This window comes from Pantoea sp. UBA5923 (assembly GCF_002431095.1).
Taxonomy (GTDB): Bacteria; Pseudomonadota; Gammaproteobacteria; order Enterobacterales; family Enterobacteriaceae; genus Pantoea; species Pantoea piersonii.
On record NZ_DJDN01000048.1, the window covers coordinates 57,890 to 106,680 of the forward strand.

Annotated in this window: 46 protein-coding genes (1 of these 46 cut by a window edge); 15 read left to right on the forward strand and 31 right to left on the reverse strand. The window is 59.6% G+C overall.

Annotation, left to right across the window (positions count from 1 at the left end; all coding sequences use genetic code 11):
- The 8 genes from cysM to B3797_RS11780 all read right to left on the reverse strand — a co-directional run.
- Positions 1-691, reverse strand: the 5' portion of a protein-coding gene (gene cysM / locus B3797_RS11745) for a cysteine synthase CysM (protein ID WP_311791158.1). It extends 191 nt beyond the left edge of the window; 691 of the gene's 882 nt are visible here — the first part of the coding sequence; its start codon is at positions 689-691; the stop codon falls past the left edge of the window.
- 76 nt (positions 692-767) lie between these two features.
- Positions 768-1,856, reverse strand: coding sequence for a sulfate/thiosulfate ABC transporter ATP-binding protein CysA (cysA, locus tag B3797_RS11750; protein WP_311782878.1), 1,089 nt, complete (start codon positions 1,854-1,856; stop codon positions 768-770).
- On the reverse strand, positions 1,846-2,721 hold the full coding sequence (cysW, locus tag B3797_RS11755; protein WP_311782879.1) for a sulfate/thiosulfate ABC transporter permease CysW: 876 nt from the start codon (positions 2,719-2,721) through the stop codon (positions 1,846-1,848). The genes cysA and cysW overlap by 11 nt, the downstream gene beginning before the upstream one ends.
- Complete coding sequence (gene cysT, locus B3797_RS11760) at positions 2,721-3,557, reverse strand: sulfate/thiosulfate ABC transporter permease CysT (protein WP_311782880.1); 837 nt, start codon at positions 3,555-3,557, stop codon at positions 2,721-2,723. The genes cysW and cysT overlap by 1 nt, the downstream gene beginning before the upstream one ends.
- A complete protein-coding gene (locus tag B3797_RS11765) occupies positions 3,557-4,573 on the reverse strand; it encodes a sulfate ABC transporter substrate-binding protein (protein ID WP_311782881.1) in 1,017 nt (338 codons plus the stop codon). Before B3797_RS11765 ends, cysT begins: the two co-directional genes overlap by 1 nt.
- A 263-nt stretch (positions 4,574-4,836) precedes the next feature.
- Positions 4,837-5,448: an RpoE-regulated lipoprotein gene (locus B3797_RS11770; RefSeq protein WP_311782882.1), complete on the reverse strand. Its 612-nt coding sequence runs from the start codon at positions 5,446-5,448 to the stop codon at positions 4,837-4,839.
- Positions 5,449-5,512: 64 nt separating this feature from the next.
- Positions 5,513-5,974 (reverse strand): DUF2919 family protein, encoded by a 462-nt coding sequence (locus tag B3797_RS11775; protein ID WP_311791181.1) that lies wholly within the window; start codon positions 5,972-5,974, stop codon positions 5,513-5,515.
- Entirely contained in the window at positions 5,970-6,395 is a 426-nt protein-coding gene (locus tag B3797_RS11780) for a GNAT family acetyltransferase (protein ID WP_033753728.1), read from the reverse strand. The genes B3797_RS11775 and B3797_RS11780 overlap by 5 nt, the downstream gene beginning before the upstream one ends.
- Positions 6,396-6,605: 210 nt before the next feature.
- Here B3797_RS11780 and amiA point away from each other — a divergent pair, with 210 nt between their 5' ends.
- Entirely contained in the window at positions 6,606-7,472 is an 867-nt protein-coding gene (amiA, locus tag B3797_RS11785) for an N-acetylmuramoyl-L-alanine amidase AmiA (protein WP_120458164.1), read from the forward strand.
- A 32-nt stretch (positions 7,473-7,504) separates the two neighbouring features.
- Positions 7,505-8,407 (forward strand): oxygen-dependent coproporphyrinogen oxidase, encoded by a 903-nt coding sequence (hemF, locus tag B3797_RS11790; protein WP_271152807.1) that lies wholly within the window; start codon positions 7,505-7,507, stop codon positions 8,405-8,407.
- Here the strand turns inward: hemF and maeB are convergent.
- Positions 8,402-10,681, reverse strand: coding sequence for an NADP-dependent oxaloacetate-decarboxylating malate dehydrogenase (maeB, locus tag B3797_RS11795; RefSeq protein WP_311791159.1), 2,280 nt, complete (start codon positions 10,679-10,681; stop codon positions 8,402-8,404). The genes hemF and maeB overlap by 6 nt on opposite strands.
- Before the next feature lie 372 nt (positions 10,682-11,053).
- On the opposite strand from maeB, the gene tal reads away from it, so the two are divergent.
- The 3 genes from tal to ampH all read left to right on the forward strand — a co-directional run bounded on the left by tal (position 11,054) and on the right by ampH (position 15,391).
- On the forward strand, positions 11,054-12,004 hold the full coding sequence (gene tal, locus B3797_RS11800) for a transaldolase (protein ID WP_311791160.1): 951 nt from the start codon (positions 11,054-11,056) through the stop codon (positions 12,002-12,004).
- 69 nt (positions 12,005-12,073) lie between these two features.
- Entirely contained in the window at positions 12,074-14,074 is a 2,001-nt protein-coding gene (tkt, locus tag B3797_RS11805) for a transketolase (RefSeq protein ID WP_311791161.1), read from the forward strand.
- A gap of 147 nt (positions 14,075-14,221) precedes the next feature.
- Complete coding sequence (ampH, locus tag B3797_RS11810; RefSeq protein WP_311782885.1) at positions 14,222-15,391, forward strand: D-alanyl-D-alanine-carboxypeptidase/endopeptidase AmpH; 1,170 nt, start codon at positions 14,222-14,224, stop codon at positions 15,389-15,391.
- On the opposite strand, the gene B3797_RS11815 is transcribed toward ampH, so the two are convergent.
- The 4 genes from B3797_RS11815 to B3797_RS11830 all read right to left on the reverse strand — a co-directional run bounded on the left by B3797_RS11815 (position 15,388) and on the right by B3797_RS11830 (position 19,467).
- Entirely contained in the window at positions 15,388-16,455 is a 1,068-nt protein-coding gene (locus tag B3797_RS11815; RefSeq protein WP_311782886.1) for a DUF1176 domain-containing protein, read from the reverse strand. The genes ampH and B3797_RS11815 overlap by 4 nt on opposite strands.
- Before the next feature lie 245 nt (positions 16,456-16,700).
- Positions 16,701-17,279, reverse strand: a complete 579-nt coding sequence (gene nudK, locus B3797_RS11820) for a GDP-mannose pyrophosphatase NudK (RefSeq protein WP_311782887.1) — start codon at positions 17,277-17,279, stop codon at positions 16,701-16,703.
- A 142-nt stretch (positions 17,280-17,421) separates the two neighbouring features.
- Positions 17,422-18,918, reverse strand: a complete 1,497-nt coding sequence (gene ansP / locus B3797_RS11825) for an L-asparagine permease (RefSeq protein ID WP_311791162.1) — start codon at positions 18,916-18,918, stop codon at positions 17,422-17,424.
- Between the two features lie 276 nt (positions 18,919-19,194).
- Positions 19,195-19,467 carry a DUF1471 domain-containing protein gene (locus tag B3797_RS11830; RefSeq protein ID WP_311791163.1) on the reverse strand — a complete coding sequence of 91 codons (273 nt, stop codon included), beginning with the start codon at positions 19,465-19,467 and terminating at the stop codon, positions 19,195-19,197.
- A 251-nt stretch (positions 19,468-19,718) separates the two neighbouring features.
- On the opposite strand from B3797_RS11830, the gene narQ reads away from it, so the two are divergent.
- The 3 genes from narQ to acrD all read left to right on the forward strand — a co-directional run bounded on the left by narQ (position 19,719) and on the right by acrD (position 25,402).
- Entirely contained in the window at positions 19,719-21,407 is a 1,689-nt protein-coding gene (gene narQ, locus B3797_RS11835) for a nitrate/nitrite two-component system sensor histidine kinase NarQ (RefSeq protein ID WP_311791164.1), read from the forward strand.
- A 75-nt stretch (positions 21,408-21,482) separates the two neighbouring features.
- Positions 21,483-22,115 (forward strand): response regulator, encoded by a 633-nt coding sequence (locus B3797_RS11840; protein ID WP_311782890.1) that lies wholly within the window; start codon positions 21,483-21,485, stop codon positions 22,113-22,115.
- A gap of 170 nt (positions 22,116-22,285) precedes the next feature.
- Positions 22,286-25,402, forward strand: a complete 3,117-nt coding sequence (acrD, locus tag B3797_RS11845; protein WP_311791165.1) for a multidrug efflux RND transporter permease AcrD — start codon at positions 22,286-22,288, stop codon at positions 25,400-25,402.
- Between the two features lie 97 nt (positions 25,403-25,499).
- Here the strand turns inward: acrD and ypfM are convergent, their stop codons facing one another.
- Positions 25,500-25,562 (reverse strand): protein YpfM, encoded by a 63-nt coding sequence (gene ypfM / locus B3797_RS19605; RefSeq protein WP_143806259.1) that lies wholly within the window; start codon positions 25,560-25,562, stop codon positions 25,500-25,502.
- Positions 25,563-25,946: 384 nt separating this feature from the next.
- Between ypfM and B3797_RS11850 the strand changes: the two genes are divergently transcribed.
- Genes B3797_RS11850 through B3797_RS11860 form a run of 3 tightly spaced genes read left to right on the forward strand, consistent with a single transcriptional unit; the run spans position 25,947 to position 27,656 of the window.
- Positions 25,947-26,315, forward strand: a complete 369-nt coding sequence (locus tag B3797_RS11850; RefSeq protein ID WP_311791166.1) for an ArsC family reductase — start codon at positions 25,947-25,949, stop codon at positions 26,313-26,315.
- A gap of 1 nt (position 26,316) precedes the next feature.
- Positions 26,317-27,444, forward strand: coding sequence for a succinyl-diaminopimelate desuccinylase (dapE, locus tag B3797_RS11855; RefSeq protein ID WP_311791167.1), 1,128 nt, complete (start codon positions 26,317-26,319; stop codon positions 27,442-27,444).
- Positions 27,445-27,467: 23 nt separating this feature from the next.
- Complete coding sequence (locus B3797_RS11860) at positions 27,468-27,656, forward strand: YpfN family protein (protein WP_311782894.1); 189 nt, start codon at positions 27,468-27,470, stop codon at positions 27,654-27,656.
- 51 nt (positions 27,657-27,707) lie between these two features.
- On the opposite strand, the gene ypfH is transcribed toward B3797_RS11860, so the two are convergent.
- The 6 genes from ypfH to dapA form a co-directional block, all read right to left on the reverse strand.
- A complete protein-coding gene (ypfH, locus tag B3797_RS11865; protein ID WP_311782895.1) occupies positions 27,708-28,391 on the reverse strand; it encodes an esterase in 684 nt (227 codons plus the stop codon).
- 73 nt (positions 28,392-28,464) lie between these two features.
- Entirely contained in the window at positions 28,465-30,438 is a 1,974-nt protein-coding gene (locus tag B3797_RS11870; protein WP_311791168.1) for a tRNA(Met) cytidine acetyltransferase TmcA, read from the reverse strand.
- The gene (ypfJ, locus tag B3797_RS11875; protein ID WP_311791169.1) at positions 30,438-31,295 is read right to left on the reverse strand and encodes a KPN_02809 family neutral zinc metallopeptidase; all 858 of its coding nucleotides are present in this window, start codon (positions 31,293-31,295) and stop codon (positions 30,438-30,440) included. Before ypfJ ends, B3797_RS11870 begins: the two co-directional genes overlap by 1 nt.
- Positions 31,296-31,419: 124 nt before the next feature.
- Entirely contained in the window at positions 31,420-32,133 is a 714-nt protein-coding gene (gene purC, locus B3797_RS11880; protein ID WP_033753802.1) for a phosphoribosylaminoimidazolesuccinocarboxamide synthase, read from the reverse strand.
- Positions 32,134-32,279: 146 nt separating this feature from the next.
- A complete protein-coding gene (gene bamC / locus B3797_RS11885) occupies positions 32,280-33,311 on the reverse strand; it encodes an outer membrane protein assembly factor BamC (protein WP_311791170.1) in 1,032 nt (343 codons plus the stop codon).
- A 14-nt stretch (positions 33,312-33,325) separates the two neighbouring features.
- Positions 33,326-34,204: a 4-hydroxy-tetrahydrodipicolinate synthase gene (dapA, locus tag B3797_RS11890; RefSeq protein WP_311782899.1), complete on the reverse strand. Its 879-nt coding sequence runs from the start codon at positions 34,202-34,204 to the stop codon at positions 33,326-33,328.
- A 143-nt stretch (positions 34,205-34,347) separates the two neighbouring features.
- On the opposite strand from dapA, the gene B3797_RS11895 reads away from it, so the two are divergent.
- Both B3797_RS11895 and bcp read left to right on the forward strand, forming a co-directional pair.
- Complete coding sequence (locus tag B3797_RS11895) at positions 34,348-34,926, forward strand: glycine cleavage system transcriptional repressor (protein ID WP_311782900.1); 579 nt, start codon at positions 34,348-34,350, stop codon at positions 34,924-34,926.
- A gap of 141 nt (positions 34,927-35,067) precedes the next feature.
- Positions 35,068-35,535, forward strand: a complete 468-nt coding sequence (gene bcp / locus B3797_RS11900; protein WP_120457616.1) for a thioredoxin-dependent thiol peroxidase — start codon at positions 35,068-35,070, stop codon at positions 35,533-35,535.
- Positions 35,536-35,577: 42 nt separating this feature from the next.
- On the opposite strand, the gene B3797_RS11905 is transcribed toward bcp, so the two are convergent.
- From B3797_RS11905 to B3797_RS11945, 9 genes are all read right to left on the reverse strand, one after another.
- Positions 35,578-37,170, reverse strand: coding sequence for a sensor domain-containing diguanylate cyclase (locus tag B3797_RS11905; RefSeq protein ID WP_311782901.1), 1,593 nt, complete (start codon positions 37,168-37,170; stop codon positions 35,578-35,580).
- Positions 37,171-37,336: 166 nt separating this feature from the next.
- Positions 37,337-38,170: a phosphodiesterase gene (locus tag B3797_RS11910; RefSeq protein WP_311791171.1), complete on the reverse strand. Its 834-nt coding sequence runs from the start codon at positions 38,168-38,170 to the stop codon at positions 37,337-37,339.
- A 10-nt stretch (positions 38,171-38,180) separates the two neighbouring features.
- Entirely contained in the window at positions 38,181-39,170 is a 990-nt protein-coding gene (locus B3797_RS11915) for an ABC transporter ATP-binding protein (protein WP_311791172.1), read from the reverse strand.
- A complete protein-coding gene (locus B3797_RS11920; protein ID WP_311791173.1) occupies positions 39,167-39,982 on the reverse strand; it encodes an ABC transporter permease in 816 nt (271 codons plus the stop codon). Before B3797_RS11920 ends, B3797_RS11915 begins: the two co-directional genes overlap by 4 nt.
- A complete protein-coding gene (locus B3797_RS11925) occupies positions 39,982-40,851 on the reverse strand; it encodes an ABC transporter permease (RefSeq protein ID WP_311791174.1) in 870 nt (289 codons plus the stop codon). The genes B3797_RS11920 and B3797_RS11925 overlap by 1 nt, the downstream gene beginning before the upstream one ends.
- Positions 40,851-41,873: an ABC transporter substrate-binding protein gene (locus B3797_RS11930; protein WP_311791175.1), complete on the reverse strand. Its 1,023-nt coding sequence runs from the start codon at positions 41,871-41,873 to the stop codon at positions 40,851-40,853. The genes B3797_RS11925 and B3797_RS11930 overlap by 1 nt, the downstream gene beginning before the upstream one ends.
- Positions 41,852-42,889, reverse strand: a complete 1,038-nt coding sequence (locus B3797_RS11935) for a LacI family DNA-binding transcriptional regulator (RefSeq protein ID WP_311791176.1) — start codon at positions 42,887-42,889, stop codon at positions 41,852-41,854. The genes B3797_RS11930 and B3797_RS11935 overlap by 22 nt, the downstream gene beginning before the upstream one ends.
- A gap of 128 nt (positions 42,890-43,017) precedes the next feature.
- The gene (locus B3797_RS11940; RefSeq protein ID WP_311782907.1) at positions 43,018-43,626 is read right to left on the reverse strand and encodes a DsrE family protein; all 609 of its coding nucleotides are present in this window, start codon (positions 43,624-43,626) and stop codon (positions 43,018-43,020) included.
- Between the two features lie 34 nt (positions 43,627-43,660).
- The gene (locus B3797_RS11945) at positions 43,661-44,266 is read right to left on the reverse strand and encodes a DsrE family protein (protein WP_311782908.1); all 606 of its coding nucleotides are present in this window, start codon (positions 44,264-44,266) and stop codon (positions 43,661-43,663) included.
- 734 nt (positions 44,267-45,000) lie between these two features.
- Here B3797_RS11945 and B3797_RS11950 point away from each other — a divergent pair.
- Positions 45,001-46,464, forward strand: coding sequence for a tetratricopeptide repeat protein (locus B3797_RS11950; RefSeq protein WP_120457597.1), 1,464 nt, complete (start codon positions 45,001-45,003; stop codon positions 46,462-46,464).
- A 6-nt stretch (positions 46,465-46,470) separates the two neighbouring features.
- On the forward strand, positions 46,471-46,812 hold the full coding sequence (arsC, locus tag B3797_RS11955; protein ID WP_311791177.1) for an arsenate reductase (glutaredoxin): 342 nt from the start codon (positions 46,471-46,473) through the stop codon (positions 46,810-46,812).
- Here arsC and hda read toward each other — a convergent pair.
- Together hda and uraA are read right to left on the reverse strand one after the other, a co-directional pair.
- On the reverse strand, positions 46,809-47,510 hold the full coding sequence (gene hda, locus B3797_RS11960; protein WP_311783023.1) for a DnaA inactivator Hda: 702 nt from the start codon (positions 47,508-47,510) through the stop codon (positions 46,809-46,811). The genes arsC and hda overlap by 4 nt on opposite strands.
- A 91-nt stretch (positions 47,511-47,601) precedes the next feature.
- A partial coding sequence (uraA, locus tag B3797_RS11965) for a uracil permease (RefSeq protein ID WP_311791178.1) occupies positions 47,602-48,791 on the reverse strand: 1,190 nt, incomplete at its 5' end.

Consider the following 48,791-nt stretch of genomic DNA (forward strand, 5'->3'; position numbering starts at 1 on the left):
CCATCACTACATCGACCAGCTCGGGCCGGTAGATGCCGGGCAGATAGGCCTGCGGCCAGCGGCGGATGCCGGGAATAGCGCTCCCCTCTTCCGGCTGCAGGCCGATAATGGTTACGCTGTCGCTCTTCTCTTTCAGGTAGCGGCCAACGCCGGTAATCGTGCCGGTGGTGCCCATGCTGGAGACGAAATGGGTCAGACGTCCGCCGCTCTGCTGCCAGATTTCCGGGCCGGTAGTCTGGTAATGGCCGAGCGGATTATCAGGGTTATTGAACTGGTCAAGCACGCGACCTTCGCCGCGCGCCATCATCGCCAGCGCCATGTCGCGGGCGCCCTCCATGCCCAGTTCGCGACTTACCAGCACCAGCTCCGCGCCGTAAGCGCGCATCGCATCCTGCCGCTCCCGGCTCATATTTTCAGGCATCAGCAAGCGCAGCGCGTAACCTTTCATCGCGGCGATCATCGCCAGCGCAATGCCGGTATTGCCGCTGGTGGCTTCAATCAGGCGATCGCCCGGCGTGATTTCGCCGCGCAGTTCCGCCTGGTTAATCATTGACCAGGCGGCGCGATCCTTGACGGAGCCGGCAGGATTATTGCCCTCCAGCTTGAGCCAGATTTCGCTGCCGTTGGCAGGCGTCAGGCGCTGGATTTTGATCAGCGGCGTATTGCCGATGGTGTTTTGCAGAGTGGTCAAGATGCGTTTCCCGGCGAACATAAGCGAGCAAAAAAAGGGGCGGGACAAGTCCCACCCGCTGTCGCGTGAGAAAATATCAGGCGCTTTCGGCAAAGGCAACAGCACGCAGCGGCGTCGCGCCCTGATAGAGACGCGCCTGCTGCAGGCCGACGAACAGGCGTTCGCCGCGTACCGGCGCGCTTCTGTCGCCGTCAAACACCAGCGAAAAAGGTTCGCTCTGCCATCCGGTCGGCTGGACCACCAGCTGCCAGAAATGACCACGCGGGCTAACTTCCAGAACCTGTACCGGCAGCGGCGTCTCCAGGCTGCTCTGCCGCGAAACGTCAATCTCCCACGGGCGCAGGAAAAGCTCGACCGCGCCCTGATGCGCCGGCGTATAGCCCAGAGGCCAGTGATGCGCACCGACGTGGAACTGCGAGCCGTGGATCTCCCCGTCAAAGCGGTTCACCTCGCCGAGAAACTCCAGCACAAAGCGGGTGGCGGGATCGCGCCACACTTCGTCCGGCGTTCCCACCTGCTCGATATTGCCCTGGCTCATTACCACCACGCGATCGGCTACTTCCATCGCCTCTTCCTGATCGTGGGTAACGAAGACGCTGGTAAACTTCAGCTCCTCATGCAGCTGACGCAGCCAGCGACGCAGCTCTTTACGTACCTGCGCGTCCAGCGCGCCGAAAGGTTCGTCGAGCAGCAGGATCTGCGGCTCGACCGCCAGCGCGCGCGCCAGCGCCACACGCTGTTTCTGGCCGCCCGACAGCTGCGCCGGAAAGCGGTTTGCCAGATGCGCCAGCTGCACCATCTCCAGCAGGCGCGTCACGCGCTGTTTGATTTCAGCCGAGGAAGGCCGTTCGCGGCGCGGCAGTACCGTCAGGCCAAAAGCGATATTGTCGAATACCGTCATATGGCGGAACAGCGCATAGTGCTGGAACACGAAGCCAACCTGACGGTCGCGGGCATGCAGGGCGCTGACGTCTTTATTGTGAAAGCGGATTTGCCCGCTGTTCTGATGCTCCAGTCCAGCGATAATACGCAGCAGCGTGGTTTTCCCCGAGCCGGACGGCCCCAGCAGCGCTACCATCTGGCCAGAAGGAATATCCAGAGAGATATCGTTCAACACCGAAGTGCGGCCGAAAGATTTATTGATCTGTTTAATCTCAATGCTCATGATTTTCCTCCTGTTGCAGGCGATGCTGCTGCTGCTCTAAGCGCCACTGCAGCATGCTTTTCAGAAACAGCGTGACGATGGCCATCAGCGTCAGCAGCGCAGCGGCGGTAAAGGCGCCTACCACGTTGTAATCCTGATGCAGTAATTCAATCTGAAGCGGCAACGTGTAGGTCTCGCCGCGAATCGATCCCGATACCACCGAGACCGCACCAAACTCACCGAGGGTACGCGCGTTGGTCAAGACCACGCCGTACAGCATCGCCCAGCGGATATTCGGCAGCGTAACGCGGCGGAACATCTGCCAGCCGGAGGCGCCAAGCAGCACTGCCGCCTCATCTTCGTGGCTGCCCTGGCTCAGCATGACCGGCACCAGCTCGCGCACCACAAAAGGACAGGTAACGAATACGGTCGCCAGCACCATACCGGGCCAGGCGAACATCACCTGAATGTTATGCGCATCCAGCCAGCTTCCTGCTGGCCCGTTAACGCCCCAGAACAGCAGATACATCAGACCAGCCACTACCGGCGAGACGGCAAATGGAATATCGAACAGCGTCAGCAGCAGCTGGCGACCAGGGAAGTTAAAGCGCGTCACCAGCCAGGCGAGCAGCGTACCGAACACCAGATTGACCGGCACAGTAATCAGCGCGACCAGCACCGTCAGCCAGATGGCGTGCAGCATGTCGCTGTCGCCGAGATTCTGAAAAGCGACGCCCAGCCCCATCTTCAACGCTTCATAGAAGATAGAGATCATCGGCACCACCAGCAGCAGTAGCGATACCAGCACGCCGATGCCGATCAGCAGCCATTTGCTCCAGTTGACCGGCTGGCGGTCAGCGGCGTTGATGTGGGAGATATGCGCCATTAGTGGCCTCCCAGACGGCGGCCGAAGCGGCTCTGTAGAGTGTTAATCGCAAACAGCAGCACCAGCGACGCCGCGAGGATCACCGACGCGATGGCGCTGGCAGCCGGGTAGTCGAACTCCTGCAGGCGCACGAAAATCATCAGCGAGGTGACCTCGGTTTTCCAGGCGATATTGCCGGCAATAAAAATCACCGCGCCGAATTCGCCGATGCTGCGGGTAAAGGAGAGCGCGGTGCCCGCCAGCAGCGCGGGCGCCACTTCCGGCAGCACCACGCGACGGAAGCTCTGCCAGGGTGTTGCGCCCAGCGTCTGTGCCGCCTCTTCATATTCTGGCCCCAGCTCTTCCAGCACCGGCTGTACGGTACGCACCACAAAGGGGATGCTGGTGAAAGCCATCGCGACGGCGATGCCGAGCCAGGTATAGGAAACTTTGATGCCGAAGGCGTTGTAGATCCACTCGCCGTACCAGCCGTTTACCGAGAAAAGACCGGCCAGCGTCAGGCCAGCGACCGCCGTCGGCAAGGCGAACGGCAGATCCACCAGGCCATCCAGCAGCGTGCGGCCAGGAAAGCGATAGCGCGTAAGGATCCACGCCATAATCATGCCGAACACCGCATTAAACAGCGAGGCAACGGCTGCCGAGAGCAGCGTTACCTTATAGGCCGCCACCAGCTGCGGGTTGCTGATCACTTCCCAGTACTGCGCCAGCGTCATCTTCGACAGCTGCATCAGCAGCGCGCTGATTGGCAGCAGCAGAATTAAACAGGTAAACAGCAGGCTGGTACCGAGGCTCAGACCAAATCCCGGCAGCACGCGTTTCTGAGTTAACGCAAACATTATCCACGCCCCGCTGATAACAGTTGATCCAGCTCGCCGCCGCTGGCGAAGTGGCTCTTCATTGCCTTATCCCAGCCGCCAAACTGATCTTCCACGCGGAACAGCTGCGTCTGCGGGAAACGATCTTTGTGCTCGCTCATCAGCTGCGGATTGTTTACGCGGTAGTAGAAGTCAGTAACGATTTGCTGCGCCTGTGGCGTATAGAGATAGTTAAGATAGGCTTTCGCCGCGTCAGCGGTATTATTGTGCGCGACGTTTTTATCGACCCATGCCACCGGGAATTCGGCGAGAATATCCGTTTTCGGCACCACCACTTCATACTCATCTTTGCCGTACTGGTTACGAATATTGTTGACCTCGGATTCGAAGCTGATCAGCACGTCGCCCAGACCGCGCTCGGCGAAGGTGGTGGTCGCGCCGCGTCCGCCGGTATCAAACACTTCGACGTTCTTCAAAAATTTCGCCATAAAGGCGCGGGTTTTCGCCTCGTCTCCGCCGTTGGCTTTGCTGGTCGCGCCCCAGGCCGCCAGCCAGGTATAACGGCCGTTGCCGGAGGTTTTTGGATTAGGAAAGACCAGCTTCACGTCGTCGCGGCCGAGATCGGCCCAGTCGTGAATCTGCTTCGGATTGCCCTTGCGCACCAGGAACGCCATGGTGGAGTAAAACGGCGAGCTGTTGTTCGGCAGGCGGCTTTGCCAGTCCGCGGCAATCAGGTTGCCTTTATCGTGCAGCACCTGCACGTCAGTCACCTGGTTATAGGTGACGACATCGGCACGCAGCCCCTGCAGGATCGCCAGCGCCTGTTTTGAGGAGCCGGCGTGCGACATTTTAATGGTGAGTTTGTCACCGGGATGGCTGGCATCCCACTGTTTTTCGAACGGCGCATTCAGGGCGGCAAACAGCTCGCGCGCAACGTCATACGAGCTGTTGAGCAGTTCGGTGGCGCTGGCCGCGCCTGCCAGACTGAGCGACAAGGCGATACCGCCAACGATATTTTTCATCGTTCTTTTGGTCATTGGGCACCCTGAGAAAACAAGAGATCCGGCTTATGCCAGCCGTTTGCCCAGTGTATTTATAACCCTGTGAAAAGCAGTAGCGGTTTTATATATCGTTTGATGATTTCAAAGTCGAAAATGGCATAAGACAGCGCAAAATTTTATGCGCCAGGCAGCAAAGGCGCGGGCCGCGTCAGACGGCCCGGAGAGGTTACAGCGGCTGTTACGCCGCTACGCCGTTTCGCCCATCCTCTGCGAATAAAGAAGTGGGCACCGCCGCTTTTTTAACGCTGCCAGATAATTTTGCTCAGCTTCCAGCTTTTCAGCACGTCGTCCGACGGCATCAGACCGTCCGGGCCATGCCAGTCACCGCTGTAGACATAGGAAAGATGCTGGCTACCTGGCGCGCGGCACTCCACGTCGTGGTTGCCCGCGCCGCCCGCCAGCTTGCAGTTGTTAAAGGCCTTGCTGAATTTGTCGCTAAAGGCGTCGCCAATTTTAGCCCCATCCTGCGCGGCAATATCACTGTCCGTCACCTCAATACGCTCTACGCTGCTGCGCCCGCTGATCTGCAGTTTCACTTTATCGCCGTCCAGCGCCTGCCAGAAGGCGATGACATCGCCGTTCTCGCTACGCATGCCCTGACGCAGCTTATAGTTGCCTTTCAGGCCGTCGCCGATCGCGCTTTCGCTCATTGCGGTCGCGCTGCCGACGCCGCCGACGCCCTGCTCGGTAGCGGTCAGCGATGAGCCAAACCAGTTCCACGGCAGCGCCGACGACCAGTGATAGCTCAGCGGGTTATACCAGCTTACGTCTGACTCAGAGGCGGAGCCGGTACTGGCACAGCTGCTAAGCAGCGTAGCGGCCACCAGCAGCGAATAGGGTAACGCTTTCATTAAAACTCCTGTTAACACGGTGCCAAACGGCAGAACTCATTGGAGTCGCCAGCAGCAAAAAAGTTTATTCCGCCAGCTGATGTTCCGGCAGAAAGCAGTCGCGCAGCCTGACGTTGAGCAGCAGCCACAGCAGCGCCAGGCCATCGAACAGCGTGAGCAGCAGCGGCAAGGGCGAGGTAAGCAGATCGCCGGATGCGAAGGTCGCGCCCTGCCACGCCAGATTGACCGCCAGCGACAGCACCAGCACCCAGCGCCACATCTGCCACAGCCGCGGCCAGCGTGCGCGGTAGCCGGTCAGCAGCAGGCCAATGAGCGCAGGCGCGCCGAGCGCCAGTCCGAGCCAGAACGCCTGCCGGTCGGGATAGAAGAGTCCCAGCAGATCGCTGCCCTGCTGGCGCGACGCCCCCGCCATCACCAGCAGGATCCAGGTGCGCGCCAGCAGCAGCAGCGTCAGCCAAAAAAGAAACGGCAGCCGCAGCTGCCCTTTCGCATCATATTCGTCCGGCAAATATTTCACTGCATCAATACTCGCGGTCTTCAATCAGCCGCTTGCCGAGCAGCACTGAATCCACCGGTTCGTACTCCAGCTTCTCATAGAAGGCGACGACTTGATCGTTCTCTTCACGCACCATCAGATTGATTTTGGGGCAGCCGCGGGCGATAAGCTTTTTCTCCAGCCGGTTCATCAGGGCATTGGCGAAGCCGCGGCCCTGATAGTCGGGATGCACCGCCAGATAGTAGGCGGAGCCGCGATGACCGTCATAGCCACCCATCAGCGTGCCGACCACTTCGCCGCCCACTTCCGCAACCAGAAAGAGGTCAGCATCGTGGTTCATCTTGCGTTCGATATCCAGTTCCGGGTCATTCCACGGACGTAACAAATCGCAACGCTCCCAGAGCGTAATCACCTCTTCAAAATCTTCCTGGCGGAAAGCGCGGATTTCCATCTTCTTTACCTTGCAAATAAGCACAATTCGCTGATTATCACGCATTCAGAGCCGCGTGCAACCCCGGCTAGCGCAGCCTGGAGCAAAAAGCGCCAGTTTTCCCGTTAGCAACCTGACATACAAAGTAAAGAGCTGAAAGGGTTAGGTCCTCGCAGCGGACAAAATGTTACGATATAACACTCTGCACAATTTCCGCTAATGGACCGGCCTATGCCCACACTTTCTCTGCTCAAGCGTCTTACCAACCGTCGTCAGCTGCTGCTCTCCGGCCTGGCGCTGGCCGTGCTCTCCCCGCGCGCGGTTCAGGCGAAAGAGGAAAGCGCTCCGCTGCGCGCCAGCCCGCGCCATGCGCAGCCTGCGCCGCCGCAGAAAAACGGCAAGCGCATCGTGATGATCGATCCCGGCCACGGCGGCATCGACTCCGGCGCCGTAGGCAGCGAAGGCTCGGAAGAGAAACATATCGTGCTGGAAATTGCGAACAACGTGCGCCAGCTGTTGCAGTCGCATCCGCGCATTGAGGTGCGGCTGACGCGCGACAGCGACCACTTTATTCCGCTGTATCAGCGCGTTGAGATCGCGCACCAGCACGGCGCGAACCTGTTTATGTCGATTCACGCCGACGGCTTTACCAGCCCTGAAGCAAGCGGCGCCTCGGTGTTCGCCCTTTCGAACCGTGGTGCCAGCAGTGCCATGGCGCGCTATCTGTCAGATAAAGAGAATGCGGCGGATAAAGTCGGCGGCGCGAAGGTTGAGCAGCAGGATCACTATCTTAACCAGATCCTGTTCGATCTGGTGCAGACCGACACCATCCGCAACAGCCTCACGCTGGGCAAGCATGTGCTGGATCAGATCCGCCCGGTGCATCATCTGCACAGCGAGCATACCGAGCAGGCGGCGTTTGCCGTACTGAAATCGCCGTCGATTCCGTCGGTGCTGGTCGAGACCTCCTTTATCACCAATCCGCGTGAAGAGCAGCTGCTCGGCACCGCCGCGTTCCGCAGCAAAATCGCGACGGCGATCGCTGGCGGCATTACCCGCTATTTTGATGAGTACGATCGCCGCAATGGTCAGGTATAATCGCGCCACTTTTTTGCAATGAGTCAGATGTCATGCCCGATATTTCCCGCGTTAAAGCCTTTCTGCTGAACCTGCAGGAGACAATCTGTAATCAACTGGCGGCAGCCGACGGCGGCGCGCAGTTTATTGAGGACAGCTGGCAGCGTCCCGGCGGCGGCGGCGGCCGCAGCCGCGTGCTGCGCGACGGCGCGGTGTTTGAACAGGCAGGCGTTAACTTTTCACACGTTCACGGCGACCAGATGCCAGCGTCGGCGACGGCGCACCGTCCAGAGCTGGCGGGCCGCAGCTTTGAGGCGATGGGCGTGTCGCTGGTAATCCATCCGCACAGTCCCTATGTGCCGACCAGCCACGCCAACGTGCGCTTTTTTATCGCTGAAAAGCCAGGCGCCGATCCGGTGTGGTGGTTCGGCGGCGGCTTCGATCTGACCCCCTACTACGGCTTTGAGGAAGATGCGGTGCACTGGCATCAGACCGCGTTCGATCTCTGCCAGCCGTTCGGCGATGAGGTCTATCCGCGCTACAAGAAATGGTGCGACGACTACTTCTATCTGAAGCATCGCGACGAGCAGCGCGGCATTGGCGGCCTCTTTTTTGACGATCTCAACACGCCAGACTTCGACACCAGCTTCCGCTTTATGCAGGCGGTGGGCCACGGTTTCCTCGATGGCTATCTGCCGATTGTCGAACGCCGCAAAGCACTGACGTGGGGCGAGCGCGAGCGCCAGTTCCAGCTCTACCGCCGCGGACGCTACGTGGAGTTCAACCTGGTGTGGGATCGCGGCACCCTGTTTGGCCTGCAGACCGGCGGCCGCACCGAATCCATTCTGATGTCGATGCCGCCGCTGGTGCGCTGGGAGTATGACTACCAGCCGGAGCCGGATTCGCCGGAAGCCGCGCTGACGCGCGACTTTTTACCGGTGCGCGACTGGCTATAAAGGCGCAGTTTGCGCTTCAACGACGGCAAGCGCGACCATATTCACAATCCGCCTGACCGAAGCGATGCGCGTCAGCACATGCACCGGCTTGCTGATGCCCATCAGCACCGGGCCGACGGTGACGCCCTCCGAGCTGGAGACGCGAAGTAGGTTGTAACTAATCCGCGCCGCTTCGACGTTCGGCATGATCAGCAGGTTTGCAGCCCCCTTCAGCGGGCTGTCTGGCATCAGCTCGCGGCGTATGCTCTCAATCAGCGCCGCATCGCCGTGCATCTCGCCATCCACTTCCAGCTCTGGCGCGCGACGCTGAATAATCGCCAGCGCTTCACGCATCTTGCGCGCGCCGGGCGCGTTTGAGGTGCCGAAGCTGGAGTGCGACAGCAGCGCAACGCGCGGCTCAATGCCGAAGCGGCGCACCGTCTCCGCCGCCAGCAGCGTCAGATCGGCCAGCTGTTCCGGCGTCGGATCCTCATTGACGTAGGTATCGGTAATAAAGGTATTGCCGCTGGGTAGCAGCAGCGCGTTCATCGCGCCCGCCACCTTCACGTCGTCGCGCAGGCCGAACACTTTCTCCACTACGTCATAGTGCTCATGGTAGTCGCCGATGGTGCCGCAGATCATTGCGTCCGCCTCGCCGCGATGTACCATAATGGCGCCAATCAGCGTTGGATTGCCGATCACCGCGCGCTGCGCCTGCTCCGGCGTTACACCGCGCCGCTTCATCATCTGGTAATACTCGTTCCAGTACGCCTTGAAGCGCGGATCCGATTCGTTGTTCACCACGTCAAAATCTTTGCCCGCTTCGATCTTCAGACCCTGCTTCTGCAAACGCATGGCGATCACGTTGGGACGACCAATCAGGATCGGCCGCGCCAGGCCAAGCGTCACCAGCTCCTGCGTAGCGTGCAGTACGCGCACCTCCTCCCCTTCCGCCAGCACCACGCGCTTCGGCGCTTTGCGTGCCTGAGAGAAGATCGGCTTCATAAACAGATTGGTTTTGTAAACGAACTCGGCGAGCTTCTCGCGATAGGCATCAAAATCCTCTATAGGACGGGTCGCCACGCCAGATTCCATCGCGGCGCGCGCCACTGCCGGGGCAATCTGCACAATCAGGCGCGGATCGAAGGGCTTTGGTATCAGGTAGTCCGGCCCGAAGCTGAGATCCTGATCGTCATAGGCGGAAGCAACCACATCGCTCTGCTCCGCCTGCGCCAGCGCGGCGATAGCGTGCACCGCCGCCAGCTTCATCTCCTCGTTGATGGTGGTTGCGCCCACGTCGAGCGCGCCGCGGAAAATAAACGGGAAGCAGAGCACGTTATTGACCTGATTCGGGAAGTCAGAACGGCCGGTGCAGATAATGGCGTCAGGGCGCACCGCTTTGGCCAGCGGAGGCATAATTTCCGGCTCGGGATTGGCAAGCGCCAGAATCAGCGGATCGCGCGCCATCCTCTGCACCATTTCCGGCGTCAGCAGCCGCGGCCCCGAGCAGCCGAGAAAGATATCCGCGTTTTCGATTACCTCTTCCAGCCTGCGCGCGCCGTTATCCTCTACCGCATAGGCGGCTTTAGTGGGCGCCATGCTGGCTTCACGGTCGCGGTAGATCACCCCTTTCGAGTCGCACACCACAATGTTCTCTTTTTGCATGCCGAGCGCCACCAGCAGATTCAGGCAGGCGATAGCCGATGCGCCCGCGCCGGAGACCACCAGTCGCACCGCGGCAATCTCTTTGTTAACGATGCGCAGCCCGTTAAGCACCGCCGCGGTACAGATAATCGCCGTACCGTGTTGGTCGTCGTGAAATACCGGAATCTTCATGCGCTGGCGTAGCTGCTGTTCAATATAGAAGCACTCCGGCGCTTTAATATCCTCCAGATTAATGCCGCCAAAGGTCGGTTCCAGCGCGGCGATAACGTTGATCAGCTTTTCCGGGTCTTGTTCATCAATCTCGATATCGAAGACGTCGATACCGGCGAATTTTTTGAACAGCACCCCTTTGCCTTCCATCACCGGTTTGCCCGCCAGCGCGCCGATATTACCGAGTCCAAGCACCGCAGTGCCGTTCGAGATCACAGCCACCAGATTGCCGCGCGCGGTATATTTATGTGCCGCCAGCGGATCCTGCGCAATTTCCAGACAGGGCGCGGCGACGCCGGGCGAGTAGGCCAGCGCCAGATCGCGCTGCGTGGCGAGAGGTTTGGTGGGGGAAACCTGGATTTTGCCCGGAGTGGGATACTGATGAAAATCCAGCGCGCTCTGCTTGAGTTGGTCGTCCATCGTCGGTTCCTTTTTCAGCTTCAGTGCGCTGGCAGTATAAAAGGCGGACAGAAAGGAAAACGTCGGAGGGATCGCGATAAGGCAGATCGATACGTAAAGGGCGCGCAGGGCGGAAAGTGCGGTTAATCCGGCAGAAATCGTCAGTTCTGCTAACCTTTGAGATGCGCGATTTTCGCCCCCCGGCTGACTGACAGGATGTTGCAGCACGCTATCCCTGTTTGACGTCACGCTCTTTTCGCCGCGCGGGGCCCCGATGAGTTCAGCCCATCGCAATAATCAGAAAAAGAGTATTTTCATCATCGAACGCCTGATGCACTGTGTTGCAGGGTGAAATCATTCGCAATAAAGAATTGCTCATCAAGGAGTTAAAAGATGAACCAGCTAGAGGCACTAAAACAGTTCACAACCGTCGTGGCGGACAGCGGCGATATCGAATCCATCCGCAACTACCATCCTGAAGACGCCACCACTAACCCTTCTCTGATCCTGAAAGCTTCCGGCCTCGAAGGCTACAAGCACCTGATCGACGACGCCATCGACTATGCGAAAAAGCAAGGCGGCAGCAAAGAGACGCAGATTATCAACGCCAGCGATAAAGTCGCGATCAATCTCGGTATGGAGATCCTGAAAAGCGTACCGGGCCGTGTTTCGACCGAAGTAGATGCGCGCCTCTCTTTCGATCGTGGCATGTGTGTGACCAAAGCGGAAAAACTGGTTCGCATGTATGAAGATCACGGCATCGACCGCTCGCGCATTCTGATCAAGCTGGCTTCTACCTGGGAAGGTATCAAGGCGGCGGAAGAGCTGGAGAAGAACGGTATTCATTGTAACCTGACCCTGCTCTTCTCTTTCGCTCAGGCGCGCGCCTGTGCGGAAGCGGGTGTTTTCCTGATTTCGCCGTTCGTCGGCCGTATTTATGACTGGTACAACAGCCGTAAACCGCTCGATCCGTACGTCGTCGATGAAGATCCGGGCGTGAAGTCAGTGCGTCGCATCTACGACTACTACAAAAAGCACCGTTACAACACCATCATCATGGGCGCGAGCTTCCGTAAAGTAGAACAGATTATCGCGCTGGCGGGCTGCGACCGTCTCACTATCTCCCCGAACCTGCTGGAAGAGCTGCAGAACAGCGATGCGCCGGTTGAGCGCAAGCTGGAGCCATCTACCGAAGGTTTCCATCAGCCTGCGTCGCTCTCTGAAGCGGAGTTCCGCTGGGAGCACAACCAGGATCCGATGGCGGTAGAAAAACTTTCCGAGGGCATCCGTCAGTTTGCCGTCGATCAGCAGAAACTCGAAGACGTGCTGGCCGCACGCCTGTAGTTTTTGTCTGTTTAACTTTGTCGGGCGGGTTTTCCCGCCCGCACTTCTGCTCAACGAAGGGAGAACCCTATGTCATCACGCAGAGAGCTGGCGAACGCAATTCGCGCGTTAAGTATGGATGCGGTACAAAAAGCAAACTCAGGTCACCCGGGCATGCCAATGGGCATGGCGGACATCGCCGAAGTGCTGTGGCGCGACTACCTGAAGCACACCCCGACTAACCCCGCCTGGGCCGACCGCGACCGTTTTATCCTGTCCAACGGCCACGGTTCGATGCTGCTTTACAGCCTGCTGCACCTTACCGGCTACGATCTGCCGATGGAAGAGCTGAAAAACTTCCGTCAGCTCCATTCGAAAACCCCAGGCCACCCGGAAATCGGCTACACGCCGGGCGTTGAAACCACCACCGGCCCGCTGGGCCAGGGTCTGGCTAACGCCGTAGGTCTGGCGATCGCCGAACGCACGCTGGGCGCGCAGTTCAACCGTCCGGGCCACGATATCGTCGATCACTTCACCTATGTCTTTATGGGCGACGGCTGTCTGATGGAGGGGATCTCCCACGAAGTCTGCTCGCTGGCGGGCACGCTGGGCCTCGGCAAGCTGATCGGCTTCTACGACCACAACGGCATCTCCATTGACGGCGAAACCGAAGGCTGGTTTACCGACGACACCCATAAACGCTTTGAAGCCTATAACTGGCATGTGGTCGGCGAGATCGACGGCCATGACGCCGAGGCGGTAAGCCGCGCCATTAAAGAGGCGCAGAGCGTAACCGACAAACCGTCGCTGATTATCTGCCGCACCATTATCGGTTTCGGCTCGCCGAACAAAGCTGGTAAAGAGGAGTCACACGGCGCGGCGCTGGGCGACGCGGAAGTGGCGCTGGCGCGTAAAGAGCTGGGCTGGACTTCACCGCCGTTTGAAATCCCGCAGGAAATTTATCAGCAGTGGGACGCCAAAGAGGCGGGCGCCGAGCGCGAGCGCGCCTGGAACGACAAGCTGGCGGCCTATAAACAGGCGCATCCGGAGCTGGCTGAAGAGTATCAGCGCCGCATGAACGGCGAAATGCCGTCAACGTGGGAAAAAGAGACCCTTAAATTCATCACCGACCTGCAGGCTAATCCGCAGAAGATCGCCAGCCGTAAAGCGTCGCAAAATACGCTGGAGCATCTCGGCTCGCTGCTGCCGGAGCTGCTGGGCGGCTCGGCAGACCTGGCGCCCAGCAACCTGACTATCTGGTCTGGTTCGAAGCCGATTAAAGAAGATCCGGCGGGCAACTATATTCACTACGGCGTGCGCGAATTCGGTATGACCGCTATCGCTAACGGCATCGCCCACCACGGCGGCTTCGTGCCCTACACCGCGACCTTCCTGATGTTCGTGGAATATGCGCGTAACGCCGCGCGTATGGCGGCGCTGATGAAAGCGCGTCAGATTATGGTGTATACCCATGATTCCATCGGCCTCGGCGAAGATGGCCCGACGCACCAGCCGGTCGAGCAGCTCGCCAGCCTGCGCCTGACGCCTAATTTCAGCACCTGGCGTCCCTGCGATCAGGTTGAGACGGCGGTGGCGTGGAAAGCCGCTATCGAGCGCCATCACGGCCCGACCGCGCTGATCCTGTCGCGTCAGAACCTGCTGCAGCCGGAACGTACCGCTGCCCAGGTCGAGAATATCGCGCGCGGCGGTTACGTGCTGAAGGATTGCGACGGTACGCCGGACGTTATCCTGATCGCGACCGGTTCGGAAGTGGAGATCACGCTGGGCGCGGCGGAGAAACTGACCACTGACGGCCATAAGGTGCGTGTAGTGTCGCTGCCGAGCACCGACGTGTTCGACAAGCAGGATATCGCCTATCGCGAATCTGTGCTGCCGTCCACGGTGCGCGCGCGCGTCGCGGTGGAAGCGGGCATCGCCGATTACTGGTTCAAGTATGTCGGCATCGACGGCAAAATCGTCGGTATGACCACCTTCGGCGAATCCGCGCCGGCAGGCAAGCTCTTCCCTGCCTTCGGCTTCACGATTGAAAATGTCGTGGCGCAGGCGGAGTCGTTACTCAAGCCAGCGTAATGCTTCAGGCCCTCTCTCTCTGCGGAGAGGGTCTTCTCCCTTCACACAGCCTGAAACAGAAAAAAATCGCTTTAGCCCCCTTCACCGCTTGCGTAAACCCATTACTATAGGATCCTTCCCTGACTCATCTGGCTGGATGCTTTCCCGTTGAAAAAACGTACTCCTTATTTACTGGCCTTAATGGTTTCCCTGATGCCATTAGCAGGCAAAGCGCAGATCGCGCCCGATCCGCTGCTCTCTTCCCAAATTGTCGATCGTTACGCTGAACACATTTTTTACGGCAGCGGCGCTACCGGGATGGCGCTGGTCGCTATCGACGGGAACCAGCGCGTTTTCGCCAGCTTTGGCGAAACCCGACCAGGCAACAACGTGCGCCCGCAGAAAGATTCCCTGATCCGCATCGCCTCGCTCAGCAAGCTGCTGACCAGCGAAGTGATGGTGAAAATGGCGGAGCGCGGCCAAATTCGCCTGGACGATCCGCTGAGCAAATACGCGCCGCCGGGGGCGCGCGTGCCGAGCTACGCTGGCCAGCCGATTCGCCTGATTAACCTCTCTACCCACACCAGCGGCCTGCCGCGCGAACAGCCCGGCGGTAAACCGCATCGTCCGGTCTTTGTCTGGCCGACGCGCAGCGAACGCTGGGACTGGCTGGCGGGCGCGAAGCTGAAAGCCGCGCCGGGTACCAACGCCTCCTATTCGAACCTGGGCTATGATCTGCTGGGCGACGCGCTGTCGCGCGCTGCCGGTACGCCCTATCCGGCGCTGCTGCAACAGCTCATTACCCGCCCGCTCGGCATGAAAGATACCACCTTCACCCCTTCGCCGGAGCAGTGCGACCGCCTGATGGTGGCGGAGAAAGGCGCCAGCCCCTGCAATAATACGCTGGCCGCTATCGGCAGCGGCGGCGTCTACTCGACGCCGGAAGATATGGGCCGCTGGATGCAGCAGTTCCTTAACTCGGCGGTTAGCCCGCGTTCGCCGCAGGTCGATCGCATGCAGACGCTAATCTATCGCCGCGACCAGCTGGCGAAGGTGGAAGGTATGGACGTGCCGGGCAGAGCCGATGCGATTGGCATGGGCTGGGTCTATATGGGGCCGAAAAACGGCCGTCCCGGCATTATCCAGAAGACCGGCGGCGGCGGCGGTTTCATCACCTATATGGCGATGGTGCCGCAGAATAACGTCGGGGTGTTTGTGGTGATCACGCGCTCGCCGCTGACGCGCTTTACCGCGATGAGCGACGGCGTTAACGATATGCTGGCGGAGCTGGTCGGCAACCAGAAAGGTTCGCCGATGATGATACAGGCGATGCGCTAAGGCGCGGTCGCGGGTGACGGCTGGGATACCCACAGGGTCGGCCAGTCGTCGCTGCTGTGCCAGGCGTCGCAGGTGGACTCCTCGGCATATTCCGCCAGCGTGAAGTCGCTGCCGTTAAAACGCCAGCGCGTGGCAGAGCCGCAGTCGCCCAGCCCGCGCCCTTTGCTGAAGGTGTACAGCTGGCCGGTGTTGGCATCATAGTCGGCGTTGATCAGCTCCAGCTGTCGCTCGCCGCGCGGCGGCGTAAAGGGCAGCGTCAGGCTAATGCCGCGCGCCACATAGGGCGCGGCGCGCGTCACTTCAAACGCCAGATCGATCACGTTGTAAGCCCCCATTTCGCAGCTCACCATCAGCAGCGCCTTGCTGTCCGTCAGCGGCGCAACGTTGACTTCGCGCCGCATCGGGTCGAGCGAGCAGGCGTCGCTGTTAAGTCGCCAGGTGCCGTAGTCAAGCAGCCCGCTGGTTTCTTCATGCGTCAGCGCGGCTGGCGGCGTTCCCTGGGCGGGCAGCTGCGGCAGCTGCGGCGCAGGCGGCACATCCCACAGCGCGCGCGAGCCGCGCTTAATCCAGGCGCTCATGCCGTTTACTCTGCCCTGCACGTCATCTATCAGCAGCAGCGCCGCTTTCAGGCCATGCAGTGAAATAGACGCCTGCGCGTTGTAGGTGAGCTGTATCGCATCCGCGTCGAGGATTTGCGCTAAAAATTCATCAATGGCGATGGCATTGCTGGTGGCGAGATGGTGTGGCTCTACCGTCCAGTGCTTAAAGTCAGGACGCAGGCGACGCTGATCGAGCAGCAAATTATCCTGCAGCGGCGCGCCGGGAATTTCTCCGCTGTAGGCGCTGCCGTAGTCGATGCGCAGCAGCGGACGATCGTTAACGCCGGCATGACGAGCGATAGTCATCACCAGCCCTTTGTCGCCCGGTATATTGCGCGCCACGCAAAACCCGGCGTTATTGCAGGTCACCTGCCAGTCGGAAAATGACTTTTGCAGTGGATCGGCTTTAACGCAGGCAATGAAAAGGAATGGCAATACCAGCAGTGACTTCGTCCAGGTCGGCATCAGGAAAAACGGTCCCCAAAATCTCAGAGTGGAGATGATAGCGCAACGGCCGGACATCCGGTGGACCTAAACTGTGACCACGTCCGGAAAGCGCACTTAACTGCTGAAAAAGCATACGATATTGCGATGCGGCGCCACAGAAATCACCGTTTACACTATCTGTAGCGCGCGGGTTTATCTCAATCGGATTTATCGGACAATACGCCAGGACGCGTCGCCCTGCCCTGCCGCATCGCCCAGCATAATCAGGCTTTCAGCCAGCCCGCCAGCAGGGCATGCTGCAGCAGCATAATGGTTTTGCCGTCGCGGATGCGGCCATCTTTCACCATCGCCAGCGCCTCGGGGAACGGCATTTCCAGCACGTCGATATCTTCATCTTCTACGCCGCCGCCGGCATTATCGCGCAGCGACTCATTATATTCGGCGGCGAAAAAATGGATAAGCTCGGTGACGCCACCCGGCGACATATAGGCTTCGTAGAGTTTTTCCACCTCGCCCACCGCATAGCCGGTCTCTTCGATCGCCTCTTTGCGAATGCAATCTTCCGGCGTGTCGTTATCCAGCAGCCCCGCGCACGCCTCAATCAGCATGCCGTTAGCGTTGCCGTTGACGTAAGTGGCGATGCGAAACTGGCGCGTCAGCACCACGCTGTTTTTCTCGCGGTTATAGAGCAGGATGGTGGCGCCGTTGCCGCGGTCATACACCTCGCGCTTGTGGCGCACCATTTCGCCGCTTTTGGTAGCGAGCTCATAGGTGTAGTTACGCAGAATAAAGTAGTTTTCGGAGAGAAGTTTGTCTTTGATGATGTTGATCTTGAACGACATGATGGCTCCACTGCCGATTTGAGGGAGCCTGCAATCATAGGCGGAAGCGTGCGGGAAAACTATAAGAGGCGGGATGAAAAAAAGCCTGCCGTTAGCGGGCAGGCTTTTGCAGCACAGGCGGTATCGCCCGTATCAATGTCGTTTAGCGCGCGGCGTCGTCCGCCAGCGCCTGCGGTTTTTCGTCGTTATGCAGATGGTCGTGCTCGGTCTGGGCGACAGCCTGAACGCGCTTGCGCACGCCGAACCAGCCCAGCACCAGGATAACCGCCAGCACTGGAATAGCGGCGATGGTATAGGTGCCGTTCGGGTAGTCAAACGCCATCAGCACCAGCACGCTCAGCAGGAACAGCAGCGTCAGCCAGGAGGTGACCGGCGCGCCCGGCAGCTTGAAGCTGACGTCGTCCGCCTTGCCTTCTTTGATCGCTTTGCGCAGACGCATCTGGCAGATAACGATAAAGCCCCAGGAGGCGATAATGCCCAGCGACGCAACGTTCAGCACGATCTCGAATACCTGTGACGGCACGTAGTAGTTGAGCACCACGCCAATGACATAGACCGCAATGGTGACCAGAATGCCAGCGTAAGGCACCTGCTGCTTGCTCATTTTCGACATGAACTTCGGCGCAGAGCCGCCCATCGCCATCGAGCGCAGAATACGGCCGGTAGAGTAAAGGCCAGAGTTAAGGCTGGAGAGCGCCGCGCTCAGCACCACGATGTTCATAATGCTGCCGACGTAGGGCACGCCCAGCTTCGAGAAGAAGGTTACGAACGGGCTCTGTCCCGCCTGATAGGCGTTCCACGGCAGCAGCATCACCAGCAGCACCACCGAACCGACGTAAAACAGGCCGATACGCCAGATAACGCTGTTAATCGCCTTCGGCAGCATGGTCTCTGGATCTTTACACTCGCCTGCGGCAGTGCCCACCAGCTCGATAGAGGCGAAGGCGAACACCACGCCCTGCACCAGCACCAGCGCAGGCAGCAGGCCGTGGGGGAACAGGCCGCCGTTATCGGTGATTAAGTGGAAGCCGGTGGCGTTGCCGTCAAGCGGTTTGCCGGTGCCGAGAAACACCACGCCCACCACCAGAAAGATGGCGATAGCCAGCACTTTCACCAGCGCGAACCAGAACTCCATTTCAGCAAACCACTTCACGCCAATCATGTTCATGGTGCCGACGATAGCCAGCGCGCCCAGCGCGAAGACCCACTGCGGCACATCACCGAATGCGCCCCAGTAGTGCATATAGAGCGCTACGGCGGTGATATCGACAATGCCGGTCATCGCCCAGTTAACGAAGTACATCCAGCCCGCGACGTAGGCGGCTTTTTCCCCAAGGAATTCGCGCGCGTAGGAAACAAAGCTGCCGCTTGACGGACGGTGCAATACCAGTTCGCCCAGCGCTCGCAGAATAAAGAACGAGAAGATGCCACAGACCAGATAGATTATCGCCAGCGCCGGCCCCGCCGCCTGCAGACGTCCGCCTGCGCCGAGGAACAGGCCGGTGCCGATCGCGCCGCCGATAGCAATCATCTGAACGTGACGATTGCCCATCGCCTTGTGGTAGCCGGTGTCATGTGAGTTCAGCCAGCGTCTTTTCGCAGCACGCATTTCGGCTGCGGTTTTTTTAGTAGATTTCATAGCCTTCCTGTTTGTCCTGACCATCAATCACGGCGATCACAAACGATTGCGCGCGCCATGCGAAATGGGGTAACTGCCCGACTTAATCTGCCTGTGAGTTATAGGTAAAGCGGCAGGGGAAATTACGGCGATGAATCCTACCCGTTCTGCGTGAACGAAGCAAAAGATACCGGCAAGGCGCACAAAGTGTTTTGTAATAATCGGGTTTGCTGCACAAAAAAACCGGTCGCTAACGGACCGGCAAAGGCTACAGGGAGGGAAAATCAGGGCTGAGGGTTAGCGATAAATCTCTGCGGTGCCGCGCCACAGGCTGGAATCGCCGGGGTTTTCGACGCCGATAACGCGGTAGTGGCTTGCGCCCATCTCTTCAGCTTTTTGCGAAAGCTGGCGCGTTGCATCATCCAGCGAGCCGCGCGCGTTGGTGACGGAGACGCTGCCGATGCTTTGCAGGCCTTGCGCCTCGTCCTGGCTTACCGGCGTAGCCGCCAGCGTAGAGAACGAAGCGGTTGCTAACAGAGCGCCAGCCAGAAACAAAACAGGTTTTTTCATCGCATGCTCCTTGGTTCGCAGGTGGTTTGCTTAATGCTGTTTAGAATTATTAGCGCCACAATGAAAGCCAGTCTCTGGACGATGTAAAGCTGTCTCCTTTTTAGGCATCGCACTGCGCGTTCTCCTGGCTTATGTCAGCAGAGCTTCTTTTTTGTGCAGAATGTAACCCATCGTGTCGATAGCATCAGAGTGGCCTGGCGGCTTTCCGCCCCCTCCTTTATAATGCCCGCACCAAAAACAGGGGTATTGTTGTGATTGTGAAACGTTCAGTGACCCGCAGTATCGCACAGGCGTTGAGTGCTATCGTTCTGCTGGCGCTGCTGACTACCGGACTGGCGCTGATGACGCTTTCCAGCAGCCTGCGCGACGCCGAGGCGATTAACCTGGCTGGTTCGCTGCGCATGCAGAGCTACCGGCTGGCCTGGGACAGCGCCAGCGATCCGCAGCAAATCCGGCAGCATCTGCTGGAGTATAAAGAGACGCTCAATAAACCCGCGCTGCGCGATCTCGATCGCCCCTGGGTGCCGCAAGAGGTTATCCACCGTTATTACCATCTGCGTACCGCCTGGCCCGCGCTACAGCAGCAACTGGAGCGCGGCGACGCACGTCTCTATCAACAGCAGGTGGCGAGCTACGTCGGCGAAATAGACCGTTTCGTCATGGGGCTGCAGCGCTACAGCGAAAGGAAAATGGAGCTGGTGGCGGCCAGTAGTCTGCTGGGCCTGGTGTTGATTGTGGCGCTGGCGCTGGCCACCATTCGCTACAGCCGCCGCCAGGTCGTGCGTCCGCTCAATGCGCTGGTGACCGCCAGCCGCTATGTTGAAAGCGGCAACTTTGACTTTCCGCCGCTGATGGTCGAGCAGAACAACGAGCTGCGCGTGCTGGCGCAGACGTTCAGCGCCATGGCGGCGCGTCTGCATTCTCATCATCAGGCGCTCGCCAGCGCGGTAGAAGAGAAGACGCGTGATTTACAGGAAGCCAACCGCACCCTGTCGCTGCTGTATGAAAGCTCGCAGATGCTGACCGCCCGGCCGCTCAGCGCGGCGCTGTTTGAAAGCGTCATGGCGCAGGTGCGCGAACGCGAAAACCTGCGCGTGCTGGTGCTGGAGAGCGCGCATGGCCGGTTTAGCGCAGGCGAAAGCGATAAGACGCTCCGCTGGCACAGCGTGCCGCTGCAGCAGGATGATGAGCAGACCGGCGCGCTGCGCTGGCAAAGCGAGCAGGCCCGGCCGCGTCAGGCGCTGATGCAGAGCCTGGGAAATATGCTGTCGCGCGCTGTCTGGATCTGGCAGACGCAAAAGCAGGTTCAGCAGATGCTGCTGATTGAAGAGCGCGCCACTATCGCGCGCGAGCTGCACGATTCGCTGGCGCAGGCGCTCTCCTTTCTGCGTATACAGTTTACGCTGCTGCGCCGCACCCTCGGCGACTCGAACAGCGAGGCGCAAAGCATTATCGCCGACGTTGACCGCACGCTTTCAGACGCTTACCGCCAGCTACGCGAGCTGCTGGCGACCTTCCGCCTGACGATTGAGCAGGCCGATCTGGTCGCGGCGATGCAGGCGATGATCGCTTCGTTGCAGGAGCAGGTTACGGCTAAGATTAGCTTTAGCTTTCAGCCCGGCCTGGAGACCCTGGATGCGCAGCAGCAGGTTCATCTGTTGCAGATTGCCCGCGAGGCGGTGCTGAACGCCATCCGCCACGCCGATGCCGCGACGATAAGTGTCCGCTATGAGCGCAATGCAGAAGGTGAGCATTTACTTACGGTGACTGACGACGGCGTCGGTATCGCCACTACAGAAGAGCCGCAAGGCCATTATGGTTTAACCACTATGTCAGAGCGCGCCGCGCGGCTGGCGGGCGAGCTAAAGATTCAGGCGCAGGCGCGCGGCACCCAGGTGGCGCTGCGTTTTCCGCCGCAGCCCGCCACGCGGCTGACGTAGTATTATCGCGTTGACTGCAACGCGCCTTTTTAACCTTTTCAGAAGCGCTTTTTGCGTAATTCGCCGGGAGTCAATATGCAACAACCCACGCTGACGGTAATGATTGTGGACGACCATCCACTAATGCGCCGCGGTATTCGCCAGCTACTGACGCTGGAACCCCGGCTGGAAGTGATCGCCGAGGCCAACAACGGCACCGAAGCGCTGGCCGAAGCGCGCCGCCTGGCGCCGGATATCATTCTGCTCGATCTGAATATGAAAGGCATGTCGGGGCTGGATACGCTAAAGGCGCTACGCCATGAAGGGATTAGCTCGCGCATTTTGATCTTTACCGTGTCGGATGCGCGCAGCGATATCGACACAATGGTGGACGCTGGCGCCGATGGCTATCTGCTCAAAGACAGCGATCCAGAACTGCTGCCCGGTCAGATCCTGCAGGCGGCACACGGCGAGAAAATCTTCAGCGACGCGGTGCGGGACTATCTCGCCACGCGCCAGCACAGCGCCAGCCCGTTTCGCCAGCTGACCGAGCGCGAGCGTGATGTGCTGCAGGAGGTGGCGCGCGGCCTGTCGAATAAAGAGATCGCCGCCACGCTGCATATCTCTGAAGAGACGGTAAAAGTGCATATCCGCAATCTGCTGAAAAAACTCGACGTTCGCTCGCGCGTCGCCGCCACCGTAATGTGGCTGGAGAGCCGCAACAGCTGACCTGACGGGTGATTTACACTTTCTCCACAATTTCTCCACGATATCCTGACTGACAGCACGTAGAGTAAGTTTCGGCAGAAACTGTCTCTTTCCCTGCCCGCCCGACCCGCGCCATGCGCGGGCCGCATTCTGATAATAAAAGCGAAACGCTGCTGAGGAGTGTCGACTCGATGTCGAATTTTTTCATCGACCGTCCCGTTTTTGCCTGGGTGCTGGCGATTTTAATCAGCCTGTGCGGCACGCTGGCGATTATTTCTCTGCCGATTGAGCAATATCCCGACCTCGCGCCGCCCAATGTGCGTATCACCGCCAACTATCCGGGCGCCTCAGCTGAAACGCTGGAAAATACCGTTACTCAGGTTATCGAGCAGAATATGACCGGCATCGACAACCTGATGTATATGTCCTCCAACAGCAGCAATACCGGCCAGGCGCAGATCACGCTCACCTTCTCTGCTGGCACCAATCCCGACGAAGCGCGGCAGCAGGTGCAAAACCAGCTGCAGTCCGCGCTGCGCAAGCTGCCGCAGGCGGTGCAGTCTCAGGGGGTGACGGTCAATAAAACCGGCGACAGCAATATCCTGATGCTCGCCTTCGTCTCTACCGACGGCAGTATGGATAAACAAGACATTGCAGATTATGTCGCCAGTAATATTCAGGATCCGCTGAGCCGTATCGATGGCGTCGGCCAGGTCGATGCCTACGGCTCGCAGTATGCGATGCGTATCTGGCTCGATCCCGCCAGGCTTATCGCCTACTCGCTGACAACCGACGATGTGGTCAGCGCTATCGAAGCGCAAAACGCGCAGGTCGCCGTCGGGCAGGTTGGCGGTTTACCGTCAGTAGACAAGCAGGCGCTGAACGCCACGGTCAATGCGCAGTCGCTGCTGCAGACGCCGGAGCAGTTCAAAGCCATCACCCTGAAAACCAATCCCGATGGTTCGGTCGTGACGCTGGGCGACGTGGCGCAGGTGGCGCTGGGCGCGGAAAAATATGACTATCTGAGCCGCTATAACGGCCAGCCGGCGTCGGGGCTGGGCATTAAGCTCGCCTCCGGCGCGAATGAGATGAATACCGACAAGCTGGTGCGTCAGCGCGTGGAAGAGCTGTCGCACTTTTTCCCCCACGGGCTGGAAGCCAAAGTCGCCTATGAAACGACGCCGTTCGTTAAAGCCTCTATTATCGACGTGGTGAAGACGCTGCTGGAGGCGATCGTGCTGGTATTCGGCGTGATGTACCTGTTTATGCAGAACTTTCGCGCCACGCTAATCCCCACTATCGCGGTGCCGGTGGTGCTGCTCGGCACTTTCTCTGTGCTCTACGCCTGCGGCTTCAGCATCAATACCCTCACCATGTTCGCGATGGTGCTGGCTATCGGCCTGCTGGTGGATGACGCCATCGTGGTGGTGGAAAACGTCGAACGCATTATGAGCGAGGAGGGCCTCTCGCCGCGCGCGGCGACGCGAAAATCGATGGGGCAAATCCAGGGCGCGCTGGTCGGGATCGCGCTGGTGCTGTCGGCGGTTTTCGTACCAATGGCCTTTTTCGGCGGAACGGTCGGCGCTATCTATCGTCAGTTCTCGATTACTATCGTCTCGGCGATGGTGCTGTCGGTGCTGGTGGCAATGATTTTGACGCCTGCCCTGTGCGCCACGCTGCTCAAGCCGCTGGCGCAGGGAGAACATCATGGCCGTCGCGGTTTTTTCGGCTGGTTTAACCACCACTTCAACCGCAACGCTGACCGTTACGAGCGCGGCGTTGCGCGCATTCTGTTGAAAGGCGGCCGCTGGCTGCTGCTCTACCTTGCCATTATCGGGCTGATGGCGTTCCTGTTTATCCGTCTGCCGACTTCGTTTCTGCCGCTAGAGGATCGCGGCGTCTTTCTGACGCAGGTGCAGCTGCCGCCGGGCGCGACGCTTCAGCAAACCTCCGACGTCGTGGCGAAAGTCGAAAACTACTATATGACGCAGGAGAAAGAGAATGTGCTGTCGGTGTTCTCGACCATTGGCGCAGGGCCGGGCGGCAACGGTCAGAACGTGGCGCGGCTCTTTGTGCGTCTGAAAGACTGGGAAGCACGCCCCGGCGCGGATCGCACCTCATTCGCCATTATCGAACGCGCCACTAAAGCCTTCCGCGCCATTAAAGAGGGTCGCGTCATCGCCAGCAGCCCGCCAGCGATTACCGGCATGGGCAGTTCGTCTGGCTTTGATATGGAGCTGCAGGATCACGCCGGTATCGGGCACACACAGCTGATGGCGATGCGCGATAAGCTGCTGGAGATGGCGGACAGCAACCCGTCGCTGTCGCGCGTGCGCCACAACGGCCTGGACGACAGCCCGCAGCTGCAGATCGATGTCGATCAACGCAAAGCGCAGGCGCTGGGCGTCTCGATCGATACGATCAACGATACCCTGACGACCGCCTGGGGATCGACCTACGTGAACGACTTCCTCGACCGGGGACGCGTGAAAAAGGTTTACGTACAGGCCGCGCCGGCATTCCGCATGCTGCCGGACGATATTAATCAGTGGTACGTGCGCAACAGCAGCGGCGGCATGGTGCCCTTCTCCGCTTTCGCTACCAGCCGCTGGGAGACCGGCTCACCGCGCCTGGAACGCTATAACGGCTACTCCTCAATCGAGATTGTCGGCGAGGCGGCGCAAGGCGTCAGCAGCGGCACAGCAATGGACGTGATGGAGCAACTGGTGGCGAAACTGCCGCTCGGCGTCGGTTTTCAGTGGACCGGCGCCTCTTATCAGGAGCGGCTGTCTGGCTCGCAGGCACCTGCGCTCTACGCCATTTCGCTGCTGGTGGTGTTTCTCTGCCTGGCGGCGCTCTATGAGAGCTGGTCGATTCCCTTCTCGGTAATGCTGGTGGTGCCGCTCGGCGTGGTCGGCGCGCTGGTCGCCACCTGGCTGCGCGGGCTGGAGAATGATGTCTATTTCCAGGTAGGGTTGCTGACGGTCGTGGGCCTCTCGGCAAAGAACGCTATTTTGATCGTGGAGTTTGCCAACGAGATGAACAGCAAAGGCAGCGAGCTGATCGAGGCGACGCTCTCCGCTTCGCGCCAGCGCCTGCGCCCAATTCTGATGACCTCGCTGGCCTTTATTTTCGGCGTGCTGCCGATGGCGATCAGCGCGGGGGCCGGTTCCGGCAGCCAGCACGCGGTCGGAACCGGCGTCATGGGCGGCATGATCTCCGCCACGCTGCTGGCTATCTTCTTTGTGCCGCTGTTTTTCGTGCTAGTGCGTCGTCGCTTCCCGCTGAGGGCAAAACCGCAAGACTGAATGCAAAAGTAAAGGCAGCCACCGAAGTGGCTGCCTTATTGCTATGTGTGGTCAGAATCAGAGCAAGGGGGAAGTTTCCTGCCTGTTTCGCCGCGCGTTACTTGTTGCGTAACATCGCCGCGATGAATTCTTTCCAGTTCCCCATTTCAGCGTCAATCATATAGACCTCTCTCTTATAGTAGTGTCGATTCTACGCGTAAATTTTCGTCAGGTGAATACGGTTACACCTGTTTTCACTATCGGCAAAGGCGATTAATTACTGTAGTTTTTTCGATCTGCTAGCTGACGCACATTTCAGCAAACCGCTATAAACGCAGAGAAAAAACCTTAATTGACCGGACCAGCCCGCTTGAGCACCTTCTAAGATAATTCTTAACAGGATCATGATAAACAGCGTGACAATAACCCGCAAAAATGAAAGCGGTTACTAAGACAAATCCTAATGATTTTATTCGCGTTATTTCGCTGCTTTTCCCGCGAGGCGGGTTAGCAGGCTGGCTCACTGTGGTAAACTGATGCCCTGATTTTCTGACGAGGGATCCTGATGACAGCGCAGTGGGTGATGTACGGCATAAAAAATTGCGACACCATAAAAAAAGCGCGCCGCTTTTTAGAAGCCGCCGACATCGACGTCGAGTTCCATGATTACCGCGCCAGCGGGCTGAGCGATGCGCTGCTGACGCAGTTTATCGATCAGCTAGGCTACCAGACGCTGCTTAACACGCGCGGCACCACCTGGCGCAAGCTGCCGGAAGCGGAACGCGACGCCATTACCGATAGCGACAGCGCTAAAGCGCTGATGCTGGCGCAGCCCGCCATCATTAAACGCCCCCTGCTGCGCGCGCCGGATGGCACGCTGCTCTCCGGCTTCAGCGAAGCCGCTTACCATGCGTTTCTCCAGGAGAAGTCATAATATGTTCTGTCCTGTAATCGAACTGGCGCAGCAGCTCATCCGCCGCCCTTCGCTGAGCCCGGATGACGCGGGCTGTCAGGCGCTGCTGGTCGCGCGTCTGGAAGCGATTGGCTTTCACGTAGAGCCGATGCACATCGACGACACGCTAAACTTCTGGGCGACCCGCGGTCAGGGCGAAACGCTGGCGTTCGCTGGTCATACCGACGTAGTGCCGCCGGGCGACGCCAGCCGCTGGATCAATCCCCCCTTCGAACCCACCATTCGCGACGGTATGCTGTTCGGCCGCGGCGCGGCGGATATGAAAGGTTCGCTGGCGGCGATGGTGGTCGCAGCGGAACGTTTTGTCGCGGCGCACCCCAACCATAAAGGCCGTCTGGCGTTTTTAATTACCTCTGACGAAGAGGCGAGCGCGAAAAACGGTACGGTGAAGGTAGTAGAGCGTCTCATGGCGCGTAACGAGCGTCTGGATTACTGCCTGGTTGGCGAGCCATCCAGCACCGAAGTGGTGGGCGACGTAGTGAAAAACGGCCGTCGCGGCTCGATGACCGCCAACCTGACCATTCATGGCGTACAGGGTCACGTTGCCTATCCTCATCTGGCGGATAACCCGGTGCACCGCGCGATGCCGGCGCTTAATGCGCTGGTCGCCACCGAGTGGGATCGCGGCAATGAATTCTTCCCGCCGACCAGTATGCAGATTGCTAACGTGCAGGCTGGCACCGGCAGCAACAATGTTATCCCGGGCGAATTCTTCGTACAGTTCAATTTCCGCTTCAGCACCGAACTCACCGATCAGATGATTAAAGATCGCGTCGCGGCGCTGCTCGACAGCTATCAGCTACGTTATACCCTGGAGTGGGCGGTTTCTGGTCAGCCGTTCCTGACGGCGCGTGGCAGGCTGGTGGACGCCGTGGTTAAGGCGGTATCGCACTATAATGAAATTAAGCCGCAGCTGCTGACCACCGGCGGCACCTCAGACGGGCGCTTTATCGCGCGAATGGGCGCGCAGGTGGTTGAGCTTGGCCCGGTGAATGCCACCATTCACAAAATCAATGAATGCGTGAAGGCAGCCGATCTGCAAACGCTGAGCCGCATGTATCAGCGCATTATGGAACAGCTGGTCGCCTGATCGCGATCGAGAGGAGCAGGCAAATGGAATTTATTAAAGATTACTGGTGGATCATTGTGATCCTGTTGCTGGTCGGCGTACTGATGAATGTTTATAAGGATCTAAAACGCATCGACCATAAAAAATTTATGGCCAATAAACCCGACCTGCCGCCGCATCGTGACTTTAACGATAAGTGGGATGACGACGACTGGCCGAAGAAGAAAAAGTAACAGGTCAGGCTACGCTTCCCTGATAACGCCCTCGCCTGCGCGAGGGCGTTTTTACATCATCATAATCACATCGTCGTCGCCGGGTTTCGCTCCGCTTAACGCCTCATCGAAATAGCGCTTCGGCACCGTGTAGTGCAGGTGCTGCAGCGCCAGCGCCATGCTGCGGTCGTCTACCGCGTGCGGCAGATCTTCCACAATGTCGAGCGTCACGTCTCCGCCCAGCGCGGTGAGCCGCTGCGCAGCCTGCTCGGCGTGCTGCATCGGGATCTGCTCGTCATACTCGCCGTGGATCAAATGAATAGTGGTGCGCGTTGACGCCTGTTCCGGCAGCGTAGCGTAACGGCCGCTGAAGGCCACGACGCGGCCCGCCAGATCCGGCTGCGCTTTCACGCCCTCCAGCACCATGGTGCTGCCCTGCGAGAACCCCACCAGCGCGGTAGCGTCGGCGCGCACGCCGCTCTGCTCCTGCCAGTGCCGCACTGAATCAACGAACTGCGGCAGTACGGCGTTAACCCGCTGCTGTTCGCTCTGGTCATGCTGCGCGGTTTCACTGAACCAGTAATGGCCCGGCGCAGGCGCGCCGACCGCGACCACCTGCGCCTGCGGAAACTCGCGCGCGAACCAGCTGCCCAGCTGCGCCATAGAGTGAGGATTATCGCCTACGCCGTGGTAGAGCAGAAACAGCTGTTGCGCTGTCGCGCTCGGCTGCTGAACAATAACGTATTGCAGTGTCATATCGACCTCCTCAGATCACTATACGCCGCCCTGCGCGGAGCGTTATTGGGAAAATTTGAACAAGTTTGTGGATTTATTCCACTTGCTGACGCAGCTGCCTGGCGCGCGCCGCGTCCAGCGCGCTCAGGGCGGCGGCGGCCTCAAGCCGTAGTTGAGCGACCAAAGCCTTGCGCCCGCTCAGCCCCGCCTGCTGCGCAAGTCGGCCAGTATCCGCCTGCGGCTGCAGCGCGGCCTCCAGCAGCGGAGGAACAAAAATCCTGGCGGCGAGCCGGTGCAGCACCGGCAGACTCGCCTCCAGCGGCCGCTGCGCCCAGGCAAACCCCGCCACCAGCAAGGCATCTTCGTCGGTGAAAGAGAGCGGCATTTCAGGCAGCACAATCGACTCCGCTACCTGCTGACGCAGCTGCGGCCAGTCGCGCGCCAGCCGCTCTGCAGCGCGCCGCTGAAGATCCGCGCCTGCAGGCGTCAGCGCGCGCATCGCCATTGCCGCATAGCAGCCGCTGCTGGCCTCACGCTGCGTGCCGATGCGCACCAGAGTAAAGCCGCAGGCGCGCCAGAAGGCCCACAGCGCCTCGGTATAGCCAAAGCTGACAGAGAGAAAATCAACATCCTGTCGCCCCTGCGCGGCGGCCACTAATGCCTGACCGATGCCCTGACGGCGCTGTTCCGCCGCCACCGCGATGCGGCTGATACGGCGGGACCGCAGCGTCGCCGCCTCGACGAATCCGGCGTGCGCGGCCAGCGACTGCGCGACCAGATTGCCGCGCGGCCGTCGCCTGCCCGCCCAGACCGCCTGCGCCAGTTCGGGCGTTAAGCCGCCCTCCTCCACCAGCCAGAGCGCACCCTGTAAAGCGGGCGCTTCGCCGCTCAGCCACAGCGTCATGCCAGGCGCATCCATTAAGCGCCTCAGATCGAGCGGCGAGGTGCGATAGTGCGCGCTGGCCAGCAGACGGTATGCAGCTTCCGGCTGCGCGGGGTCTTCGCGCCAGGCGTCGGCGGGCATGAGCCGCGGCGCGGCGGGCAGTGAAACCGGCGCGGGCGCGGCGTCCTCAAACAGCAGCGTCTGGTTGATCCAGGCTTCCAGCGGGTCCTGACGCGACCAGCGCAGCGGCTCATCCAGCGTAAAGTAACGCGCCTGCGCCAGCCCGGCGCAGAACTTCAGGATAAAGCCCCGCCCGGTGCCCTCGTATCCCTGAACCGTGGTCGTCAGCAGCACGCGCGGGAAGCGTGCCACCAGCTGGGTAAGGAGCGGCGCAGGGATCGCCGCGGCTTCATCGACTATCAGCCAGTCAGCGGCGGGAACCTCAGGCTGAGCGAGAATGGCGTCGGGCGCCATAAAGTGAAAATGATCGGCGGCAAAGCGCATCACCACCTCTGTAGAGGCTTTCGCCGGCGCGGTGATAAGCGCCCGGGGGATCTGCTGCGCCAGCATTCCCGCCAGTGCAGATTTGCCGCGGCCGCGCGGTGCGGTAAGCACCGCGACGCCTGACGTCATCGCCAGCAGCTGCTGGACTATCGCTTTTTGCTGCTGCGGCGCGCGGCACTGCCAGCGAGGCAGGGTCGGCAACGGCGCGATACGTGCCGGTTCCTCCTGACGCAGTAGCGCCACGCCAGGATCGGCGAGCACCATTTTTTGCAGATGGCGAACAAAGTGCGGCGCAGGGAGAGGTTCGGCGACGTCGGCCCAGCGCAGGCTGTCCTCGTCAGGCAGCTGCGCCCAGCGCGCCCACGGCGGCGCTAACAGCAGCAGCCAGCTTCCGGCGCGCAGCGTGCCCGCCAGCGCGGCAAACGCCTCCGCGTGAAAACCGCGTCGCGCATCGAAAACGGCGTGAGTAAATTCGCGGCCGAGCAGCGTGCGTAACGCCGCGGGCGCGCAGTGCGGAAGGTCGCCCTCGATGGGCGCATTGCTCACCGCCAGCCAGTCGCCAGGCAAAGCGGCGCGCCACTCGGCGGCGCGCGCCAGCGACCAGTCCGACTCGCCGCTAATGACGCAGAGCCGTCTGACGCCCGCCTGCTGCATCTGACGGCTGAGCTGTTCAGGCGACATCAGTTAGCTGCAAAGGTGTTGCACTGTCCGGGATCGCCGCTGTCGAATCCGCGTTTAAACCAGGTGTAGCGCTGCTCCGAGGTGCCGTGTGTAAAGCTGTCAGGCACCACGCGCCCCTGGCTGCGCTGCTGCAGACGATCGTCGCCGATAGCCTGCGCCGCGTCGAGCGCCTGTTGCAGATCGCCGGTTTCCAGCCAGTTATCCTTGCTGACGTAATAGCCCCAGACGCCGGCGAAACAGTCCGCCTGCAGCTCCATTTTCACCGACAGATGGTTGATTTGCGTCTGGCTCGCGCCCTGCTGCATTTCGCGCACTTTCGGTTCGATGCCGAGCAGTTTCTGCACATGATGTCCTACCTCATGCGCCACAACATAACCCTGCGCAAACTCACCGCCCGCGCCGAGCTTGTTTTTCATTTCATCGTAGAACGACAGGTCAATATAGACGCGTTGATCCGCCGGACAGTAGAACGGCCCCATCGCCGTCTGGCCAGTTCCGCAGCTGGTCTGGGTCGCGCCGCGATACATCACCAGCGTTGGCGCGGTATACTCTTTGCCCATCTTCTGGAACAGCTTGCTCCAGGTATCTTCGGTGGAGGCCAGGATGACGCGGGTAAATTTCGCCGCTTCGTCGTCATTGGCGCTGACGCGCTGCTGCTGGCTGGTGGGCGCGACATTGCCGCCGGTAAGCATCCCCGTCAGGTCATACCCGTAATAGCCAGCGACCGCGACCACGACCAACAGAATAATACCGCCCTTCCCGCGCGGCAGCCGGATCTGCCTTCCGCCGCTATAGGCCGGGCCTTGATCTCGACGGTCTTCTACATTGTCGCTCTCGCGACGTCCTTGCCAGCGCATAATCTGCTCCTGATTAAGATAGTTAACGTGATTTTAGTTGCGCGGCGAGACAACTACCAGCCTTGCGGCCAAATGAAAAAAGGAGAGCCGAGGCTCTCCTTTTTCGCTTTCAGACGGGATTAGTTCAGTCGAGCTTAACGCCCAGCCGCTGCGCTACCTCTTCATAGGCTTCGATCAGGCCGCCCAGGCTCTGGCGGAAACGATCTTTATCCATCTTGTCCATCGTTTGCTTGTCCCACAGGCGCGCGCCGTCCGGTGAGAATTCGTCGCCCAGCACCACTTCGCCTTTGAACAGGCCGAACTCCAGTTTGAAATCGACCAGGATCAGGCCCGCGTCGTCAAACAGTTTGCTCAGCACCTCGTTGGCTTTAAAGGTCAGCTCCTGCATGCGTGCCAGGTTCGCTTTGCTCACCCAGCCGAAGGTTTCACAGTAGGATTCATTGACCATCGGGTCATGCTTCGCGTCGTCTTTAAGGAACAGATCGAACAGCGGCGGATTGAGGATCATCCCCTCTTCCACGCCCAGACGTTTTACCAGCGAGCCGGCCGCGCGGTTGCGTACTACGCACTCCACCGGCACCATCTCCAGCTTTTTCACCAGCGCTTCGTTGTCGGAAAGCAGCGCTTCCATCTGGGTCGGAATGCCCGCTTCCTGCAGCTTAGTCATAATGAAATGGTTGAACTTGTTGTTTACCATTCCCTTGCGATCGAACTGCTCGATTCGGGCTCCGTCGCCTGCTGACGTATCGTTGCGGAATTCGAGTACCAGCAGATCCGGATTGTCGGTGCTGTATACGGTTTTCGCTTTACCGCGATACAACTCAGCTCGCTTTTGCATCTTGTTAACTCCAGACTTGAAAATTTCGGGTGTTCTGCGACGGCGGGCCGCTGGGGGATTGCCGCGACGCAATCGTTTACTTCGCCGCGCACTATTATGCCAGAGACGAAAAAAAAAGGCCGGAGAATCTCCGGCCCTGAGGCGATTTATTTGTTAAGAGCCGCCTGGAACACGGCCACCAGCGCATCGTTCTGCGACTGGGTGAGCACGTGGCCTTTGGGATCGATAAACTGCAGGCTGCTGCGGTTACCCAGATCGCCGACCTGGACTTTATAGTCGCCGTTCGGCAGTTCCGGATCTTTCGCGCCGACATCATCCCACGCGCTGCTGCCCGGCGATTTATAGGTAACGCTGAGGCTGCCCTGCGGGCGGTTGCTGTCGGTCACTTCCATGCCGATGCGCTTCATCGCCTGCGGCAGACGCTGCCAGGCAACGTTGAACGGCGTACGCAGCACCAGCATCGGCAGACCGGTATCGTCCGCGCCGCTCTGCACGTCAATGCTGCCGCTGGCGCGACCCGCCGCCGCGTTTTCGCTGGCGAGGTCGATTTTATCCAGCCCGGCGCTGATCGCATTAAGCATCTGCGCGGTGTAGCGCTGGATCTGCACCGGCGAGGTGACCGCTTCGCCTTTCTGCTGCAGCTCAAGCAGGCGTACCGTCAGCACCTGCTGATAGCTCTGCGACTGCACGCTGATCTCATAGCGGCCGCGATACTGATTGTCTTCGTCGGCGCGGTTCCACTGCACCCAGTCGGTGGTCAGCTGCTGACGCGCATCGTTGCGCTGCGCAACAGGAAAGTTGCTGGATTCAACAACTTTATTCACCTGCGACCAGACGGAGCCGCGGTTTTTTTCCAGCATCAGCACGCCGGTATTGCCGGTAAACTGCGCGCGCGCGCCGTTGACCAGCGCCAGCGGCTGAGCCGGCGGACGAATGTCGAGCTGCTTGCCGACGTTGCCGCTGGCGGCGGTGTGCGGCACGTCGTAATCACCGTGTGCCACTGGCAGGATCATACCAGCCGGCGCCTGCAGATCGTGCAGCTCGCTGGCCTGTAAATAGGACTCGTCACCGCTTACCTGACGTTTATAACGTTGATCGTTAGAGCACGCCGTTAACAGCATCGCAGTAGACAGCGCCACGACGGTCGCAACCGTTGAGCGCTTTACAGAATGATTCATTGAAACTCCCTAACTTATCGCAAACCCGCTTTAATCAGCGCCTGCTCAACTTTTGGTATGGCCGCTGAAGTCAGCGGCGTCATCGGCAGACGCAGCGTGTCACTGGCGATTAATCCTAACTGTTTCGCCGCCCATTTGACCGGGATAGGATTGGGTTCACAGAAAAGCGTCTGGTGCAGATGCATCAGACGCTGATTCAGGCGACGCGCTTCAGCGAAATTGCCCTGTTGCGCCAGCGCGCACAGTTCAGCCATTTCACGCGCTGCGATGTTGGCCGTTACCGAGATAACGCCCTTGCCGCCCAGCTGCATAAGGTCCAGCGCGCTGGCGTCGTCGCCGCTGACAATAATAAAGTCCTCATCGACCAGTGCTTGGATCTGGCTAACGCGCGATAAGTTCCCGGTCGCCTCTTTGATTCCGATAATATTTTTGATTTCAGCAAGGCGAGCGACGGTTTCCGGCAGCATGTCGCAGCCGGTGCGTGAGGGGACGTTATATAACATTTGCGGCAGCGCCGTACTTTCCGCGATCGCTTTAAAGTGCTGGAACAACCCTTCCTGCGTCGGACGGTTGTAGTACGGCGTTACGGTCAGGCAGCCAACCACGCCGCTGTTTTCGAAACGTTTGGTGAGAGAGATGCCTTCTGCGGTGGCGTTGGCGCCGGTACCGGCAATCACCGGAATACGTCCGTCCGCCAGCTCCAGCGTCAGCATCACCACATCGCCATGCTCTTCATGGCTCAGAGTCGCGGATTCGCCGGTGGTGCCGACGGAGACGATCGCCGCGGTGCCGCTGGCGACGTGATAATCAATCAGTTTCTTCAGACTCGTACGGCAGACATTACCTTTGTCATCCATTGGCGTAACGAGCGCAACAATACTTCCCGTGAACATTGGCGATCCCCTCGACAAACAAGTGCTTCATGGTACGTTTTACTTCTGTTGAAAAGCAAGCAGGCCACGCCCCTCCTGCGCTTGTCAGCAGTTTTTTTTATGTTTACCTTATGGTTATTAGCGAATGAACAGGAAATCCCACTTTGCCGCAGTCTCAGCCCCACCATTTGGTGATCACCGCACTGGGTGTTGACCGTCCGGGTATCGTCAATACGATTACCCGCCACGTCAGCAGCTGCGGATGCAATATCGAAGACAGCCGTCTCGCCATGCTCGGGGATGAGTTCACCTTTATTATGCTGCTCTCCGGCAGCTGGAACGCCATCGCGCTGATCGAATCGACGCTGCCGCTGAAAGGCGCGGAGCTTGAGCTGCTGATCGTGATGAAGCGCACCAGCGCCAGAACGCGTCCGCCGATGCCGGCGACGGTCTGGGTTCAGGTCGAGGTGCCTGACTCTCCCCATCTTATTGAGCGGTTCACCGATCTGTTCGACAAACATGCGATGAATATTGCTGAGCTGGGCTCTCGCATCAAACCAGGTCAGGCAGATCAGACGCCAACGCTCTATATTCAAATAACGGCGCACAGCCCGGCAGGTGTAGGCGACTCGCAGTTTGAGCAGGCGTTTTATGCCTTGTGCCGCGAACTCAATGCTGAAGGTACGCTGCGTTTTTACAGCCTGGCCGATGAAGATGCGGCGACGCTTCAGGGTTCACGCTAAGCTGTAAATAAACCGGGGCTATTCCTCCACATCACTGATGTCTGGCTATGTGGCGCAATATCCCCTGATGGCGACTTTCTACCTGACGCGGTTCGTCAGGCAGCCTGTCGCCCACAGCATAAAGAAAAATGGAGAGTAGTGATGAATCCACTGAAAGCCGGTGACACCGCACCGAAATTTAGCTTGCCCGACCAGGATGGCGAACAGGTAAATTTAACCGACTTCCAGGGACAGCGCGTTCTGGTCTATTTTTACCCGAAAGCGATGACGCCAGGATGCACAGTGCAGGCTTGCGGCCTGCGCGACAATATGGATGAACTGAAAAAAGCGGGCGTGGAAGTGCTGGGCATCAGCACCGATAAGCCAGAAAAGCTGTCGCGCTTCGCTGAAAAAGAGCTGCTGAACTTTACGCTGCTCTCTGATGAAGATCATCAGGTCTGCGCAGCGTTCGGCGTCTGGGGCGAAAAATCCTTTATGGGTAAAACCTATGACGGCATTCACCGCATCAGTTTCCTGGTGGGCGCCGACGGCAAGATCGAAAAGGTGTTCGACGATTTCAAAACGTCCAACCATCACGATATCGTGATGGACTACCTGAAGTCGCTTTAACACACGCGGATGCGGCTTAGCGCCGCATCCCGCCGCCTCTCTTTACGAGACAGAACTTCCCGCAAGTGGCGTTTGCGCTTCCGCTACCCTGACGCAGTTTCGCCCGTCATTTTTCGCCTGATAAAGCGCGGCGTCTGCCTGTTTCAGGCTCTGTTCCAGCGAAACCGCCTCATCTTGCCAGCCCGCCACCCCGACTGAAAGGGTAATGGTGCCGACCTCGGCCAGCGATGCCGCGGCGATGCTGACGCGTATGCGTTCCGCAATGCGGCGCGCCTCCTCGATATCGGTCATCGGCAGCAGCATCAGGAACTCCTCTCCGCCATTGCGGCATACCACATCGCTCTGACGCGCGCTGGCGCTCAGCGTTTCCGCCACCTGCTGAATCACCCGGTCGCCGACATCATGCCCCCAGTTGTCGTTGACCCGCTTAAAGTGGTCGATATCCAGCGCCAGTACGGCGAACGGCTGACGCATCGTCTGATAAAAGTCGAGCACCGCACTCAGGCCGCGCCGGTTAAGCAGCTGCGTCAGCGGATCGGTCTGCACTTCTGACTTAAGGCGGCCGATCTTGTCCTGCACCAGGCCGATGCCGGTCAGCAGCGCGCGCTTAACCTGCGCCGCCTCGAAGTACCAGGCATGAACAGCACTAAGCTCCTGTGAAACGCCGGGCGCATCCATCTGACGCGCCTTACGCGCCAGCTGCCAGAGCGGCAGCGCGATCAGCCGCGCCAGGATCACCGCCACCAGCAGCGTCAGCAGCGCGAAAGGCACCGAGCGTTTCAGCACCTGCATCAGCAGGCCGGAAAGCGGCTCAAGCGTCACGGCGGTGGGCTTAAGCGCCACCACCGTCCAGCCCGTAGTCGGCACCACCGCATAGCCGGCGAGGCGCGACGGTTCGCCCGCCAGCTGTAGCTGCAGCGAGCCGTTGGTCTCTTCCTGATGACCGTTAAGCAGCGCAGGCAACGTTTTGCCGATCAGCTGCCCGTTCTGGTGATAGAGCACCCGGCTCTCGCTGTCCAGCACGTAGACGCTGGTGCCGTCGCGATAGTACTGCTCGCCAAGCAGCGTATTCAGAATACTTTTCTTTTTCAGATAGATGGTGCCGCCCACATAGCCGAGATAGCGTCCGTCACGGCTCCAGATCGGCCAGGAGACGAAGATAATCAGGTTGTTCGCCGCCGAAATAGTGGGTTTGCTGATGGCAGGCTGTCGCGCGCTTAGCGCTTCGCGCGACGCCTCGCTGGTAAGATGCATACCTTGCAGCATCAGGGATTCCGGCGAGATAGCTTTAACGACGCCGTTAGCGTCGACCACCGCCACCGAGTTAAAACTGCTGGTCTGCTCGCGCAGGCGATCGACCTCCCGACGCAGCAGCGCGGGATTATCAAAATCGTCGCCGAGCAGCCTGGCGCTGTAGTGCAGCTGCGACTGCGCCAGCTGGAAAAAAATTTCGGTGGTGGAGGCCAGCTTGGTGGCGTAAGCGCGGTTCGCCTCCAGCGTGCTGTCGATCAGCGCCATACGCTGCACGCGCCAGGTAGCATAGAGCGCGTTGGTCAGCGTAACTACGATGCTGACAATAGCGAGTAACGCGATAAGCGTGCGCAGATCGGTTCTGGGACGCAGGCGCATTAACATAGCGCGCCCGCTGCAAAAGATAAGTACATGCTGAAAGGCCTGAGAATGTCGTTATTGTTGGAAGTTATCTGCCCTGGTGAGGCAAGGGGCAAGTGTACACCCTGCCGCCCTCCTGAGCACCTTTCCAACCGTTACATTCTCTGACACCCGCTATTCGCGCCCGGCGTTAATCGATCAAACCGTGTTGATCGTAGAATGGCCAGGGGCCGGAATAGTCGCCGATGGCGCACTGGTGCGTCACCATCATACCCTGCTCCGGCTGCCAGCTATGCAGCAGGAAGCCTGGCGGCTCCAGCACGAAATGGGCCGGGCCGTCCGGCTGCAGGTCAAACGCTACCTGATGGGACACGCCCGGCGCGCACACCGCCAGCGTACCGGCGAAACGCGCCTGCAGGCTGCGGTGCAGATGGCCGCACAGCACGCGCTCTACCTGTGGATGGCGGGCAATAATGGCCGCGAGCGCGTCGGGATTACGCAGCCGCTGGCGATCCATATGGTCGATGCCGCAGATAAAAGGCGGATGGTGCAGCATAACCAGCGTCGGCGCGGCCGGTTCGCGCGTCAGGCTTTCCTCCAGCCACGTCAGCTGATATTCATCGACATAGCCCCAGGGCTGTTCCGGCACACTGGAGTCGAGCGCGAGCAGCTTCAGCGGCCCTACCTTCAGCTGCCAGTTAAGCGTAGCGCCGTGTTGAAGGTAGTCATGATCGATAAAGACTGCGCGCAGCGCCTGGCGATCGTCATGGTTGCCCGGCATCAGGCGGAACGGCAGCTGCAGGCGGCGCAGGGCCAGACGCAGCGTCTGATACTCCTCCACCGTACCGAAATCGACCAGATCGCCGGTGATCACCACCATATCCGGCTGTGGCCGCAGCGCGTTAAGGGTGTCGATGGCGCGCAGCAGCGCGGCCTGCGTATCCACTTTTTTATAGGACAGGCGACCGTTCGCCTTGATATGCAGATCGCTGATTTGCGCAATCAGCGTAGGTTTGGCAAACACAAAACTCTCCTTAATAACCGGTAAATTCCAGCGCGGCGCGCGGCGCCAGCGTCCAGGTGACGCGTTGCCCGGCGTGCCAGGCCTCCCGCGCATGACGCTCTACCTGAATCGGCGCGGCGAGACCGATATCGATCTGCAAACGCTGCGCGGCGCCTAAAAAAGTGCTGCCGACGATGTAGCCGTGGCGCGCGTAGCGGTTGTCGTCCGCCAGTAAGATATCCTCCGGGCGGCAGAACTGACGCGGCTCGCCGTGGACGTCGGTCTCGACGCAGTTAATCGCGCCGACGAAATCGGCGACGAAGCGCGTCGCTGGCCGCTGATAAATCGCCTGCGGCGTGTCGATCTGGGCGATACGCCCCTGCTCCATTACCGCGATGCGGTCGCCGAGCGCCATCGCCTCCTGCTGATCGTGCGTGACGTAAACGGCGGTAATGGCGAGCTTTTTCAGCAGCGCGCCGATCTCAAGCCGCAGGCGCTCGCGCAGTTTGGCGTCAAGCGCCGCCAGCGGCTCGTCGAACAGCAATACTTTCGGCCGCGCGGCCAGCGCGCGCGCCAGCGCCACGCGCTGCTTCTGGCCGCCGGAGAGTTTGTCGATAGCGCGGTTTGCCAGCGCGCTGAGATCCACCAGCGCCAGCATCTCTTTCACCCGCGCTTCACGCTCGACGCGCGCCACCCCTTGCACCTTCAGGCCATACTCGACGTTCTGCGCCACGTTCATATTGGGAAACAGCGCGTAGTTCTGAAACACCATGCCGACGTTGCGCTTCTCGATCGGCAGCGCGGTGACGTCGCGATCGTCGAACCAGACTTCGCCGCCCTCGTCGCTGCTCTCCAGCCCGCTGATAATGCGCAGCGTGGTGGTTTTACCGCAGCCGGATGGCCCAAGCAGTACCAGGGTTTCACCGGCGTGAACGGTAAGATCGAGCGGATGCAGCGCGGTATGTTGATGAAAGCGGCGCGAGCAGCCGCGCAGCGTGACGGTAACGGCATCGCTATTCATGCCAGCTCCTTAACAGCGTTTCGCGTTGCCTGGCGCGTCAGCCAGTGATTGCAGGCGTTCAGCATCAGCAACAGCGGTAAAATCATAACGATAAAAATCAGCGTATAGGCCGATCCCACTTCCAGCCGCATCGAGGCGTAACTGTCCGCCAGCCCTACCGGCAGCGTTTTCGTCAGCGGCGTATGCAGCATCCAGGTGATATTGAACTCCCCTACCGAGAGCGTAATCACCATAAACGCGCCCGCCAGGATGCCGTTGCGGCAGTTGGGCACCACCACGGTGAAAAAACGACGCCAGAATCCGGCCCCCAGGCTGGCGGCCGCCTCTTCAAGGCGCGGCAGCTGAATCGCCTGCATCACCGCCAGCACCGGACGGATCATAAAGGGCAGCGTAAAGAGCACGTGGCCGATCAAAATAAACAGCCAGCTGTCGCGCAGGCCGTTAAACCGGCCATAGAGCAGAATAATGCCGAGCGCGGTAGCCAGACCCGGCAGCGCCACCGGCAGCATCAGACACTGTTCGATGCGGGCGGACCAGCGCGGCGGCGCCTTCAGCAACCCCCAGGCAGCGGGCAGCCCGATCGCGACGGTGATCGCCAGGCAGCAGAGCGCAATCAGCAGCGACAGCCAGAAGGTATCGGCGTACAGCTCCCACACCTGTCCAACCCACTTCAGCGTCAGGCCGCTGCGCAGGCCGATAAAGTAGTTCTCCGTGACGCCCGCCAGCATCGACAGCACCACCGGCACGATCATAAACAGCGCCGTCAGCGCGGTGATGCCAGCCTGCAGATAAAACAGCGTACGACGTTTCATCACGCTTCCTCTCCCGACGCCCGCGTCAGGGCGCGCGCCAGCATCAGGCCCAGCCAGGCGACCGCGCCCATAACCACCGACAGCGCCGCAGCGGTGGCGAAATTGGCGTAGTTGGTGAACTCGCCGTAAATCGTCAGCGGCAGCACGCTAAGGCTGGTGCCCAGCGTAAACGCGGTGCCGAAGGCGCCCATACTGGTGGCGAAACAGAGCGCGCCGCTGGAAAGCAGCGCCGGCTTCAGTCCCGGCACAATAACGTCCCAGGTAATGCGCCACTGACTGGCGCCCAGCGAGCGCGCCGCCTCTTCCAGCGAGCGATCCAGTTTTTCGCTCGCTGCCACCAGCGTGACGATGGCGCGCGGCAGGGAAAAATAGAGGTAGCCGATAAAGAGGCCGCTGAGCGAATAGGCGAGCGTCCAGCGCTCGTGAAACAGGCTCATGCTCAGCTGCGCCAGCACGCCCTGACGGCCCGCCAGCATCACTACCAGGAACCCCACCACAACGCCGGGAAAGGCGAGCGGAAAGGTCAGCAGCGCCAGCAGCGTGCCGCGCCCGGCGAAGCGCTGACGCGCCAGAAAACAGCCGACCACGGCGGCGATCAGCAGCGTCATCAGCGTCACCGCCAGCGACAGCAACACGGTGTTGAGCAGGCTTTGCAGATACTGCGGCTGGCTAATGACCGTCCAGTAGCCGCTCTGCTGCGTGGTGCGGTCGGGCGTGACGCCGATCTCCAGCAGACGCGCAAAAGGCAGCAGCCAGAAGGCGGCAAAAAACAGCAGCGCGGGCAGCAGCATCCAGGGCCAGCGCGCGCCCTGATGCGCCCGATGGCGCAGGGCCGTCGGCGCGCGGCTGCGGGTATCCAGCAGCGACATTAACGGATCTCGCTCAGGTAGCGGGCGGAGAAGGCTTTTTGTGCATCGGCCATCTGCTGGTAATCAACAGTCTGGGCGCGGGCGTAGTCGCTGTCAGGCAGGAACTTCGCCTTCGCCTCGGCGGACATCGCCGACGGACGCACCGGACGCAGGTAGGCGTTGGCCCAGATAGCCTGCCCTTTATCCGAGAGCACGTAGTCGATCACTTTTTTGCCGTTGGCTTCGTGCGGCGCGTTCTTCACCAGGCTGATGACGTAAGGCACCGTTACCGTACCCTCTTTCGGGATCACAAAGGCGACGTTGGCATGGTCTTTATATTTGGCGCGGTAGGCGTTGAAGTCGTAGTCGAGCAGAATCGGGATCTCGCCTGAAATCAGGCGCGCATAGGCGGTCTGCTTTGGAACGATCGGCTGATTGACCTGCAGCTTTTTGAACCAGCTGAGCGCCGGAGTAAAGTCCTGCATGGTGCCGCCTTTCGCCTGGTTCACCGCCACGGCGGCGACATAGCCGACAAAGGCGCTGGAGGGATCGAGATAGCCCACCATACCTTTATATTCCGGCTTAAGCAGATCGTCCCAGGATTGAGGCACCGGCGCGCCGCCCAGCGCATCGACATTGACCATAAAGCCCATGGTGCCTGAGTGCAGCGCCACCCACTTGCCGTCGGGATCTTTCATGCCTGCCGGGATCTCATCCCAGTGCGCCGGTTTGTAATCGGCGATCACGCCGGTGCCCGCCGCCTGGATGCCAAAACTTACGCCGTAATAGACCACGTCGGCGACCGGATTACTCTTCTCGGCGACCATCTGCGCCAGCGCCTGGCCGGAGTTTTTATTATCCTGCGGCACCTGAATGCCGGTATCACGCGCGATGGCTTTCAGCTGCGTTCCCCAGTCCGCCCATTCCGGCGGGCAGTTGTAGCAGATCGCGCTTTCCGCCGCGTGGGCGGCCTGGCTCGCCATACCGCATGCAGCCAGCAGCGCCGCAGCGGTTAACTTTTTCATTTTGTTGTGCGTTGACATGTGGATTCCCTGGAGTTGACGAAAGTAGAGCGCGGCGCGGGCGCGATGCTCTCGCCCAACCGCAGGTGGTGTGCCAGCATGCGGGGCCCGCCGCTGGATTGTTGTAAAAGCATATCGATAGTGCATGCGCCAAGCAGATCGCTGGGCTGCACTACCGAGGCAAGCGACGGAGAAAGATGTTCGCCGGTTTCAATGCCGTCGAAGCCCATAATTGAGAGCTGGGTCGGCACCTGAACGCCCGCGCGCGCGGCGGCACCCATCAGACTGATGGCCAGCAGGTCGTTACTGCAGATCACTGCCGTCAGCGGATTTGCGCCCTGCAGACGCGGCCGCAGCTGCTGAAAATCGGAGCGCGTATGGCTCGGCATCTCAATCAGCGGAAAGGGTTTCAGCCCCGCCTGCTGCATCGCGTCGCAGTAGCCGAGAAAGCGCTGCTGCGCGCGATCGGACTGCCAGACCGGCCCGGTAACCATGCCGATATGACAATGGCCCAGCGTCAGCAAATGTTCGGTGGCTTCAGCCATCGCGAGGCGGTTATCAACGCAGACGCTCGGCCAGTCCGCGCTTTGCGGCACGTTGTGCGCCAGCACAAAGGGCATCTGCGCCGCGGCCAGCGTCGGCAACACGGCGCTGCGATCCGCGTCGGCCACCGTCAGCACCAGCCCGGCGACGCGCTGACGCAGCATATGCTCCACAATTGCCGCTTCGCGTTCGGCCTGATAGTCGCTGGTGGCGACCAGCAGGCCAAATCCAGCCAGCCGCGCCTGCCGCTCCATCGCCTGAAGCTGCTGCGCAAACACCGGATTCAGCAGTGAAGGCAGCAATACGCCAAGCGTGGTGGAGCTTTGGGTGCGCAGCTGACGCGCGATATGGTTAGGCCGAAAGCCGAGCTGATCGGAAGCCGCCAGCACGCGCTGCAGCGTACTCTCTTTCAGCAAATGGGGGTCGGAGAAAGCGCGCGCTGCCGTGGCGCGAGAAACGCCCGCCAGTTTCGCTACGCTGATTAAATCCGTCATTTTTCCCCCTCAATACGCTGATGAGAACGATCTCATTGGCGCTCAAAGTAAAGGGGTTGTATGACAGAACAATCGCAGCGGGATGACGAACAGATGACAGCGGCGCGCGGCCGCTGTCAGAGAAGGGCTTACAGCATCAGGAAGGCGTAGCCTTCGTTTTGCAGCGTTGCGACGGTGGTGCCGCTGGAGATGGTGTGGGTAACGCGCTGATCGATCCACTCGCGCTGCAGGTTGTGGAAAGCCACCGACTGGTCGCAAATCGACACCTTCACACCCGCTTTTTCCAGCTCGTCGATCAGCTTAAGGTTCGGGTTGTCCACGCCGTACGCTTTATGGAACTGCTCGTTGTTCAGCGCCGCCGACACCGCATCGCTGTTGATCGATACCACAAAATTCAGCTGATTCAGCGGCACGCCTGCAGCGTAATAGAGGTTAGTTACGCGTGCGACGCGCTCCAGACCCAGGTTCGGCTTACGAATATCGCCTTCACTGCGGTTAACCTGGAAAACAATTTTATTGCTCAGGCCCGGTACGGTGCCTGGTTTATAAGCGGGCGTATCGACATAGTGAATTTTGCCGTAGCCTTCAATCGCGGGCGTACTCCAGAAATCTGCTGGCTGCGTGTTGTTATCGGCGAATTTGCCGCTTACTTTTTCATATAATTCCGGCAGCTGTAATACATTGCCGCCAATAAACCCGGCTATAGCTGCCACCACAATATAGGCCGCTGGACGCATCGTTATTCTCCTGCTTGTTATTTTCAAAGTGTGATTACATCTGTAGCCATGCGTAACCCTGGTTCTCCAGGGTTGAGACCGTGGTCGGGCTGGAAAGCGCATGGACAACTGATTTATCGATCCAGTCGTTGGGGTAATGGTGGAAAGCCACCGACTGGTCGCAGACGGAGACCTTCACGCCCAGCTTATTCAGCTCGCCGATAAGCTTGAGGTTGGGATTGTCTACGCCATAAAACTGTTTGAAATGGGCGTTATCCAGCATCGCTGGCGTCGCGTCACCCGTCACCGAGACCACGAATTTCAGATCTTCGGCGGGAACGCCGGAGGCGACATAGAGATTGACCACGCGCGCTACGCGCTCCAGGCCAAGGTTAACGTCGGTCATCGCGCCGTCGCTGCGGGTGATCTGGAAAACGATTTTATTGCTCAGGCCCGCGACCGGTTTAAAGGCGGCATCCGGCTCGTAGTGGATCTTTCCATAGCCTTCGACGGCAGGCGTGCTCCAGAAGCCTTCGGGATCGCTGGGTTTGGCGGCGAAGTGGTTAACGACCTTTTGATAGAGCGCGCCGCTCTGGGTAACGCCCGCGCCAACAGCACCGCCAATAATAGCGATGAGCGCGTAAGATACAGCTGAACGCATAAATTCTCTCCGGACAACAGCGTAGGGCTGATTCACATCCTGAATCGGGTGAGCTATCTATACCACAGCCCCGGCGTGGCAAAAGGGTGCGGCGCTAAGCCGCTGCGCCCGATTAATTTCAAATGAAATTATTAATTAACCAAATTAATAAAGGCGCTCGATGGGGCTGCACTTGCAGCTCTTTATTAGGATGGATCGATATAAAAGCGTTCAGAGAAGTTAAATAAAAAAGTTTTGGGTAAATGACGTACCAGTTATTAATATGGCGCAAGGCGGGTAATCTCTTTCACAATAAAAATTATTGATATTCACTTTTACCGTCCAGCGCTTTTGCAGCCGTTTTTTTCAGAGTAAGCCTGGAAAAAAACATGCCACATTCAATTTTTTTGAGCAAATTTACATATCTTTAATCGGCAGAGGGATTGGGAGCTGACTGATTCAGCAGGAGAAAACGTCTCTTACAGGCGCGTCAATAATAGTGCCCGCTGCTACAGCGCATTTATGCTGGCGGTGCGACTTATCAGCTTAAAAACGCGCTGCCTTTTTTAACGAAAGCTTGCCTGCCGTTAATATTCAATTTTTTGCTGCAAAGGCACGATTACAGCCTCTGTTAATGGCAAAGCAGACCGTTTCTTTCTCTCAAGGCTCTGGTTAAGATAGACGCGACGCGTCTTTTACCCTGAAAAAGCACAATGTACTTTCCAGGCCTCTGAGTTTCTCTACAGGATCCAGGCATGTTGAACCGGTTAAAGAAAACGCTACTCGCCGCGCTGCTTCCCACGCTGATGCTGATGCCGCACGCGCCCGCCTGGGCTGACGTCAGCGACTCGCTGCCCGATATGGGCACGACCGCAGGCTCGACGCTCTCTATCGGCCAGGAGATGCAGATGGGCGACTTTTATGTGCGTCAGCTGCGCGCCAGCGCGCCCTTGATTAACGATCCCCTGCTCAACCAGTACATTAACCAGCTCGGCCAGCGCCTGGTCGCCCATGCCGACTCGGTAAAGACGCCCTTTCACTTTTTTCTGATCCAGAACGACGAGCTTAACGCCTTCGCCTTTTTTGGCGGCAATGTGGTGCTGCACGCCTCGCTGTTTCGTTTTACCGAGAATGAAAGCCAGCTTGCTTCGGTCATGGCGCACGAAATCTCTCACGTTACCCAGCGCCATCTGGCGCGCGCAATGGAAGATCAGAAGCGCAACGCGCCTTTGACCTGGGTCGGCGCGCTGGGATCGATTTTACTGGCGATGGCCAGTCCGCAGGCGGGCATGGCGGCGCTTACCGGTACGCTGGCGGGTACGCAGCAGGGCATTATCAGCTTTACGCAGGGCAACGAACAGGAGGCCGATCGCATCGGCATTCAGGTGCTGCAACGCGCCGGATTCGATCCCGAAGCGATGCCGAACTTTTTACAGAAGCTGGCCGATCAGAGCCGCTTCTCCTCAAAACCGCCGGAAATCCTGTTGACGCACCCCCTGCCGGACAGCCGCCTGGCGGATGCGCGCAACCGCGCCAACCAGATGCGCCCGGTGGTGGTGCAGTCCTCGCAGGATTACTACATGGCGAAAGTGCGCGCGCTCGGCATGTACGCCACCGGCCGCAACCAGCTTACCGACGAGCTGCTGGATGAGTATGGCCGCGGCAATAGCCGCCAGCAACAGGCGGCGCAGTACGGCAAAGCGGTGCAGTTTTTACAGGCGAAAAGTTTCGCCAGCGCGAAAAAAATCATCGAGCCGCTGCTGGCAAAGCAGCCCGATAACATCTGGTTTCTCGATATCATGACCGATATCGATATTGGTCTGAACCAGCCGCAGCAGGCGATCGCGCTGCTTAACGCCGCAGGCGGCGCAAAAAACAGCCCGGTGGTGCAGCTTAACCTGGCGAACGCTTACGTCGAGGCGAAACAGCCCGCTAACGCCAGCCGCATTCTTAACCGCTATACCTGGTCGCATCCCGACGACCCCAACGGCTGGGATCTGCTGGCGCAGGCGTCGGCGCAGCAGGGGCTTAATGACGAAGAGATGTCGGCGCGCGCCGAGACGCTGGCGCTTAACGGCCAGCTCGATCAGGCGATCACCGCCCTGAGCAGCGCCAGCGCGCAGGTGCCTGTCGGCAGCCTGAAACAGGCGCGCTACGACGCGCGTATCGACCAGCTGCGCCAGCTGCAGAGCCGTTTTAAACAGTATCAAAAAGGATAAACGCCGATGGTCACTCTTTATCACAACCCGCGCTGCAGCAAGAGCCGTGAAACGCTGGCGCTGCTGGAGGCGCAGGGCGTCGAACCGGAAATCGTGCGCTACCTGGAGACCCCGCCAGATCGCGAAACGCTGCAAATTCTGCTGCAAAAACTCGGCCTGAGCAGCGCCCGTCAGCTAATGCGCACCAAAGATGAGCTTTATAAAACGCTGCAGCTGGAAAACGCCAGCGAAAGCGCGTTGCTTGACGCGCTGGCGTCGCACCCGGCCCTGCTGGAGCGGCCCGTGGTCGTCAATGGCGATCGGGCGCGAATCGGCCGTCCGCCGGAAGCGGTGCTGGCGATCCTTTAAAGACCGAGCGTCTCTTTTACGAAGGGAATGGTGAGTTTGCGCTGCGCGCTGATGGAGGCGTGATCGAGACGATCCAGCGTATCGAACAGCGTGCGCATTTCGCGATCGAGGCGTTTCAGCAGGAAGCGCCCCACGTCCTCCGGCAGCTCAAATCCTCGCATGCCGGCGCGCAGCTGCAGCGCCTGCAGTTTATCTTCATCGCTCAGCGGCTGCAGACGGTAGATCTGCCCCCAGTCGAGGCGCGACGCCAGATCGGGCAGATTAAGATTAAGCTGGCGCGGTGGTCGATCGCCGGTGATCAGCAGTCGGGTTTTGCCCGTTTCCAGAATACGGTTATAGAGATCGAAGATCGCCATTTCCCACGCCTCTTCTCCCGCGATGCACTCGATGTTGTCGATGCAGACCAGCGCCAGATGCTCCATGCCGTCCAGCACGTCCGGTACAAACCAGGTACGCTTATCCAGCGGCACATAGCCGACTGCTTCACCGCGCGCCGACATTTCTGCGCACGCGGCGTGCAGCAGATGGCTGCGGCCCCCGCCTTCGCGCGACCAGAAATAGAGATAGCTGCCGTGTTGCTGACTGAGGGCGCCTTTGAGCGCGGCAATAAGGGACGGGTTTTCCCCCGGCCAGAAGCTGGCGAAAGTTTCGTCGTCCGGTAAGTAAAGTGGCAGTGACAGTTGTGCCGGCGTGTTCAGAAGCACCTCAAAGAGAACAGGCAAAAAACGGGGCAAGTCTACCACAGTTTTCGCCGGGAGAGGATAACGGGCGTCCCTGCCCGCAAGGGGCTTAGTGACCGCCCTTCTCTTCAGCGTCCAGCACCACTTCCTCTGGACGCAGCAGCGAAATAACGCGGAAAATCAGCGCCAGCAGCACGCCGACCAGCGTCGCCAGCGCCATGCCTTTCAGCTCGGCGGCGCCGATATGCACTTTCGCTCCGCTGACGCCGATGATCAGGATAACGGAGGTCAGGATCAGGTTTTGCGCCTTGCTGTAATCGACCTTCGATTCAATCAGCACGCGGATGCCCGACGCGCCAATCACACCATAAAGCAGCAGCGAGACGCCGCCCATGACCGGCACCGGGATCGCCTGAATCGCCGCCGCCAGTTTGCCGACGCACGACAGCAGGATTGCGATGATCGCCGCGCCGCCGATTACCCAGGTGCTGTAGACGCGGGTAATCGCCATAACGCCGATATTTTCGCCGTAGGTAGTATTCGGCGTCGAGCCGAAGAAGCCGGAGATGACGGTTGAAAGACCGTTCGCGAACATTGAGCGGTGCAGACCGGGATCACGGATCAGATCTTTTTTCACGATATTCGCGGTTACGACCAGATGCCCGACATGTTCAGCGATGACCACCAGCGCAGCGGGCAGAATCGTCAGCATCGCCGCCCATTCGAAACGCGGCGTATAAAAGGTCGGCAGCGCGAACCAGGGCGCGTTATAGACTGGCGTCCAGTCAACGATGCCCATCGCGAAAGAGAGCGCATAGCCTGCGACCACGCCGACCAGGATAGGGATAATGGCGAGGAAACCGCGAAACAGCACCGAGCCGAAAACCGTCACCGCCAGCGTCACCAGCGAAATAGTTATCGTGGTGCTGTCAGCGCTGCTCCCTTCCGCTGGCAGCAGGCCCGCCATATTGGCCGCCACGCCCGCCAGCTCCAGCCCGATAACCGCCACGATTGCGCCCATCGCCGCCGGCGGGAACATCACGTCGATCCAGCCGGTACCCGCTTTTTTCACAATCAGCGCGACGATGCAGAACAGCACGCCGCACAGGATAAAACCGCCCAGCGCCAGCTCATAGCCCAGCGGCAACAGCAGCAGCACCGGCGAGATAAAAGCGAAGCTGGAGCCGAGATAGGCGGGGATTTTGCCTTTACAGATAAAAAGATAAAGCAGCGTGCCGACGCCGTTGAACAGCAGCACCGTTGCCGGGTTGATATGGAACAGAATCGGCACCAGCACCG

Excerpts from the sequence above, each read along its gene's own strand:
- B3797_RS11930 (WP_311791175.1), bottom strand. The coding sequence starts at position 41,873 with ATGTCAACGCACAACAAAATGAAAAAGTTAACCGCTGCGGCGCTGCTG.
- bamC (WP_311791170.1), bottom strand. The coding sequence starts at position 33,311 with ATGAATCATTCTGTAAAGCGCTCAACGGTTGCGACCGTCGTGGCGCTG.
- B3797_RS11830 (WP_311791163.1), bottom strand. The coding sequence starts at position 19,467 with ATGAAAAAACCTGTTTTGTTTCTGGCTGGCGCTCTGTTAGCAACCGCT.
- B3797_RS11870 (WP_311791168.1), bottom strand. The coding sequence starts at position 30,438 with ATGTCGCCTGAACAGCTCAGCCGTCAGATGCAGCAGGCGGGCGTCAGA.
- cysT (WP_311782880.1), bottom strand. The coding sequence starts at position 3,557 with ATGTTTGCGTTAACTCAGAAACGCGTGCTGCCGGGATTTGGTCTGAGC.
- acrD (WP_311791165.1), top strand. The coding sequence starts at position 22,286 with ATGTCGAATTTTTTCATCGACCGTCCCGTTTTTGCCTGGGTGCTGGCG.
- B3797_RS11860 (WP_311782894.1), top strand. The coding sequence starts at position 27,468 with ATGGAATTTATTAAAGATTACTGGTGGATCATTGTGATCCTGTTGCTG.
- arsC (WP_311791177.1), top strand. The coding sequence starts at position 46,471 with ATGGTCACTCTTTATCACAACCCGCGCTGCAGCAAGAGCCGTGAAACG.
- B3797_RS11935 (WP_311791176.1), bottom strand. The coding sequence starts at position 42,889 with ATGACGGATTTAATCAGCGTAGCGAAACTGGCGGGCGTTTCTCGCGCC.
- dapA (WP_311782899.1), bottom strand. The coding sequence starts at position 34,204 with ATGTTCACGGGAAGTATTGTTGCGCTCGTTACGCCAATGGATGACAAA.
- B3797_RS11925 (WP_311791174.1), bottom strand. The coding sequence starts at position 40,851 with ATGTCGCTGCTGGATACCCGCAGCCGCGCGCCGACGGCCCTGCGCCAT.
- B3797_RS11780 (WP_033753728.1), bottom strand. The coding sequence starts at position 6,395 with ATGGAAATCCGCGCTTTCCGCCAGGAAGATTTTGAAGAGGTGATTACG.
- dapE (WP_311791167.1), top strand. The coding sequence starts at position 26,317 with ATGTTCTGTCCTGTAATCGAACTGGCGCAGCAGCTCATCCGCCGCCCT.
- B3797_RS11765 (WP_311782881.1), bottom strand. The coding sequence starts at position 4,573 with ATGACCAAAAGAACGATGAAAAATATCGTTGGCGGTATCGCCTTGTCG.
- ypfJ (WP_311791169.1), bottom strand. The coding sequence starts at position 31,295 with ATGCGCTGGCAAGGACGTCGCGAGAGCGACAATGTAGAAGACCGTCGA.
- purC (WP_033753802.1), bottom strand. The coding sequence starts at position 32,133 with ATGCAAAAGCGAGCTGAGTTGTATCGCGGTAAAGCGAAAACCGTATAC.
- cysA (WP_311782878.1), bottom strand. The coding sequence starts at position 1,856 with ATGAGCATTGAGATTAAACAGATCAATAAATCTTTCGGCCGCACTTCG.
- tkt (WP_311791161.1), top strand. The coding sequence starts at position 12,074 with ATGTCATCACGCAGAGAGCTGGCGAACGCAATTCGCGCGTTAAGTATG.
- B3797_RS11840 (WP_311782890.1), top strand. The coding sequence starts at position 21,483 with ATGCAACAACCCACGCTGACGGTAATGATTGTGGACGACCATCCACTA.
- B3797_RS11850 (WP_311791166.1), top strand. The coding sequence starts at position 25,947 with ATGACAGCGCAGTGGGTGATGTACGGCATAAAAAATTGCGACACCATA.
- B3797_RS11920 (WP_311791173.1), bottom strand. The coding sequence starts at position 39,982 with ATGAAACGTCGTACGCTGTTTTATCTGCAGGCTGGCATCACCGCGCTG.
- B3797_RS11915 (WP_311791172.1), bottom strand. The coding sequence starts at position 39,170 with ATGAATAGCGATGCCGTTACCGTCACGCTGCGCGGCTGCTCGCGCCGC.
- ansP (WP_311791162.1), bottom strand. The coding sequence starts at position 18,918 with ATGAAATCTACTAAAAAAACCGCAGCCGAAATGCGTGCTGCGAAAAGA.
- B3797_RS11770 (WP_311782882.1), bottom strand. The coding sequence starts at position 5,448 with ATGAAAGCGTTACCCTATTCGCTGCTGGTGGCCGCTACGCTGCTTAGC.
- ypfH (WP_311782895.1), bottom strand. The coding sequence starts at position 28,391 with ATGACACTGCAATACGTTATTGTTCAGCAGCCGAGCGCGACAGCGCAA.
- B3797_RS11950 (WP_120457597.1), top strand. The coding sequence starts at position 45,001 with ATGTTGAACCGGTTAAAGAAAACGCTACTCGCCGCGCTGCTTCCCACG.
- maeB (WP_311791159.1), bottom strand. The coding sequence starts at position 10,681 with ATGGACGACCAACTCAAGCAGAGCGCGCTGGATTTTCATCAGTATCCC.
- B3797_RS11905 (WP_311782901.1), bottom strand. The coding sequence starts at position 37,170 with ATGTTAATGCGCCTGCGTCCCAGAACCGATCTGCGCACGCTTATCGCG.
- B3797_RS11945 (WP_311782908.1), bottom strand. The coding sequence starts at position 44,266 with ATGCGTTCAGCTGTATCTTACGCGCTCATCGCTATTATTGGCGGTGCT.
- cysW (WP_311782879.1), bottom strand. The coding sequence starts at position 2,721 with ATGGCGCATATCTCCCACATCAACGCCGCTGACCGCCAGCCGGTCAAC.
- B3797_RS11940 (WP_311782907.1), bottom strand. The coding sequence starts at position 43,626 with ATGCGTCCAGCGGCCTATATTGTGGTGGCAGCTATAGCCGGGTTTATT.
- tal (WP_311791160.1), top strand. The coding sequence starts at position 11,054 with ATGAACCAGCTAGAGGCACTAAAACAGTTCACAACCGTCGTGGCGGAC.
- bcp (WP_120457616.1), top strand. The coding sequence starts at position 35,068 with ATGAATCCACTGAAAGCCGGTGACACCGCACCGAAATTTAGCTTGCCC.
- amiA (WP_120458164.1), top strand. The coding sequence starts at position 6,606 with ATGCCCACACTTTCTCTGCTCAAGCGTCTTACCAACCGTCGTCAGCTG.
- nudK (WP_311782887.1), bottom strand. The coding sequence starts at position 17,279 with ATGTCGTTCAAGATCAACATCATCAAAGACAAACTTCTCTCCGAAAAC.
- B3797_RS11815 (WP_311782886.1), bottom strand. The coding sequence starts at position 16,455 with ATGCCGACCTGGACGAAGTCACTGCTGGTATTGCCATTCCTTTTCATT.
- hemF (WP_271152807.1), top strand. The coding sequence starts at position 7,505 with ATGCCCGATATTTCCCGCGTTAAAGCCTTTCTGCTGAACCTGCAGGAG.